Genomic DNA, 52,543 nt, shown 5'->3' on the forward strand with positions numbered 1-52,543 from the left:
CAAGCGCCGTAACCGGATTGAGATCATGTTCGGGCGGCTCAAGGACTGGCGGCGTGTCGCGACCCGATACGACAGATGCCCCAAGGTCTTCTTATCAGCCATCGCGCTCGCGGCTACCGTTCTGTTCTGGCTGTAAATCAATGAGTCTGGAGCCTAAGAGGAAAAAAACATGCACTAGCGGCCAAATTGGACCAGTCAGATGAGGCTGCTTATAGGTTTCAGCAGATACCTCGTTCGAGAAAACGAGCCGCGTGAGTCGGCCTGATGGATTTTGGCCTTATCTGACGTGAAGAGTTGGTTCTTCGTATTTGCCGGTAGTCAGGTAACGTTAGGTTGGGAGTACAATATGGAATTACCAGCACTGACGTACGAAATGATAGCCGTATTGAGTCTATTGTCTTTTACGGTCTTACTTTTTGTTACCGAGATTATACGGATCGATGTCGCAGCAATTCTCGTAATGGTGCTGCTTGGCGCACTGAGCTATCTACCGGGGCTGGGTAATCTTGCCGATGTCTCCAGGCTCTTTGAAGGTTTCTCCTCCAACGCTGTAATGTCCATTATCGCGGTGATGGTAATTGGGGCTGGGCTTGATAAGACTGGACTTATGTCAAAGGTCGCGGCCTTGATCCTCAAGAATGGTGGCACGACAGAGGCCCGGATCATCCCAATCATATCAACAACGGTTGGTGTCATTAGCTCCTTCATGCAGAATGTAGGAGCTGCTGCGCTTTTTCTGCCTGTTGTGAGCCGCATCTCGGCACGTACGGAAATCCCGATGAGTAGGTTGCTGATGCCCATGGGGTTTTGCGCGATCCTGGGTGGTACGATCACATTGGTCGGGTCATCACCCCTGATCCTGTTGAATGACCTGATTGTTTCAGCAAACTCATCCCTTCCGGCTGACCAACAAATGGAGACATTTGGGTTGTTTTCAGTCACGCCTATCGGTGTGATGCTGGTGCTGACAGGAGTGCTTTACTTTGTGCTCTTTGGTCGTTGGGTCCTCCCAGCGCAGCGGGAGCGTGGAGCAGACGCAAGCTCAGCCCGGTCTATGCAGACCTATGTCGAAAACACCTATGGGCTTAGGGCCGATATGTTCGAGATACGTGTTCCCGAAGGATCGATCATCATTGGGCAAACGCTCGCGGATCTAATGGTCGCCCACAACATGTATATTCTCGGCACATCCTATCGCGGCCACAAGGTCATCGCGCCGATGGCTGATACCGTAATCGAAGCGCCAGCACGCCTTGCAGTGCTTGGTCTGCGTCGGGTCGTTCAGCAACAGTTCGCTGAGCCATACGGGCTGGAGATTCTGCCACAGTTGGATGTCTTTGCGGATGATTTCGCCGCGACCCAATCGGGGGTGGCCGAGGTTGTTATTCCTCCCGGTTCTTCAGTGATCGGCCAGACTCCGATTGATTTGCGTCTCCGTCAGACACATGGTTTGTCTCTTTTGGCCATTCAGCGCGGAGAAGAAACACTGAGCCACGTTGAAACCGAGGATCATTCAGCCACGCATATCGGGCAAGTCCCTTTGCAGGCCGGCGACACGTGTGTGGTGCATGTGCAGTGGGACCGTCTGACACGACTGAAGTCGGACAGGGATTTTGTCGTCGTAACTTCGGATTTTCCCCAGGAAGAGTTACGGCCACACAAGGTCGGATGGGCGCTCGCCTTCTTCCTGATAGCGTTGAGCTTAATTCTATTCTCCGATCTGCGCTTGTCATTATGCCTGTTGATCGGCGCTATTGGCATGGTGTTGAGCCGGGTTCTCTCGATTGACGAAGCCTACGAGTCGATTAGTTGGAGTACAGTTTTTCTACTCGCTTCGCTGATCCCGTTGGGTCAGGCCGTTCAGAACACTGGCACTGCGGATTGGATTGCCGCGCATGTGTTGGCCCTCCTGAAGGGCTGGCCGATATGGTCGCTGCAAGCGGGAATAGCCGTTTTGGCAACGGCGTTCACGCTGGTCATGTCCAATGTAGGCGCAACTGTCCTGCTGGTGCCGCTAGCAGTTTCTATTGCCGTATCCGCGGGTGGCAATCCGGCTGTGTTTGCTCTCACAGTGGCAATTTCAACGTCCAACTCATTTTTGATCCCAACCCACCAGGTGAACGCGTTGATCATGGGACCAGCAGGCTACCGGGTGGTCGATTTTGTTCGCTCGGGCGGAATCATGACTCTCCTTTTCTTGGTTGTCTCAATGACCGGGCTTGCGATTTTCTTCTGAGCCGCCTCTCGGCGATCCGTACAGATGAACTCATAATATAAGGTTTTTGAGACCAAATTTTTTGGCGCGGATTCAAAACGTCTGCAAAAAGGGCCTCCTCCGCGAGGGACCGAAGCAATGCGTCGAAGTCAACCAAACCTGAAGTCGGTATACGCTGGAACTGGACCGTTTTAGTTTTATCGATCACTGTTGTCGGACTAAGACCGTCGGCAATTTTGGATAGTTCACTATGAAGTTCCTTCGTACACCGGACCACCAGTTTGACGGATTGCCAGATTTCGACTTTGGCCCGAACTATCTTGATGTGGATGATACCGAGGGCGGTCTTCTCCGACTGCACTATTTGGACGAGGGACCGGCGCAGGCACCGCCAGTATTGTTGATGCATGGAGAGCCAACCTGGTGCTTCCTGTATCGGCACATGATTCCGCTATTCAAAGATGCGGGTCATCGAGTTCTGGCTCCTGATTTGATTGGGTTTGGACGGTCTGACAAACCCACTGAGCGATCCGATTACACTTACCAACGCCATGTGGACTGGATGTCCGAATGGTTGCGGAAAGTTGACCTGACGGGCATCACATTGGTTTGCCAGGACTGGGGCGGACTCATTGGCTTGCGGTTGGTTGCAAGTATGCCCGAGCGTTTCTCTAGTGTTGTTGTGGCGAATACGGCCTTGCCCACCGGTGACGTGCCCTTGGGTGAGGCATTTCTTTCATGGCGGGAATACTCACAATCCGTACCTGAATTTAATTCGGGACGCATCGTATTCGGCGGCACGACATCTAAAATTTCAGAAGAAGAGGTTGCAGCCTATAACGCACCATTCCCGGATGCGCGCTATCTGGCAGGCGCTCGAGAGTTTCCAGTGTTGGTGCCCGACACACCTGACAATCCAGCTTCAGAAGCCAACCGAGCCGCATGGGAAACCCTCAAGACCCTGAACACTCCGTTTCTGACTGTTTTTGGAGAAGATGACAGGGTCATGGCTGGCGTAGACAAACTGTTCCAAAGGTCGATCCCTGGGGCAGTTGGTCAAAATCATATCGTTGTGCCAAAAGCCGGGCATTTCATTCAAGAAGATGCTGGCAGAGAGCTAGCACAGGCGACTTTGAAATTCATTGAGCAAACATAGCGGCTATCAATTTAGTGTCTTCCCCTGCGGCCTCAACTCACACCAAATTTGCGACGCAAATGCTCGGCCAAGGCCGTTATGCGACGTGGTTGGGCTCGGCTCGGCGGAAACATCATTTGCAAAGGTTTCGGTGGTGGGAGGAAGTCGCGCAAGACAGAAACAAGTCTGCCAGATCGAACATCGTCGCCGACATCCAGCTCTGACTTCAAGACGACCCCATGGCCTGCGATTGCCCAATCGCGGATGAGTGAACCATCATTGACTATTCGATTTCCCTTTACTGATACGCGCTTGGCATTTGGTCCTGATCTAAACTCCCAAACGTTGTCTATCATGTCGCCAAACCTCATAACCAAGCAGTTGTGGTTTAATAGATCTTCTGGTTTTTCAGGCGTTCCGAATGAGGCCAGATAACTTGGGGATGCACATACGAAACGTTGGTAGCTTCCTAGATTTCGTAACCTGAGCGAGCTGTCTGTGATGTTGCCGAAGCGAACTGCGAGGTCGAAACCCTGGCCGACTAGGTCAACATAGCCATCCGAGAGGGATAGTTCGATTGAGACGGCAGGGTTCTCTTCGGTGAATTCGGCGACAACCTCGGAAACAATGCTCCGTCCCAAGTCAATCGGCGCGCTTATGCGAATTGGACCAGACAGAGTTTCAGCGCCGTGCCGAACAAGCGTATCCAGGTCCGCAACCTCACTGAGTAAGCTTCTTGCTCCGTCAGCGAGTGTCCGGCCTTCTTCGGTCAGGCTAATGGAACGGGTGGTGCGGTTGAACAAAACCACACCGTAATGTGCCTCCAGAGCCGCGAGCCGCTCGGACACTGTCGTGCTCGACATCCCTATCTCGCGCGCCGCAGCCACAAGAGTGCCTTTCTCGGCTATGGTCAGAAACAAGCGAAGATTGTCTAAAAGCATTAAACGGAAATTCCGGATTATATGTTCGATCCTGACCTGTTTATCCCGAAAGTACTGCGGCGTAAATCTTGCGCATCGCTCAAGAACACAAGGGACGTATTCCAATGGCCAAGCTGACAATCCTCGCCAACATCAAAGCCAACCCCGACAAGATCGACCTCGTAAAAGGTGAGCTGATCAAGCTCATCGACACAACCCGTGCTGAAGAGGGTTGCATTAACTACGACCTGCACCAGGACAACGACAACCCAGCTCATTTCGTGTTCTACGAAAACTGGGAAAGCCGAGAGCTTTGGCAAACCCACATGGGCGCTCAGCACCTTGCGGCTTATCTGGAAGCAACAGAGGGCGCCGTTGCAGAATTCACGTTGAATGAAATGACAGTCATCGGTTGATACAGAACCGAACAAAGGAGCACGCTATGAAAGCCGTGGGATACCGCGAGACAGGGTCAATTGATCGGGCGGACGCCTTGATCGACTTCGAGGCCGACAAACCGACGCCGAAGGGGCGTGACTTGTTGGTGAAGGTGCAGGCCGTGTCAGTGAACCCGGTTGATACGAAAATTCGGCAAAAACGTGCTCCTGCGGGTCCAGCACCTGATATTCTGGGGTGGGACGCAGTAGGGATCGTCGAAGCAGTTGGCGAAACGGTTGAGACTTTCAGTCCGGGAGATACAGTTTGGTATGCCGGGGCAATAAACCGACCGGGAACCAATGCCGAGTTTCATCTGGTGGATGAACGTATTGTCGGAGCCGCGCCAAAATCCATACCGGCGAAAGCGGCTGCGGCGATGCCGCTAACGACGCTTACTGCTTTTGAGATGCTGTTCGACCGATTGCGAGTCCAAGATGCCGTTTCCGGCGGAACCAATACGTTGCTGGTTATTGGTGGCGCAGGCGGTGTCGGGTCAGTCGCCATTCAATTGGCGCGGGCTCTCACTGACTTGACAGTGATAGCGACGGCGTCCCGACCCGAGACACAAGACTGGGTTCGAGGGCTGGGCGCACACCATGTCATCAACCACGCAGAACATTTTGGCACACAACTCGAGGCTCTCGGTATCGAAAGTGTGGATTTCGTCTATTCAACAAACCATTCCCAGCTTTATGCGTCTCAAGCTGGAGAGGTGATGACAGCTCAAGGTCGCTTTGGGTTGATTGATGATCCTGAAACCTTCGACATCGCGCCGTTCAAACCCAAATCGATCTCATTGCATTGGGAGTTCATGTACACTCGGTCGCTTTTTGGGACTGGAGATATGAACCGTCAAAGCGAAATCCTGAATCAGGTCGCCGGGATGATAGATGACGGAAAGATCAGATCCACAGCGACCGATACACTTGGTAGGATCAATGCTACAAACTTAATGAAAGCGCATGCTATCCTTGAAAGCGGGAAGGCCAAAGGAAAGCTCGTGCTTGAGGGTTTTTAGATGAGAATTGAGCGGCTGGATCATGTGAATATCGTGACGACTAGGTTGCCTGAGATGGTTACTTGGTATGAAGAGGTCTTGGGTTTAAATCTCGGGGCCCGCCCTGATTTTCCGTTTACTGGAGCTTGGTTGTATGCGGGTGATCACGCCGTGGTTCACCTTGTGGGTCACGAGGGAACGCCTAATATCGGCTCCGAAGTGAAGCTCAAGCTCGAGCATTTTGCGCTCTCAGCCACAGGGTTGAGAGCATTCGAAGAAAAACTGATCTCGTGTCAAATCCAATATCGCAAAACTGATGTCCCGGGGGCTGGAATAGTGCAAATCCATGTGGCCGATCCTGATGGAAATCACATTCACATAGACTTTGAAGAAACCGAGTAAGTGACTGACCCTCGAAATAGTCGGAACGCGAAATTAAGCTCGTTACGTCTTGCCGGTTAGTGGTTGAGATCCTTGCCGGGTTGCTTCCAAGAGCTACGTGGACCAACATTTTTTTGCGGTGCAAACGTCGATTGGGAGATCAGCATGCCGGACCTCGAAACAAACAAGAAAAACGTCATCGCTTTCTACGAAATGATGTTCAACGCGTGTCGACCTGCCGAGGCCATAGCAACCTTTGTTGGTGATACCTATACGCAGCACAACCCGCATGTTGGCGACGGCAAGCAAGCGTTTATCGAATATTTCGAGCGCATGGCTGCCGAATATCCGCGAAAGCGAGTGGACATCAAACGAGCGTTTGCTGAAGACGATCACGTTATTCTGCATTGCCACCAAATCTGGCCTGATGGTCTCGAGTACGCAGGGATAGATATTTTTCGCCTGGATGCTGATGGTAAGGTTGTCGAGCACTGGGACGTTCTTCAGGAAATTCCAGCAAACAGCGAGAATGACAATGGCATGTTTTGACTTCGCCGTTCTGACTGCGGAGCATGGAACTTAGGAAGCTCCTGTCTGCTAAACCACTATAGTCAAAGGGCATAAGTCTGATCCAAGAAACCCGCCGACGCGTATTTATCAGAAACCTTATAGCAAGGAGATAAATATGCTTCCGACCAGCATTCTTGCGGCAACCGTGGGATTTTTCGCAGCTACTTCCCTTCAGGCCGGAGTCCAAATTCGCTTTATCGAAGGCGCACCCAAGGACCGTTTTGTTCTGACAAATGTCGGAGCTTGCGAAATAGAAGCCTCGACCGTCAAAATTGACTTGTCGCAATCTGCCGGACGTCTGATCTTCGACGTTTCCGAAAAAGGCGCGGGTGTGGAGGTGTTCCAACCTCTTGAATTCGTTGAGGGTGCGGATGCTTTGCGGCAAATTCCAGCGGTCGTGGACGGGCAAGATACAATTGAACTTGAGATCGCCTCTCTCGCAGCCGGGGACAAACTCGTCTTTACCATCGATGTAGATGACACTATCGGGCAACGCGAAATCACCGTAACCGGGTCCGAGATCGAAGGCGCCACAGTGTCATATGCAGATGCGAATGAGACCAGTACTGCGACCTTCTCTTCCGAAGCACTTGTGAACGTGACAACCAAGGACTGCTGAAAGCTATCCTGCAATGTCGAACTGGTTGATCCGCATAGCATTCCTTGCGCTCATGGTGGGAGGCGGCATCCTGATCGGGACACTGACCGCACCCGGCGATTGGTACGCGCAGCTTTCTAAACCGGCTTTCAATCCACCAAATTGGATTTTTGGACCGGTTTGGACGGCGCTATATGTTTTGATCGCTATGGTTGGTTGGCGTCAGTTTGAAACAGACCGAAGCTCGACCGCCATGAAGCTGTGGTGGGCGCAGATGGGTCTGAACTTTTTGTGGTCCCCAACCTTTTTCGTACTGCAACTGCCATGGTTTGCCTTTGTCGTCATTGTCGCGTTGTTGGCTGTCATCGTCATGTTCATCGCTCAGGTCAGGACTTCAGATCGGGTTTCCGCACTGGCCTTCCTGCCGTATTTTGCATGGGTCGCATTTGCCACGGCACTGAACCTTTCCATTGCGATACTGAACTGAGAAGGATCGATATGCGTGCCAACTTCATTGGGCTTGTTTCAGGTTTTGTTATCATCGGATGCATGATGGCGCAGGCTGATGTAAAACTGACTGAAGACTTCTCCAAGTCTCCGGAAACGCGTTGGGACTACGTTGCCGACACCGTAATGGGAGGAGTTTCTTCAGGGCAGGTGCAGTTTCGTTCGGAAGGTAATGTTGCATTCGCGCGGCTGACCGGAACCGTGAGTACAGTAAACAACGGCGGCTTCATCCAGTTCCGACGCAAGTTGCCTGATCGGCCAGGTACGGGTGTATCAGGCGTCAGGTTATTGGTCCGGGGCAACGGCGAACAATACTTCGTCCACCTCAGAACACGTGGCACGGTGCTTCCGTGGCAATACTATCAGGCCGCGTTCGCAACTTCTAACGAGTGGACAGAAGTTTATTTGCCTCTGTCAGGCTTCAAGGCTTCAGGTGCTATATTGCGCGCTATTCCCGTTGCTGACGAAATCACCTCCGTCGGAGTCGTAGCCTTCGGGCGCGATCATGAGGCCAGCGTAGATGTCAGCGAGATTGGTTTCTACTGAAGGTCGCTCGGGCGCAGCGCTCCAATCTTCGTTGAACCAGCCAGATCAGGCGACTCAAAAGACGCAAGCGACGTTGCCAATCCAATAGTCTTTGCTCATCGTTTCCATGCGAGTAACTTGGGTCCATGGAAGAAGTCACTCGACTAACCGAATGGATGATCACAGAAGGTCGTCGCTCCGGCGATCCCGTAAAGGTGGTGTCTCAGTTTTGTTCCTCCTTGGTCGAAGCCGGAGTTCCGCTGTGGCGAGTAAACATTGGCCAGCGCTTTGCCAATCCACTGCTTATTGCTTGGGGCGTGGTTTGGACGCCCAACGGCACCGACAGCTACGATGTCACCCATGAGACAACGTTGACGGATGGTTATGTTGGGAGCTCATTCGAGTATATTCTGGCAAATAGAAAGCCGCTTCACAAAAGTCTCCAGCAACTGGACTCAGAAACAGAGCATTCATCCTATTTGGAATTTGCAGAGCAAGGCGGCACCGACTACTATGCTACTTTGCTTTATTACGGTGATGGATCGCTGCATGGTTGCACGTTCATTACACAGGCGCCGGATGGTTTCTCGCCGAAACATCTGAGGCTGATTGAAGCGGTCTTACCGGCCCTTTCTTGCGCCTTGGAACCTGTGACGATGCGAAAATCGTCTAAAGGTCTACTTCGAACCTATTTAGGAGATGGACCTTCTGAGGCAGTCTGGAGCGGCAACATCAAGCGCGGTGAGCGAACAACTCTGGACGCCGTGGTTATGTTCTCTGATCTGCGAGGCTTTACGGCACTTTCCGAAACCTCGACGGAAGAAGAAGTTTTCGACACGCTCAGCGACTATTTTGATCTGGTGGTCAACGCCGTGGAAGACAACGGTGGAGACGTCCTCAAGTTCATGGGTGATGGCATTCTGTCGATCTTCACTATTGAAGCTCAAAAAAAACATGCCGACCGTTGCAGAATGGCGGCTCTTGCAGCGCAGAGTGTGCTGAGTGGTTTGAAAGCTCTCAACACTAGACGAGACGAGTTCCAAAAACCGCCCTTGGACATTGGAATTGGGATCAACGTTGGGCAGGTCAGCTACGGTAACATCGGCAGCCCCGGCAGGCTTGATTTTACGGTTTTGGGCGGTGCGGTGAACGTCGCAAGCCGAATTGAAAACTTAACAAAATCAATTGGTCAGAGAGTGTTGGCGACGTTAGCCGTTGCAAGTGCTGCACCTAACATGTTCGTTAGCTGTGGGGATCACGAAATACGTGGCCTTGCTCAGCCCATAGAGCTGTTCTTTCTCACTGAAGGGGCGCAATAATCAGGTATAGTTTTTTAACAGTATACCTTTCCGGGAGCATCCTGAGTGTTTGCAAGAACCATAGCCTTACTGATCTACGCTGGGGCTTCTCCGGCCACGGCATTGGAGCTTCGCGAAACTGGGCGCTACGAGCTCAACCAACCCGCAAGCCTTGACTATGATCCAACGTTTTGTGGCTTGTGGATTGCCAACGAGGGGCCCGAAGCAATTCTCGTTACATTGCAAGGTGATGAGTTGCGCCGAATATCCAGCGATCTCTTTCGGATCAAAGCAATTGCTATTGAAGGGGATCACTTGTTGCTGGGTGATGGTTTCGGCAGTCTTCAACGTGTCACCAAGGATGGATCACCCCTGGGAGCGCCTTTCGAATTGGAAGGTGGGTTTGCGGATACGGAAGGAATTGCAATCAACGCCGCGGGACAGATCGTGACTGTCGAAGATGACCCTGAACGGTTGTCCTGGTTCACCACCGAGGGCACTCTGGCAGCGAGGTTGGATACCATGAAGCTCTCTCCGCCCTTGAGTGAGGCACAGGGCATCGCGATTGACCCACGCACCGGTCACATGTTGATTGTTGATGACTGGGAAGGGTCAAACAGCCTGTATGAGTTCACGGCAGATGGCCAACTGCTCGCCCAGCAAAGTCTGTTGGAATTCGGAACTGACCCGGAAGGCATCGCCATTAGGCCGGGATCTAACCAACTGTTCGTGGCATTCGACGGCGGCGCGAAGATTGTGACATTTGACTACACGCCCACTTTACCTGAAGGATCACCGCCGCTGCCGCCGGGCGCGGATTGCATGATGTTCTGAGAGCTTTTCTGTTTGCTTGGGTCGACGCAGGTTTCCGCTAGTCGCGCTCGCTGTCCAAAGTTTCGCGTATGAGCGTCAGATTAGGGAGTGTTTCATGAAACGGTTCAGACCCGAGTTCGGACAACACCGGACCTAGGGCTGTCGACATCCGCTCCATACAAGCTTTCAAAAACTCCGCGCCTTGCGGAGTAGACCTAGCAATTTTCGAACGCTTGTCATTGGGGTTGGCTTCAAGGGTAATTAGGGTAAGATTTTCAAGGCTCGCGAGCATGTGCGTCATCGAGGTCTTAGGCACTTGAAAAGCGTTCGATAGCTGTAGTGGAGTTTCCCCCTCGGGGCGCCGGACCAGGTGGCCCAATATGCCAAATTGGGTTGCGGTCATTCTTCCAGGTAAGAATGCCTCAAGCTTGGTCGAGATCAACTGATTGATGATCCCGACCTCGGTGAAGAACCGGTAGACTTCGTTGGTCTCATCTTTAGGCTTCATTCAGAATTCGTGTCTCCAGCGGCCAGCGGGGTGTGGCAATTGGTTCAGGTCCATACCCCAAACGCAGCAACATTTGCACCGTGTGGCCCGGTGACGCAAGAAGCTCATGCGCCAGAGCGTATTCATCGGCCATCTCAGGATACTCCTGAAGTGCCTGACTGACGGGGTGAACGCCCAGGCCCATTTCGGTTGTCTTCAAGTAAAAACGCATCAATTGACGCCCGGCATCGAGTTGATCGCTTCGCGTATTTGTGGCTGTCGTGAGAACTGCGTATTGCGGCGTCGCGTCTAGCATGGCGAAGTAGCCCCGCATGTGTGACTGAGTGCCTGGGTGGTCAACGTTCATCAGGGTCTCATTGTCCAGAAAACCGGTAAGTCGAAGCGTTTCCAGTATGGGATCGCGCAGTTCGATCCCGTCCGGATTGGCGTTGATTTCCGCCTTGCCGATGCGCATCAGATCGACGGATTCCTTAAGGGTCTGCGGTGTACGCATTTCGATCTCAAAGGCACGTTTTGTCAGGTCTCGAATACGGACCACCAAATCGTCGTCGGTAATCAGGGTGGCATAGTTGCCAAGCGCAGACATTTCGGCGGCCGAGAGGCGCTGTTCTTTGTACGGTTCCTTGTTGGAATGCCGGTTGAGGATTTGAGCCGCGAGCGGGTCGGGTGCGCCACCCGGTACAAGCACTGCCTCAGCAACAGGCCCGTCATCCCCTTCCGGCAGCAATGTGAGTTTGGTATCAAATCCCTGAGCACCAGCTGCCAGGACCATCGTCTCAACAAAGGCGCCGAGGCCAATATAAAGCTGGCGATGGAACGGATCGGTTTCGGGAAGCTCGCGATCAGTGTCACGGTGGATGCGCAGCTTGTCCTGCCCGGCCAACTCGACCAGCCAAGGTTGCAGGTTGTGCGGGTTGGGGGCGAGAATTGCGTAAGACAACGCGGTTTTGCGCGGGTCGTCATAGGGTTTTGGCGTCCAGGGAGCCAGGGCGCGATGGGGCGTACGGGTCGAGAGGAACCCAACCGCGCCCGTTGCCGCCAGAATTGTGCCTCCGCCCAGAATTTTGAGAAAACGTCTTCTGTTCGGCATCTTGAATCTCCATTAGTACGATATCGTACTAAATAATGCGAAATCGTCCTAAATCAACCCCTATGGGTGTTTTGAGTGTTTGAGTGACGCGGAGAAACGAAAATCAAAACAGCCGGGCGCCCTTCGCGGGTGCCCGCTTCCGACACGTATTGGGGATACCGAAGAGGTCGAAAATAAGCTGTTATTTCTACGGCTTAAAGATAGGGTACGAAAAAATCAGAGGCTATTTAATCGATGCTTTTCGAGTATCCCGCAAAGCATGGCCTTGGCTTGCAGCCTGTGTTCGCGATGGCGTTCACGGGCGACATCCGGTCGGCCTTCCCTGATCGCCTGGAAAACGACGCGGTGATCTTCATTGGATTTGACGGGCAGGGGTCTGATGAACAGCGTCGTTGCGCGCGCGCGGCGTACCTGGTCGCTCATCATCGCGACAATCGCTTCGACCCGTTTGTTACCGCCCAACCGGACGAGTTCCTGATGAAAGAGCTCATCGGCCTCGGCCCAGGCTTCCAGGTCTTCGGTTTCGATGGCTTGATCCATTCGTTCGATTGATCCGGCAAGTACCGCCAGTTCATCTTCTGAATACCCCGCTTCGGCGGCGCGCTGCGCGGCAAGGCTTTCGAGTTCCGTGAGTATGTCGTAGATTTCGCGCATGTCGTCCGATGAAACGGGCAGTATCCGCACACCTTTGCGGGGCCGCATTTCCAGCAACCCCTTGCTTTCCAACATCAGCGCAGCTTCCCGTATCGGGGTGCGGGACATGCCCAGAGTTTCGGCGAGTTCCGATTCCAGATGGTCGGTCCCGGCCGCAAGCTCGCCGGACAGGATCATCCGCCGCAAGTCCCTGACAGCGCGCTGTGTATTTGAAAGAGATTTGGTGTCCTGATCCTTCACGGCGTCTCCAGCTTGATCTTTCGTCCCTCCGCAGCCGAAAGATAGATCTTCTCTTCGATGCGGATCACGTCCAAATAATCGCGGGCCGTGTTTTCCAGCGGCGTGCCCCGTAGAAGGCCTGAAACAACGTGACTTTGCAAGGCGTGGACGCAATCTCCGCCAAATCCATCATGATCGCTTGCAGGCAGAATCTGCTGTCGCGCCTGTTTTCCAAAAGCGCGGAGTTCTACGGAACCGTCACCGTTCAGAACCAGCGATCCTTCCGTTCCTTCGATAAGTGCCTCGCCCATGGTTTGGCGCAGGTCTTCCGCGCTGTGGTCAAGGCATCTGTTCCCATCGAACAGGGTTTTCAAACCGTTGGGGTGGTCAAACAGGATGTAGCCTGCGTCTTCGCCCGCGATCGCGGGGTTCACTTGACGCAGGTCCGCGTAAACGGCGCTGGGCGCACCGAACAAAAACCTGAACGTATCTACCCAGTGAACCGCCGTTTCGTGAACAAGGAAACGCGGCATATCCTGAAAGTACGGTTGGCGGTCAAGATAGGCATGCGGCCCCTGTCCGTCGCCGGGCCGAAGCCGGAATGTCGCTTGCAGAGGTGTTCCAATCCGACCCTCGGCCAGTGCCTCTTTGATTGCGCGATACCAGGGTTGAAAGCGAAAATTCTCATGCACAATGATAGTTGCCCCGGCGGTTTCAGCCTCTGACGCGATCTTCTCAGCTTCGTCCAGAGATTTGCAGAACGGTTTTTGACAGATCAGCCACTTGATGCCTGCGTGCAGTACCGTTCGGATGGCGTCAGCCTGTGCCACGGGTGGAAGGATGATGTCCACGAGATCCGGTTTTTCCACCTCCAGCATTGTCGACAGATCATCATAAGCCGTCAGTCCTGTTTCTTTCGCCTTGTTGATATCACGGTTGCAGGATGCCACCGGAACGGCGCCGGGCATTCGGGACCAGCTTTCGTAGTGAAACCTGCTGAAATATCCCGCACCCACACAGGCGACTCTTATGGTTTGTTCAGTAGTCATGCTCGCAACGCTTCCAACACTGATGAAGCCGCGTCCTGCGTTCCGGCCGTGCCCCCCAGGTCGCGCGTCAGGTTGTGGCCATTTGTCGTCACCTTTTCCACGGCCTCGCGCAACCGTGCGCCGTCCTTGGACAGGTCTGGATGATCATGGGTCAAACCCAACCACTCAAGCATCATTGCCGCAGACAGGATCATCGCAAAGGGGTTGGCAATCCCCTGTCCCGCAATGTCCGGAGCAGAGCCGTGGCAGGGTTGGAACACAGCGTGGTTCAACCCGATATCCGCGGATGGAGCCAGTCCAAGACCGCCCATAAGACCCGCGCCAAGGTCGGACAGGATGTCTCCGAACATGTTCTCGGTCACCAAAACATCGAATTCCCAGGGCTTCTGGACCATCCACAAAGCGGTGGCATCAACATAGGCATGATCCGCCTGCAATTCGGGATGGCGGGCGGCTTCCGCGTCAAACATCGATCTGAAGAATGCAAAGGCGCGGAACACATTGGCTTTGTCGACACATGTAACCCGTCCCCGTCCCCGCCCGGAAGTCTTGCGGTTGTTGGCGAGTTCAAACGCGAAGCGGAATAGCTTTTCAGAGACCTCGCGGGTGATCAAAAGGGTTTCCCGCGCCTCGTCTTCCGTGACTTCACCCGTGCCTTGGGTGAAAAACAAACCTTCCGTGCTCTCGCGGATCAAGACAAAGTCGACCTCTTTTCCGTTCGGAAGCGACAAGGGGGTCGTTTGTCCGCTGCTTACCTTTACAGGACGCACGCCGGCAAACAGGCCAAGCTGCTTTCGCAGGTCGATCTGCGGTGAAATCTCGGTTCCGTCCGGGTAGCGCACATCCGGCAATCCCATTGCAGACAGCAGTATCGCGTCCGCCCTGCGTGCCATTTCAAGGGATCCCAAAGGAAACGATTCTCCGGTTTTTGCGTAGTGCGAGGCGCCTGCCGGTGCGTCCATGAACGTCAGATCGTAGCCGGGATTGTTGCCGGAGAGCTGGCACAGGATTTCAAGCGTAGGGGCCATTATTTCAGGGCCGATTCCATCCCCGTGGAACACTGCGACATCGTATGTCTTTTTCATTTTCGCCCGCTTCCTTCCCGTTTCGCCTTCATAGCGCGATCGCAGCTTTCACTACAGTCCGTTGACAATGCATTCTTTAATGTATACGCAAATAAATGCAATAAGAAACGCGAAGTTGTTTTGGGAGGACTTGGAAATGAAACTCAAGCTAGGGCGGTTGGCGGCCGCGGCCGTGATGGCGACCGGGATTGCAGGGGCTGCTGCCGCGCAGGATTACCCCTATCGGGATATCACCACAGCCGTGGTCTGGGGGGCCGGTGGCGGCACCGACACGATCAACCGGATGATCATGGCCGAGATGGAAAAGCACCTTCCGGTTTCGATCAATGTGATCAACCAGACAGGCGGTGTCGCAGGCTCCAACGGTATGGTCTATGTCATGAACCAACCAGACGATGGCTATACATTGGTTGGCCTGTCCGAGTCGAACGTCACCGCTGCAGTGCAGGGTGGCTGGGACAAGAAATTTGATTTTTGGTATCCGTTTATTGTCGGCGGATCGCCTGATCTGATCTCGGTCCCGGCGGACAGCCCTTACAATACGCTGGAAGAACTGGTCGACGCCGCCAAGGCTGCCCCGGGCACTATTCCAGCCGCGGCATCCGGGGCGGGGTCTATCCACCACCTGAACCTTCTCGCAATCGAAAAGGGGTCCGGGGCGGAGTTCAAGTTTGTTCCGTACAAAGGCTCGGCACCGGGGCAGGAAGCGGCGATCGCGGGCGAGGTTGCGCTGGTTGTAACGTCGCTGGCTGAACAGGCCCCCTTGATCGAAGGCGGTCAGCTGAAACCGCTTGCGATGCTGACGCCGGAAGATGCGCAAATCGCAGGAGCCACGGTGCCATCTGCCTTTGGCATCTATGACGGTCTCGATCAGTATCTGCCGCTCAAACAGGCCATCGGATTTGCCGTTCACAGTTCCGCCGGAGATGACGTGAAGGCCGCGCTTGGCGATGCGTTCGAGCAGGCGATAGCATCCGACACCGTCGCCGAATGGGCCGCGGCAAACAATTACGATGTCGGCGGTCAGCACGGCGAAGAGGCGCAGGAACTGTTTGCGAACCTCGAGGCGACCTTTGCCTATACCCTGCAGGATCTGGGCGCTGCCACGGTCGATCCGGCCTCGCTGGGTATCGAGAAGCCCTGATCCGATCAATTTTGAAAGGGCGCGCCTGATCGCGCCCTTTCCTGCAGGAGGGCGGCAATGGACAAACCTGACGAAACACAGGTCATGCGCGCGCGCGACTTTTGGGCCGCGATTGTTCTGACAGCAGTGTCGGTCTTTTTCCTTTGGAAGACGTTGGACATCCCCCTTTGGGGTGAAAACCGCGCAGGTGTAAGCGGGTCGGACTGGTACAACTCGGCTGCAATTGTACCGTTGTTCATCTTCGGTGGACTGCTTGTCCTGTCCTTCGTTTTGCTGGCCATTTCGATCCGCTCGGGCGGAGCCCAAAACGCGCTGAGCACTCTGGGGATCGGATGGGACAAATCGGAAGCCTATCGAGTTTCAACAATCGGCCTGATCCTGCTTGCCTATGTCGTCGGGCTGGTGCCCCGGGTGGACTTCATACTGTGCTCGGGGTTGCTGATTACAGCTTTGACCTACGGCTACTACGGCGGCCATGCCCGGCGGGCTTTGGTGGCCTGTATCGCAGTTGTCTCTGCCGGACTATTTGCGTTTGCCGTTTTTCCCGCGCAGGCGGACTGGAACGCACATGGTGATGATTGGTTTACATTGGCCTTATGGGTCGCACTGACACTTGTGGTGCTGACCAAAGCGGCTTCCGAACGCGTTTTGCGGTTCGTTCCATTGGTCGCGATGCTGGCACCGCTCATCCTTGTTTGCGCGATGGCCTTTGTCTTCCGGCAAAACGTTCCCGCGCGCGGCGGGCTGATCTTCAAACAAATCGAATACCACTACTACGTGACGCTTCGTCCGCTATGGAAAGACTGACCGGATGGACTTTATCCTTTCGCAACTGGCTGGGTTTGGCGCTGCCTTCGCGGGTCTGGCAGCGGACCCGCTGACCTATCTGTATTTGATCGCATCCGTGTTCCTGGGCATCACATTCGGCGCGTTGCCCGGCCTGACGGCAACACTGGCGGTGACGATCCTGACGGGTTTCTTCGGCAACAAGATCCCATTGGACTATTCGCTCATCGCCTTGCTCGGGGCCTATGTCGGCGCGATTTACGGTGGCTCTTATCCGTCAATCCTGTTGAACATTCCCGGCACGGCAGCCAGCGCGGCGACGGCCATGGATGGCTACCCTTTGGCCAAAGCGGGGCGAGGCGGCGAAGCACTTGGGCTGACCACGACAGCCAGCTTCATTGGCACAGTTATCGGGACCATCACGCTTTTGATTTTCGTCTGGGCGCTGCTTTTGGTCTCAAAAAACATCGCAAGCCCTGAAAAAGCGCTGCTGGCCCTGTTCGGCATTCTGCTTTCCGGCACATTGATGAGCGAGGACCTGGTGATCAAAGGATGGATCGCCGGACTGATCGGGCTTGCGATGTCCATGGTGGGGCTTGATCCTTTATTGTCTGAACCGCGCTATACTTTCGGCTGGTCATACCTGTTGAGCGGGTTTCAGGTCGTACCCGTTTTGATGGGGGCTTTTGCCATCCCCCAAATCATCGAGGGTCTAAGGCATGTCGAGGCCGGGAAAGTTCTGGCCCTGAAAGGACGTATTCTTCCGAACCTGCGCTCTGTCCGACGCTACCTGCCGACCATTGGCCGGTCCGGCGTGATCGGGACCGGGGTGGGGGCCCTTCCCGGCGTTGGCGAAGATGTCGCCGGTTGGGTCAGCTACGGTGTCGGCAAGACCGTATCCGCCGAGGGCGACAAGTTCGGTCGTGGGTCCTTGGAAGGTCTGTTATGTTCTGAAACGGCCAACAACGCCTGTATTGGCGGCGCGCTGATCCCGCTCTTGGTGTTGGGTATTCCCGGTTCACCACCCGCCGCCGCCTTGATGGGGGCTTTCAAGATCAACAACGTGATCCCGGGTCCGACGATAGATCCCGAGATCATTCTGCGCGTGGTCGCCATACTGGTGCTGGCCTCGCTGACAATGTTCCTGATGGGGCTTTTCACGGCGCGGGTCTTCATAAAGATACTCGCCATCCCGCAGACTGTCTTCTTGCCGGTCGTGATGGTTCTGACAACCATCGGGTCGTTCAGCGTTGGTGGGGGCATCAACGATCTTTACCTGATGCTTGGCGTCGGCGCTGTTGCCTATTTCATGAACCTGATGAAGTACCCGATCGCCCCGCTGGTTATTGGCGTGATTCTGGGAAGCCTGTTTGACGAAACCTTTCGCCGGTCGCTGTTTCTGTCGGACGGGGATATTTCGGTCTTCTTTTCTCGTCCCGGTGCCGCCGTTCTGCTGGTGCTCAACATTGGTCTGATCCTCAGCCAATTGCCCGCCGCGAAACGCGCGTTTTCTCGTCTGAAAGGACTGTCTGTCTGATGTTTGTGGTAACTGTCACTTTCACTCTCAAACCCGGTACCAGGGAAAGTTTTTTGCCGCTGATGGTCGAAAACGCTTCTACCTCTTTGCGGGACGAAGCCGGATGCCGGCAGTTCGACGTTTGCCTGGCCGATGAGCCCGAGACGGTGTTCCTCTACGAGGTTTATGATGACAGCGCGGCATTCTCCGCCCACGTGGAAAGCGCGCATTTCAAGACCTTTGATAGGGCGGTGGCTGATATGATCGCCACCAAGACAGTTCACCAGTATTCCGAGGTCATCCGATGAACGATTGGGAAATTCACGCCGTCAAATACGCGGATCGCAATGCCCGCACGCGAGCTGACAGTTTCATCGTCGATGACAATCACGACGCACCTCATGCCATGGATTATTTCATTTGGGTATTGAAGCGCGGCGACGAAGTCATTCTGGTTGATACCGGCTACGATTCCGATGAGGCCGTCGCCCGTAGCCGTCCCATCGCGATGGACCCTCGCGAGGCTCTGCGCCCCCTGGACATCACGCCGGACGCGGTGACAGAGGTCATCGTGACCCATCTTCACTATGACCACGCAGGAGGGCTGCATATGTTCCCGAACGCGAAGTTGCACATGCAGTCGGCGGAAATGGCCTTCGCCACAGGTCCATGCATGTGCCATGACCACCTGCGTGCGCCTTTTAGTGCGGGCCATATCTGCGAGGCCGTAAAGCGCCTCTATTCAGGCAAGGTCGCGTTCTACGACGGAGAGGCCGAAATTGCAGATGGGGTGACCGTGCACTGCGTTGGCGGGCATTCGCGCGGGTTGCAATGCGTTCGTGTAAGAACGGCAGCCGGATGGATGGTTCTGGCCTCGGACGCCTCGCATTACTACGAGAATTTCATGGCGCGCAAAGCCTTTCCCATCGTCGTCGATTTGCAGGACATGATGGACGGCTTCAAGACGCTGGAGAGGTTGGCCTCGCATCCCCGGCTTATCGTGCCCGGCCATGATCCACTTGTGCGAGAGGTTTTCCCCGTTGGCGCCGCGCCTCATATCCATCGTTTGGATCCCGGGCCGATGCGGGAGATCGAAATATGAAAATCGGTGTGATCGCCGATGACTTCACAGGTGCAAGCGATATCGCGAACACCTTGGCGAAGGGTGTTGAGCCGGAAGGTGGATTACGAACGGCTCAGTTTCCCGGTATTCCAACGACCCCGACGGAAAAGGAGATCGACGCGGGCGTGATCTCACTCAAAAGCCGTACTGCACCGGTCGAGGAAGCTGTTGCTGACAGCTTGCGGGCACTGCGGTGGCTTAAGGATCAAGGATGCCAGCAGTTCATCTTCAAATATTGCTCGACCTTCGATTCCACCAAAGAAGGGAATATCGGCCCCGTCGCGGAAGCGCTGGCCAACGAGTTGGATGCGCAAAAGGTGGTTTTCTGCCCGGCGTTTCCGACAACTGGGCGCACTGTCTATCACGGTCATCTCTTTGTGCTCGGTAAGCTTTTGCACGAATCCGGGATGGAAAATCACCCCCTGACTCCGATGACGGATGCGAACATCAGGCGCTGGTTGCAGCATCAGACCGTAGAAGCGGTCGGGTCGGTGCCAGTTGACACTGTGAAGCAAGGGCCAGAAGCGATTGCTGATGCGTTGCAGAACGCAAACGAGCGATTTGTAATCGGTGATGCGATTTCGGACGAGGATTTGCTGGTCTGGGGCGAGGCTCTAAAGGATGCCAAGCTCATCACCGGGGGATCGGGTATAGCACTGGGGTTACCCGGGAATTTCCTGAGAGAAGCTTCATCCAAAAATGCTGGCAGCGTGTTCAAAGGTATAAACGGGCCCGCCGCGATCCTTGCCGGGTCTTGCTCGGGTGCGACCCGAGGGCAGATCGATGTTCATGCGAAATCCCATCCGACGTTCGCCATTGATGTTTCAGGCGTCATGTCCGGGGATGTGACCACGCAAACGCTTCTGGATTTCTTTGAAACGCATCCGGGTCAGGCGCCGCTCGCGTATTCATCAGGAAGCCCGGATGATGTGCGCGCGATCCAAAACAAATTCGGTCAGGACGCTGTGGCGGAAAAGCTGGACAATCTCTTTGCAGATACAGCACGAGAACTTGTTCAGAAGAGCTACACGCGATTGGTGGTGGCGGGAGGAGAGACGTCGGGAGCTGTCGCCAAGGCTGTCTCTGAGGAACTGGGGTCTCCGGCCATGTCAATTGGGCCAGAAATTGACCCGGGCGTGCCAGTCCTGAGTGTTGGAAAAACTGAACCCATTGCGCTGGCTCTAAAGTCTGGAAACTTCGGCGCTCCGGACTTTTTCGCTAAGGCCCTCAGAATGATGGAGGCAAGCAGATGAGCTTTGAAGAACTGGCGCTGCGACAGCAGATGTCGGAACTGTGCGCCTCGCTGTTTGCGCGTGGCTTTTCCGTCGGCACTGCGGGCAATGTCTCCGCGCGTCTACATGACGGAATCCTCATGACACCAACCAACTCCACCTTAGGGAAAATCGATCCCGAGCGCATTGCCAAGATTGATTTGGATGGCAACCACGTCTCCGGAGACAAGCCGACCAAGGAGGTCCTTCTGCATCAAGCCTTCTATGAGACACGGCCTGAAGCGGGCGCGGTGGTGCACCTGCACTCGACCTGGGCGACCGCATTGTCGTGTCTGGAAGACACCGATCCAGACGACTGTATCCCACCGCTGACACCATACGTGGTGATGCGCGTCGGCACGGTCAAACGGGTTCCATACGTCAAGCCGGGTGACCCGAAATCCGGTGATTTGATCCGTGAACTGGGCGGCAAGTATAGTGCGGTTCTGTTGGCCAATCACGGTCCTGTTGTGTCTGGAAAAGACCTGTTCGGGGCAGTCTGTGCCGCGGAAGAGCTGGAAGAAACGGCCAAGTTGCTGGTGGCTTTGCGCGGCATGCCAACCCGGATGCTGGATGCAGCGCAAGTCGCGGAACTCAAAGAAACATTCGGACGGATTTGATCCGACCCCGAAAAGGTGAACCTGCAGCTTTAGGGATAAACCGCGCTAGGTTTTCCGCCGAGCGAATAATTCACGACCGATCCAAAGTGCGATTTTATCCAACCATGACAGTGGCCAAGCGCTCAACCAACGCGCGTTGCACGACTGCAAACCTTGGGGTGTGCGCTATTTCGTCCAGCGTCGCGACCCAAAGGGGAACCTCAAACTCGGGTGCCGCGTCCTGCAATCTTCGAAGCCGGGAATCTGCGTCGCCCAGGAAAGAAGGCAGAAACGTTTTACCGACGCCCGAAGCGGCCATCTGCTGGAGCACCAGAAAGCTATCCGCCCCGTTCGTCACTTCGTCATCAGAGACGTTTTCTGCCAGCCATTTGGCGGGGAGCGACCGGTTCAACGCGCCTTCAAGCCGCATCCATTTGCGATTGGACGTGCCGTCGTCAAAGACCCCGAACGACAATGTGCCTGCACGCTGCCCGATCAGCCCCTCGCAAAGCTTTATCGACGGGCGCACGGCGATGTCTGCGCTCAGCCGGGATAAATCATGGTGGCTGTTTCCGCTGAGCAAGGTCAGTTTCAGACCGGGATACAGGCGCGTGATCTCATTCAGGATTGCGGGCAGGACAATCTGGCAAAGACTGTCGGTCGATGTAATTCGCACATGACCCACAGGAGAACGATTTGCGCCCACGATTGCCCGCTCGACCGAAAGGACCGCCTCTTCAACGCTTTCCATGGCCGAGAAGATTGCACTGGCTTCGGGCAGAACCGAATATCCTGACGGGCTTTTGTGAAAAATCATGCAGCCGCTTCGCTTTTCGAATGCGGCCACCCTGCGCAGGACCGTGGCGTGCGTGACGCCCATGGCCGCTGCCGCCGCATTCAGCGAACCGTATTTGCTGACGGCAAGGGCGTAGCGAATATCATCCCAATTTTCGTTGTTCATAAATTAACAACAGAAGACCAATAACAAACAATTACAAGAAAATTCGTTCAAGGTAACATCCGACTCATTGAACAGGGAGCCCCACCATGATGAAGAACTTCGCAATCTTCGCGGCAGGTCTGGTGTCAATTGCCGCTATTGGCACCGCCATCGCACATGAAGGTGAAAACCCGGCTGTGAAAGCCCGCACCTCTATCATGCAGCTTTATTCCTTCAATCTTGGCACTCTTGGCGGCATGGCCAAGGGCGAGGTGGAATATGATGCCGAGGCGGCAACACGCGCGGCCAACAACCTGGTCGTTCTGACGCAGATCGATCAATCGGCGATGTGGCCTGCCGGTTCGGATAATGTGTCTGACCCGTCCACACGGGCGCTGCCCGCAATCTGGGAAAACTTCCCGGATGTCGGGGCCAAGGGACAGGCCATGGCTGACGCCGCTGTTGCGATGCAGGCTGCGGCAGGGCAGGATGTCGAAGCCCTGAAAGCGGCAATGGGGGATCTGGGTGGAAGCTGTTCGGCATGTCACAAGGCGTACAGAGCGCCTGAGAACTGATTAGACAGCGATGGCGCGGCGCTTTTTTCTGATTGTCGCGGGTGCTGTTGTCGTGGTCGGGATAGCCGGATTGGTGCTGACCCGGCCACAACGTGTGGATCAGGTTCAACTCGAAGGCGTCACGCCCGATCTTGGCAGAGGTGAGGCCGTTTTCTACGCAGCCGGATGTGCCTCGTGTCACTCGGCACCGGACGCTGACGGCGAAGAAAAGCGCAAACTGGCCGGTGGTCGTCGGTTCGAGACGGATTTTGGCACCTTCATTGCCCCCAACCTATCCAGCGATCCGGCAGCCGGCATCGGCTCATGGTCCGCGCTGGATCTGGCCAACGCCCTGATCCACGGGACCGGACCCGAAGGGCAACACTATTATCCGGCATTTCCGTATACGAATTATGCCAATATGACGGTCGAGGACGTCGCGTCGCTTCACGCCTTCCTCGGCACTTTGCCAGCGGTTGCCACCGAAAGCGCAGCGCATGAGGTTGGTTTCCCCTTCAACGTCAGACGGGGTTTGGGGGTATGGAAACGTTTGTACATGGTGCCGGGTTGGGTGGTTGAGGGCGACCTGACCGACCAACAACTCCGAGGCCGATATCTGGTGGAGGCGTTGGGACATTGCGCTGAATGCCACACGCCACGAGACGGCCTGGGTGGCCTGAAACGCGATCTTTGGCTGACGGGTGCGCCGAACCCAAGCGGGAAGGGCCGTATTCCGGGCCTGACTCCGGAGCAGCTTGACTGGTCCGAGGCTGACATTGCGGAATACCTGAAATCCGGCTTCACACCGGATTATGACAGCGCAGGTGGTGAGATGGTTGAAGTCATCGAAAACACCTCCAGGCTCACTGATGACGACCGTTTGGCAATTGCCGCTTATCTGAAAGCCGTTCCCGCGCAGTCGCCCGAGCCTGCGTCAGAATGACAGCACATTGACAATATGCCGCGGCTTCCCGTTCGAAGCGGGGCTCAATTGAAGTGAATGCCGCCATCCATGACCACCGTTTGTCCGGTGACCGACGGGCTGCGGCAAAAAGTCAGAACCTGTTGGGCGACGTCGTCCAGGCATGTCGTTGCGCCCAATACCGATTTGTCCTTCCACATCGAAACGTACTCATCCGGCGCGCCACCGGACATTTGCGTGCCCTGCATGAGCCCGGGGGAAATGCAGTTGACAGTGACATCCGGCGCCAGTGCCGCTGCCAAAAACCGGGTAAGCGGCACCACGGCTGCCTTGCTGGGCGCGTACGCTGCAGCCGCGCCCCAGGTCCCGTGCCCGATTGTCGAGGAAAGGTTGATCACCCGCCCCCATTCGGACGCGCGAAGAATGGGGGCCGCCGCGCGGGTCAGATAGTAGGGTCCGCTCAGGTTGACATTCAGCAACTCTGTCCAGATTTCCGGGGTCAGAGCGTCCAGATCGCCGTGGGGAAGTTTATGCCCCCCGGACGCCATCCCGGCATTGTTGACCAGAATATCCAGACTGCCAAATGTGCCGATAACATCATCAATGCACCCGGCGACGGACCCCGGGTCGCTGTGATCAACCCTGACCGCTTTCGCCACCTGCCCCTGATCCGTGATGCTCTGGCAGACGGCCTGCGCCCGGTCTGCGCCGCCGTGGAATCCGACGACCACCTTGACGCCATTGGCGGCAAGCAACCGGCAAATTCTTTCGCCAAGCCCGCCGCTGCCACCGCTCACCAAGGCCACGCTGCCTGCAATATCCATCGGTCACCCACCCTTCAGCCTTTGATTGCTTCGAGTATGTACCAAACTTGGCGTCTGTTCACCGTATGGTCATTTGGGGCGTGGTTTTCAGGCTGCCTCCCGTCGCCCTTTTTATCCAGATTACCCCTCAGGCAACGCTTATCGGAGCTTGCTGAGCACTGCCCCAATGTCTCGGCGAGGTTCCGTACATGCGTTTGAACTCTCGGCTGAACTGCGACGGGCTGGCATATCCGACATCCATCGCGGCTTCGTTCACCGTCATCCCGCCTGCGATCTTCATCGCGGCGTTGTTCAGGCGCATGCATTTCACGAATTGGATCGGGGCCATTGTTGTGGCTTCCTTGAACTTTCGGTGAAAGACGGCCCGGCTCATGCCCGCCCGGCTTGCCATGTCATCGATCGAGACCGGAGCCCCGAGATTTGACGACACATGCGCAATGGACCGCGAAATGGCGTTTCCGGCCCCAAAGGCGCGCCGTGCAAAGACACCTGCGTCGCCCTTCAGGATCGCATAGAACAACTCCCGCAACCGTGCCTCGCCCAGAACCGCAGCATCTGTCTGGCTGTCCCCAAGCTGCAGGATGCGCAGAAGCGCGTCTGTGAAACCCTGATCCCATCGCGCGAGGCTGATCCCGTGATCTAGCAAGCTGCCCCTAGCCGCCGGAAGAACACTTCCGGCATTTTCCATCTCCATGGCCAGCGCGGTCATCACGCGCTGGTCCAATGTGATCAGAACGCCGTAAAGCGGTGTTTCAGGCGACGCAGCGGGGCTTCCGGCCTTGACCGGCATCGACATCGGGCAGCACAGGTATTGCCTGTCGTCGTAGACATATCTGTGACCGTCCAGAACCACTTCCTTGGACCCGCCGACGATGGCCACAACGCAGGGTTCATAGACAGCCGGAACGCACGGAATTGCCTGCGTGGCCCGAAACAGGCGCACGCCCGGGACACCGGTCTCGGTCAGGCCGTCCGTATCGGTCCGCGCCGCGATAATACGTCTGATCTCGTCCTTGCTCATACCCCTGACCTAGAGGGTCCGGGTCCGCCTTGGCAACCAGCTTGATACAATCAGGCAAGTAATCGAGATGATTTCGCCTGTTTTAGCGCGGCTCTGAGAGCTATCTGCAACCCTGGGACAAGAAACATGCCGCCCGGTATTGCACCGACGCGCGATGGAGCAAGACAATGCCAGACACAACATTCGGACCAGAAGGTTGGACGCCACAGCGTCTCGGGGACCTCACGGACAAGACCTACCTCATCACTGGTGCCAACGCAGGTACAGGTTTTCAGGCCGCGCGGACGCTGCTGAGCAAGGGGGCGAACGTGGTGATGCTGAACCGTTCCGCCGACAAGTCCCGGTCCGCCGTTGCCGAATTGAAGGAAGAATTTGGCAACACCGCCGATGTGAGCTTCGTTCGCATGGACCTTGCATCGCTCGCCAGCGTGCGCGAGGCGGCAGCGGACGTCCTGAAAACCGTCCCGCGCATTGACGCCATGATCTGCAACGCCGCCATCGCGCAGGTGCCAAAACAGATTCTGACCGAGGACGGCTTTGAAAGCATGCTGGGTACGAACCATTACGGGCACTTCCTGCTCTGCGGTCTGCTGTTCAAGCGGATCGAGGCATCGAAAGGACGGATCGTGGCCGTCAGCAGCCTTGGGTACAACATGGGCATCAAGACCATCCAGTTCGACGATATGAACTGGGACAAGAACTATCACCAGAACCGGACCTATTCACAAAGCAAGCTGGCGCAGATGATGTTTGCCTATGAATTGCAGGATCGGTTGGCGGCAGCGGGGCGGACGGATGTCGCGGTATTTGTCTGTCACCCGGGTTCGTCCCGGACGTCGCTCATCAAAACGAGCGGTAACCTTGCGACGCGGATCATGTTCGGCCTCATGTCCCTGTCGCCAATAGTGCAATCCGCCGAGAAAGGATCGTGGCCCGAAGTGATGTGCGCGACCGAAGACGGGCTGACGCAGCGGGCGCTTTACGGTCCAACGGGCCGCATGGAATTCGTCGGACCCGTCGGCAAGGGCACCCTGCATCCCCACGCCTACGACAAGCCCGTCATGCAGAGGCTTTGGGACGTTTCAGAAGATGCGACAGGGTTCAGTTGGGAACTTTGATCGCACTCGGCTCGATGCTTCCGCCGCTGATCAATCCCATGGGCGGACACAGAAACATCTCGCAACGTCTAAAACTCTGCTGACGTTCGACCGGTTGGTGGTTCGCACTCCGAAAAGGGCAGTTGCCTGCAAGTTCTTGAAGCGTGGGATGCGAACCAAGCTGACATCTGCAGCGCGTGAACGAATAACCGCTTTCGCGAGGCTTCGAGTCCGACAGGTCAAATCGACATCAGCCACTTCCTGAAAATTCTCACCGTGACCCGCTCCTGATCGCCGGGTCGGCAGACGAAGTAGAGCCCGCGATCCAATGGGATAGTACTGTCATCCAGACGGATCAGCCGGCCAAGTTTCAGGTCCCTCTCTGCCAGCAGATGTCTTGCCAATGCCACGCCTTGCCCGTCTATCGCGGCCTCCAACAGCACGGCGCTGTCTACATATTTGATGCTCTGCGCATTGATCCGATCCGCGCTCAGCCCGACCTGCGCGGCCCAGCTTTCCCACCCGACGTTGAAGGCATCGTGCAGCAATGGCAGAGCCGCGACATCCTCGGCCCGCATGGGGGCCCGTGTGTTTTCAACAAGCGACGGGGCGGCAACGACAACCAGTTCTTCTTGCCGTATCTGCTCATGATACAGCCCGTCCCAGCCGGGTTCCCCGAACCGCAGCGCGACATCGACCTCGGAGGTTTGGAAATCCGCAAAGGCATCGTTTGTGTCCAGCAGCAACGCGATACCGGGATGGGCCTGCTGAAACGAACTGAGCAGCGGCACAAACCATTTGAGCGCCAGCGATGTCGACAAAGACACGGTAAGGGACTGGCGGTGATGAAGCCGCTTCACCTCCATGACGCCCAGTTGCAAGGCTGAAAACGCCCCGCGTGTGGATTGATACAGGCGTTCCCCGGCTTTGGTTAGTTCGACACCATTGGGGCGGCGATGAAACAGCGTCACGCCCAGATGCAGTTCCAGCAGCTTGATTTGCCGACTGATCGCCCCGTGGGTGACGTTCAGCACATCCGCAGCCTTTGTCAGGCTGGACTGGGTCGCGGTTTCGTCGAACGCCTGAAGGGCGCGAAGATGTCTGAGGTTTTCTGCCATGTGAGAAAACCTAGCAGCGCTGTCCCAAAAACTCGATAGCTCTGCTTTGTTCCGGGCAGCTAGACTGAGCGCATCTCAATAAACCTGCCACATCGCCCGCCAGAGAAAGGACATACCATGCCCGACACCAAAGTTGCGCTGATGACGGGGACAGGACAAGGCATAGGCCGGGGCTGCGCAATTGAAATGGCGAAAGCTGGCTACAAGGTCTCGCTGATGTCGCCCTCCAATCGTTCGGTCGAACTCGCCGAAGAACTTGGCGGCATCGGCCGCCGCGGCTCGGTTCTGGATGTCGATGACTTGCAGGCGATGATCGACGACACCATGAGCAGGTATGGACGGATCGATGCGATCGTCAGCAATATGGGCCACGGCGGATCAGTGCCAGAGGCCATCAAGACCGTCGGTTTCGATCCTGATTTCGACGGGCCGCTTTTGGAACTCAGCGACGCGTTGTGGCACGAAAGTCTGGACATGTATGTGCTGAACGTTGTCAAGATTGCCCGCATCGTCACGCCCATCCTGATTGAACAGGGTGGCGGGGCTTTCGTGAACATCTCGTCCATGAATGCGGTCGAACCCCGCGCGCCCTATCCGATGAGCATGCTGCGCGGTGCCTTGCACAGTTTTTCGAAGCTCTACGGGGACCGCTATGCGCGGCATAACATCCGCATGAACAATCTGCTGCCCGGCTTCTGCGAAAACGTGAACCTGTCCGAACGGGCGCGTCGGGAAATCCCCGCTCAGCGGCCCGCAGCCTTCGAAGAAATCGGACAGGCCTGCGTGTTTCTTGCCAGCGATGGCGCGCGGTATATCAACGGTCAGAGTATATTGTCCGATGGCGGGATGAACCGCGCGGTGCGATAGAATCGAGGCGGTGAAACATGATTGTTAAGGCACTCACAGACATTCTTGGCACAGATCGAGACGTTTCAGGTCCGGGGTGGAAAAGCAGGCGGTTGTTGCTGGCCTCGGATGGCATGGGGTTTACGCTGACGGATACGATCATCAAAAAGGGTGCCGTGCTCGAGCTGGAATACACCCATCACCTGGAGGCGTGTTATTGTATCGAGGGCCGGGGTCAGATCAGGGCCTCTGATGAGGAAACCTGGCATCCCCTTGAGCCCTTCACCCTTTATGCACTGGATCAGCATGAGCGGCATGTGGTGCAAGCCACAGATGCCGACCTGAGGCTTGTCTGCGTCTTCACCCCACCGCTCAGCGGGCGTGAAATGCACCGCCCAGACGGCAGCTATTCGCCGTCGAATGCTGATGACTCAGGCGATGTCTGAGCAAGCCGGTCACTTACAGATCGGCAACACCAGCGGAGGTTGTTTCGGCAGCGACTGCCGCCATTGGTTGATGACCGGCTGCAATTTGCTTTTTGGCCAGAACTTGGGCGCGCCGATGGCCTGCAGGCAGGCCGCATTCCAGTAAAGCCCGGCGCGTGACAGCGACTTTCCCTTTTTCACAGCCTTGGCCACCGCATTGATGTCTTTGGATTCCGGATAGATATACAGCGTCGTCGGCTTCCCCTCGACCATCGCCAGGATGTCTTTGGACGCCGATTGCGACCATGTGGTGCATCCGTTGCTACGGCCGCCGGTGTAGTTCACCAGTTTCCCGTAAGGAACATAGCCTTCGGCATCGGCATGCGGGCTTTGCGGGTTCTTGAAGCGGCATTGCCACTTGAGGAACACGGCGGGGTGGCCGCCAATGGCCCGCTCCCGCGCATTGCTGGTTTCGCCCTCGCCATCGAACAGCAGGAAGGTCCGGTAGAACGGTGTCCGTTTGCCCGATTGGCTGTAGTAGCCTTTGAACGAGGTGCGGGATTCTGCGGTCACGTATGACCCGCCCGCCGTCAGTTTCGACCCTTCGGCGTTGCTGAAATTCTTTGCACATTGGCGACCGTTCGAGAAATTCGCCTGCCGCAGTTTGCGCCCGTTGCCGTAGCCGGAGGAAACGGCCCGGAAGAGTTTTTGAGATTCGCAAATGACGTAAAACCGCCGCCCCGGATTGCCACCGGGTGAGGTGCTGGGGCGTGTGGCATCCTTGGCAAGGTAACAGGGGTTTCTGACCGCACCCTGACGGCGTTTTTCCTGATAAAGCGCCCGCGCCCGTTGCAGAACCACCGGCGCGATCTGGCCGTCACCGGTTCCCACATGTTTCTGCAGCCAGGCGGGAATGCCGGACGACAGGGCATGTGCCGAGGTTGACGAGACTGCGACAGCCAAAACGGCGGCGGCAAGGCGGAGCGGCTTGGTCAGCAACGGGAAAACTCCTGCTAGAATGTCCTCGGGTCCAAACTAGCACAGATTGTTCGCCGCAGGGGGTCAATCCTTGGATGATGTCACGGACTGTGGCCGCAAATCCTATACGCCTGGGTTCAGAATATCTCGCAAGCCTGTCCGGCAACCTTGATCACGCGGTCATCACCGGCCTTGATGCACTGCGCCGGTACCGCACCGCCCAGTTCTTTCTTGGGCGAGGTCATCCAGAAGGCGCGCTGCCACGGTGTCATGCCGCGCGGCAGGGCCCGCAGCACCTTTTCCATCAGCGGCAGGGGCGTGCCATCCTCGGCGAATTGAAAGGACGGGTAGGCGTCAGTGCCTTGATAAGGCAGCGAAAGTATCTTTCCGGTCCGTTTCCAGATATCGCCGATCCGCGTCAGATGCCACGCACCGCCTTTCCACTGCGCGTGCACGGCGCTGTCATCCAGCAAAGGATACGTCCGCGCGAAATCGTCTTTCTGGGTGTTTCTTACGGCGTCACTCCGCCCTTCGATTTTCGACAAATACATCAAAGAACTCACACTTTTCACTCACCACGGCTCAAGCATACTACCGCAAAGCGATTCTTGCCAAAGTGAAACACTTCACACTGTTTCAACAGAATGAGCGCGTGGCCGAGGTTTTTTGTCGACAGACCCTGAGACTGCGCCGGGCGCACGCTTCCCGGTATTGTCACGGATCGGGGCAATACCTACCTCAATCGCAACGCGTTCACGGCGTTTCTGCCAAGGGGCGCATCCTGAGGGTTTGCAACAGATGGGTTACACGAAAACGGCAATGCTGATGGCCGCCATGACGGGTTTGTTCATGGGGCTGGGATATCTTCTGGCCGGGTCCGGCGGCATGGTGCTGGCTCTGGTCTTTGCTGCGGGCATGAACGTGTTCACCTGGTGGAACTCGGACAAGATGGTGCTGCGCATGCACAATGCGCAACCTGTTCCAAGCGGGGATCGTCTGGGCCTGTCGCAGATGGTGCAGGATCTTGCGCGCAATGCCGGCATGCCGACGCCTGCTGTGTATCTGCTGGACACCCCGCAGCCGAACGCATTTGCAACCGGGCGCAATCCGAACAATGCCGCCGTTGCCGTGACCTCGGGCCTGATCCGGACTCTGTCGCGAGAGGAGCTGGCAGGCGTCGTGGCCCACGAGCTTGCGCATATCAAGAACCACGACACCGCGATCATGACCGTTACCGCGACTTTTGCGGGCGCGATCACGATGCTGGCGAATTTCGCGCTGTTCTTTGGCGGGCGCAGGGACAACGGGATTGGCCTGATCGGGACCATCGCGCTGATGATCCTGGCCCCGCTGGCTGCGGGCCTTGTGCAGATGGCGATCAGCCGGACGCGGGAATACGCAGCCGACCGGCTGGGAGCCCAGATTTGCGGCCAGCCGCTGGCGCTTGCCTCCGCACTGGAGCGGATTCAACAGGGCGCGGCCCGCATCGACAACGACGCGGCCGAGCGGAACCCGGCCACGGCGCATATGTTCATCATCAACCCCCTGCATGCGCATACGCGCGACAAGCTGTTTTCGACACACCCATCGACAGCGAACCGGATAGCCGCCCTGCGCAAGCTGGCGGGGCAGGGGAATGCGCCCCGTCCGCCCAAACCGGAAAGACCCCGGCGGCCCGGCAGCGGGCCTTGGGGGTAGTGCCTGTTACTGCTCGCGTGAAACCTGCAATTCGCCCTGATACCCGAACAAGGCGGGCCGCCCGCTGGTTAGCATCAAGACCAGCTTTTGATCGGATGTAATGCGCTTTGCGCCCAGAATTGTCGCCAGCAGCCCATTGCCCGAGGCGTCGGTCCCATATTCGGGACATTCACTCCCAGGGCATGATCCCGGAATAGGGAGCGCGCGTGGTCACGGTATGCGCCATCTGCGCCAGCGTTGTCAGATCGAAGACCGGCAGCTTTAGTGCCTGCTGAATTTGCGCGGCGTAGGGCGGCAAGTCGGTGCATTCCAGAACGATCGACCGTACGTCCGGCGCATCGCGTTTCAGGTCTTGGGCGGCTTGCAGAACCTCGGCCTCGATCAGGTCGGTGTCCATTCGGGTGCGGGTGTTGCGTAGGATGACCTCGGCGAATTCATGCGTGGCTTCCAGCCCTTTAACCGCCACTGGAATACCCGCCGCGCCCACACCTTGGAAATGGCGCGGGGTCAGGGCCGAGGCGTCTGCTGTCAGGACCCCGACTGGCGCGCTGGCCCCCGTCATGTGATAGGCCAGCGGCACCTGAATCAGGCTTGACGCGAAAACAGGCACGGAAACGGCGGCGGCCAGTTCCCGCTGAAACAGGGCCAGAAAGCCGCAACTGCCGGTGATCGACCTAACGCCTTCGGCCTCGAGCCGTTGCGCGCCTTTGATGAAGGGGTCCAGCAGGTCGGGGCTCGGGTTGTTCAGCAGTGTCGGAACGGTGACGCCGTCGATCATCTCATAAAGCACGGGGAAGGACAGGCCCGAGGGGTTCTTGATATGCCCCGGGGGTTTCGGAAAATAGCTTTCAAGGCACAAAACCCCAATGGATGCCCCGCAGATATTCTGCCCGCCTTGGTAAATCGGCATAAGCTCAGGTCCTTTCGATGATCGTGCGCGGCCCGTCAGAACCGGGCCAGAGAATAGGGCGTCAGGTCGATGTTGAGGCGGCGGTCCGAGACCAGATCGGCCACAAGCTCGCCGGTTTTCGGGGCCATCATCAGCCCGTAATGCGAATGCCCGAAGGCGCCGAACAGGCCCGGTTTTCCGTTGACCTGTCCAATCGCGGGCAGGCTGTCGGGAAAGGAGGGACGCCGCCCCATCCAGAACCGCGTCTGGCTGGTATCGAGGTCGGGCAGCATCGCCTTTGCCTGATCCGTCAGGATCGCCTGCTTGCGCGGATCGGCGGGCGCGTCGATGCTGGCAAACTCGGCTGTGCCCGCGACCCGCAGACCACCTTGCATCGAGCTTGCGACAACCTTGGCATCCACATCCATCACCGAATTGTTCAGGCAGGCCGACGGGTTTGGAAACTCAACATGGTATCCCCGTTCGGCCACCAGCGGAACGGACAGCCCCAGCGGTTTCAGAAGGTCGGCGGACCAGACGCCGGCGGACAGAACGACCGTGTTCGCGTGCAAGGTCTTGGTGGGGGTTTGCAGATGCCAGCCTTCACCATCGGCGCTGTTCAGCCCTGTGACCTCGGTCTTCAGGAACTCGGCCCCCTGCTGTCGGGCCTTTTCGGCCAGAACCGCCCCGACACGTCCGGGCGATGTGATCCGGGCCTGGCCTTTGATCAGAATGGCGGCCTTGTAATCCCGGCTCAGCGCGGGCTCGATGCGGCGCAGGTCTTCGCCGTCGATACGTTCCAGCTGACCGCCTTTCTCGGTCCGGATCAGGTAATCCAGGCCCTCCAGATTGGCCTGTTCGGGGCGGCGGAAGGCGTGGATGTAGTTGCTGTCGACAATCAGGTCTTTATGGCCGGTGCCCTGCAGATGCATGCGGTACAGCTCGATTGACGGGCGGCAAAGCAGTTCCATCGCGTCCGACACCTCGCGCACGGTCTTTTCGCCCGCATTCGCAAGGAACCGCATGCCCCACGGGATCATTCTGGGCCAGAAGGACATCCGGACCGACAAGGCGCCTTTGGGGTCCAGCAGCATGTGTGGCAGTTTCTTCCAGATCCCCGGCGTCGACTGGGGGACAATCGACCAGGGCGACACCACCCCTGCATTGCCAAAGGATGTCTCCTGCCCCGGCTCGCCCCGGTCGATCAGCCGAACCCGGATGCCCCGGTCCTGCAGCGACAGGGCGCAGCAGAGGCCGACAATCCCCGCGCCGATGATTGTGACCTGCTCTGCCATCGGGTCAGGCCGCGGAATGGCTGCGGCTGCGCGCGATCAGTTGCGTCACGATCACCGGAGAGGCCACGGCCAGCGCAATCAGATCGGCAGTCAGGGAGGGGGCGACAAAGATCACCCCGGCGATCGCCATCAGGATGCGCGACACAATGTTCAGAGGTTGCAGCCAGTAACCCACCACAGCCGCCGACAGGGCGATCACCCCAGCGATGCAGCTGGATGCGGTATAGGTGAACTCCCACAGATTGAACCCGGTCGAGGACACGAACAGCAGAACCGGCGCGTAGACAAATGCCATCGGTGCGATGACTTTCCCCAGCCCGAGGGTGAAGGCCGACAGGCCGGTTCGGAACGGGTTCGAATTGGCAATCGCCGCCGCCGCATAGGCCGAGGTACAGACCGGCGGCGTAATCTCGGACACCACGCCATAGTACAAAACGAACAGGTGGCTTGCGATGGGCGGCACGCCCAGTTGCGCCAGCGCGGGCTGCGCCACCGAGACCAGCATGATGTAAAGCGCCGTTGTCGGGATGCCCGCGCCCATCAGTATGCAGACCACCGCGATGAAGACCAGCGAGATGAACAGTTGCAGGTCTTCCATCGCAAACAGTTGGAAGCTGCCGAACGAGATCATGTTGTACAGGTCCGAGGCCAGATTGCCCGCCCCCTGCGTCACCATGAACCCGATGCGGAAGCCGATGCCGGTGGTGTTGATCACACCGACCACGATGCCCACGGCCGCCGCCGCCGCACCCACGGCCAGCGAGTATTTCACGCCCAGCTCGACCGCCTGCAGCATCTCGGGCACTTCGATGCGTTTCTGCGGGTTGAGCGTGGCGATGACGGACAGCGCGCACAGGATCGCGGTCATGGTCAGATCGAAGCCGCCATCCGAGAATTTCCACAGCACAAAGGCCAAGAACGCCGCCGCATAGATCAGGGTCGGCGGTTGCTTGATCCGCGACATGCCCGCGATGACGGCCAGAGAGATGCCGCAAAAGGCCGACATGAACGGCGTGTAGCCGGAAAACAGCACCACCAGCAGGCCGATCAGCGGGACAACATTGGCCCAGCCCTCGGCCCAGACCGCTTTCAGTTGCGGCAACTGCTCTTTCGCCAGCCCCTGCAGGTTCAGCTTGCGCGCCATCAGGTGCACGACGGCGAAGACGCCGACATAATGCAGGATCGCTGGGAAGATCGCGGCGATCACGATAGTGGTGTAGGGCACCTCAAGGAATTCAGCCATGATGAAGGCTGCGGCCCCCATGATCGGCGGGGTGATCTGGCCGCCGGCGGAGGATGCAGCCTCGACCCCGCCTGCGAAATGGCCGGGATAGCCCAGACGTTTCATATTCGGAATGGTCAGCGCCCCGGTGGAGACGGTGTTGGCAACCGACGAGCCCGAGATGGTTCCGAAAAAGGCCGAGGATACGACGGACACTTTTGCAGGTCCGCCGGTGTAGCGCCCGGCCAGAATGGTTGCGTTGTCGATGAACAATTGTCCCAGGCCGGTGCGCTGGGCAATCACGCCGAATAAGACGAAGTGGAACACGATGGTCGAAACGACCCACAGCGTAACGCCATAGATGCCTTCCTGCGGGAAATACATCGACGAGACGAAGGTTTTGAAATTCACGCCCGGGTGCTGCAGCAAGCCGGGGAAATAAGGGCCCAGCAAGGCATAAGACATGAACACGCAGATGATCAGCGGCAGCACCCATCCCAGCGTGCGGCGCGCGATGTCCAGCACCAGCAGGATGATGACAACGCCCAGAGCCACGTCATAGCTGTTGGGATTGCCCATGCGGAAGGTCTGTTCCTCGATGCCCAGCAACGGGATGCCGCGCCAGGCAACGCCGACATAAAGTGCGGCGACAATGCCAAGCGCCATGAAAACCAGATCGTAAATCGGGATGTTCCCGACCCGAAACCGGCTGACCTTGAGCGCATAGAGGTTCTTGGACCCCACAATCGGGATCGTCGCGTAGACTAGAATGAACAGCAGGGCCAGATAGATGCCCATATGCCAATGGTCCGCGGGCAGGCCGAAACCCGCCGTGAAAAACTCGTAGAACGCAAAGATCAGGGCCACGACCCGCAGGACCTTGCCCGCCGTCGGCGTGACCTGCCGGACGGCGGCACCTTCGTCGAACTGTTCCTCGATGGCGGCCAGTTCCTCGGCCGTCAGTTCGTGGTCATCAAGTTTTTGGGTCTCGGACATGATGGCCCCCTGAGATCGCGCGTTTGGACAGTCCGGTGCCCTTGTCGGGGCACCGGACGGCTTGTTTCAGCAGGTTCGGGTTACTGCAGCAGACCGGCTTCTTTATAGAACTTCTCGGCCCCTGGATGCAGCGGCACGCCCAGGGCCTGAACCCCGTCCAGCGCCGTGTCGGGCGTGATCTGCTTACCCTTGGCATGGCCATTGTCCAGCAGCTTGCGGGTGTTGTCGTTCCACAGGGCCTTGGTCATCTGGTAAACCAAGTCTTCGGACAGGTCCGAGGACACCACCAGCATCGCGCTGACCGCAGGTGTCTTGGTCTCAGAGTCGATGCCTTCGTACACGCCACCCGGAATGGTCGAGGGGATATAGGCCGGAATGATCTCGTTGATCTTGGCCATATCTTCATCCGTGAAGGAATGCAGGTTCATCCCCTTGGTCGAGGACAGTTGCACCATCGCGGCCACCGGCCAGCCCGCCGCATAGAAATAGGCGTCCAGCTGACCGTCGGCCAGGCGCTCGGCGCTTTGGCTGTTGTTCAACTCGGCCTCATCCATGTTGTCGCGATTGACGCCCCAGGCATCCAGCATCTGCAGCACGGCCACTTGTGTGCCGGACCCGGCCTGCGCGATGCCCACGCGCTTGCCTTCCAGATCGCTCAGGTCATTGATCGTCTCGCCCGCCGGAAGCACCAGATGCAGGTCTTCGGGGAACAGGTTGGCGACAATGCGCAGCTTGGGATGGGGTTTGCCGTCGAATTTACCCTCGCCCAGATACATCGAGCGGGTGACGTCAGCCGCCGCAAGCCCGGCTTCCAATTCGCCATTCTGCACGGCAGCGTTGTTGAAGACCGAGGCGGTCGTGGATTGCGCAATCGCGATCAGACCGGGCACACCGCACTGGCCGCCCTCGTCACAGGGGCGCGATCCCGGAGGGGCCGAAATACCGTTGGCGATGGTCCCGCCGATCGGAAAATAAGTGCCGCCCGCGCCGCCGGTGCCGATGCGGAAAAAGGTCGGGTCCTGCGCCAGCGCCGGCGCTGCAATCGCGCCAGCCAAGGCCAGACCGGTCAGACATTTCACAAGTTTCATCACAATCTCCCAGGTTTGGATTCGGTTTTCCCGAATTTCGATCCTGTCAGCGTAGACGCAATTTTCATAAATACAAATTTGTTATATTTCACAATACTAAGGTTTAGCTTATATATCCGGAATGAATCTGACGCAGCTCACCGTATTTCGCGAGGTGATGGAGACGGGCTCCATCTCTCAGACCGCCAGAAAGCTGAACCGCACCCAGCCCGCGATCAGCCTGGCGCTGAAAAATCTTGAAAAAAGCCTTGGCCTGACCTTGTTCGAACGGCGCGGGCGCAGGCTGGTCCCGGTGCCCGAGGCCCATTACCTGCTGGCCGAAACCACCGGCATTCTCGAACGGCTGTCGACCATTTCCAGCACCATGGAGGGGCTGATCAAGGGAACGTCCGGCAGCCTGAACATCGCCACCATGCCGGGCCCCTCGGCCTTTCTGTTTCCGCGCTTCATCAGCGGATCGGTCGGCGAAAACCCCGAGGTCCGTATCACCTTATCGACACGCAGCTCGCCTCAGATCATGGAGCTTGCGGGCAGCCAGAACATCGATTTCGGATTTGCCGACTTCGAACATCCCACCGGCAAGCAGCCTCAGTTTTCAGCCGAGATCATCAGCGCGGATTGCTTTTGCGCCATCGGCCGGGACCACGGCTTTGCCGCCCGCGCCTTCATAACGCTCGCGGATCTGGACGGGGTCCCGATGGGCGGGCTGCATGCCACCCACCCGTTCCAGCGCAAGGTCCGGCAGGAGTTCCAGACGGCCTCGGCCACGTATAATCCGACCGTCACCTGCCAGTATTTTCTGCCGCTGATCCCGTTCATCAGTTCCGGCCAATGTTGCTCCATTGTCGACCCGCTGACCGTTGCGACCGAGCGCGAGATGAACCTGTCCGACGGGAAAATCCTGTTCGTGCCGCTGCAGGCGCCCCTGCGCTATGAATATGCCATTCTGACCCCCACGCACCGGCCGCCGTCGCAATTGTCGCTGAGGATACAGGCCGGCTGGAAAGCCGAAGTCATACAGAAGCTGAACGAGGTGAAAGCCAACCCCCGGACCGAGGCCTAGGGTCGCGTGATCAGGTTGTTGCAGCCCGAACGGCCCGGGCCTTATCCCGGCCTCAGGTTTCGACCAGATCGTAATGCCGGATGATGCGCGAATCGACCAGTTCCGCTTCGGCCGGATCGATATGCGGGGTCGTGTAATCCTCGCCCACAAAGGCTTTCAGGGCGTCAAGATCGCGCCAGACCATGACGAAACTGAATTCGCGCGGGCTTTCCGTCCGGGCTGCGCCGGGCAGGACCGAGACAATCCCGTCCGTTTGGGTCATCAGCGGAATGGCTGTTTCGTGAAAGAATTTCGCAAACTCGGCTTCCTTGCCGGGGCGCGTGACGACCTGAAAAATCCGCATAATCATACCGATACCTCCCAAGTTGGGGGTTTCCTGGCCTATGCCGTGCCTCGGTCGTTTCGAAAACCTGTACCACATCGGGGCCCGGCTGTCGCCTTCGGGCGCGGGTCAGAGGATGGGCAACGGCCCCCGCGTCTTGGTCTGGCGCAGCACGAAATTGCTGCGTGTGTCACGCACCAGCCCGGATTTCAGCAGCCGCTGCATGATGAACACTTCAAGGTCTTCCGGCGTTTTGGCATAGACCTTGAGGATAAAGTCATGATCCCCGGTGATCGAGGCGCATTCGACAATCTGCGGCTCGGTTTCGACCAGCCGCAGGAAGTCCGCGATGCTGTCCTCCTGATGATCCCGCAGCGCGACATGCACATAGGCGATGGCATTCAGCCCCACCGCCTTGGCCGCCACCTGCGCGCGGTAGCCCGAGACAACGCCCGACGCCTCAAGATCGCGGACCCGCCGCCAGCATTGCGAGGCCGAGAGCCCGGTTTTTTCGGCCAGGTCCTGCATGGACAGACGACCGTTGATCTGTAATTCGCGCAGGATGGCTATATCGGCAGGTTGAAGCATATGTTTCGCTTTCCGAACAAAACCAAAATGAATTTGTCAAAATAGACCAAAATCACCTGGAATCAAAACAAATCCACCGCACCCGAACAGGTATCCTGTTAGCAAGCCGGAGGAGAGCTATGCCCAAATCGACCAAATACGTTGCCAAAGTGGCCGATGAACGGGGTCACATCGACTATACCGCCGACGAAGATCGCGTCTGGGCCGATCTTTACGCCGCGCAGGAAGGTAACGTGCAGCGCTACATGGCGCGCGAATATACCGACGGGCTGGCGCGGCTGGAATTGCCGAAGACCAAGGTGCCGTCCTGCGCCGACATTTCCGAGCGTCTGCTGGACCTGACCGGCTGGCGCGTGCAGCCGGTGCCCGCGCTGATCGGGTTCAAGACCTTTTTCGGCATGTTGGCGGACCGGGTGTTCCCGGCGGCCTCCTTCATCCGCTCGCGCGAGGATTTCGACTACATCGAAGAGCCAGACATCTTTCACGAGATTTTCGGACACACGCCGCTGCTGAGCGATAAGCGCTTTGCCGCGTTCAGCCATGCCATCGGAAAGGCAGGCGTTCAGGCGGATGCGAGTGACTATGCCTGGCTGATCCGGCTCTACTGGTTTTCCATCGAATTCGGGCTGCGCCGTCAGGACGGCAAGATCAAGGCGCTGGGCTCCGGGCTGGCCTCTTCCCCGACCGAGCTTGTCTATGCTGTCACCAGCGACATTCCCGACCGGGACCCGTTCGATATCCTGACCATTCTGCGCACGCCGTACCGGATCGACATGCATCAGATGGGGTATTTCGTCCTCGACGACCCCGAGGATCTGTTTGCCGCCGCCGAGCGCGATTTGCTTGCGGATGTGCGGCAGGCCCGTGCGATGGGGTTGCTGCCGAACAAATTTCCCGAAAAGGTCACCGCCGCCGAGTAACGTCTGCGTTTCGCGTCAGACCGCCGATTCGGCAAGGTTTTTGTACATATAGGTAGTCGGCTCCAGCCCGTCTTCGAATGGGTTGCGGCAGTAATCCGGGATTTCCCCGGCGATCTGGAACCCAAGGCTCTGGTACAGAATGCGCGACGGATCGCTGCTGCGGGTATCCAGAACCAGAACGGTGCGCCCCAATTCCGATGCACGATCGGTCAGGGCAGTCATCAGCGCCCGCCCAAGCCCGCGCCGCCGGGCCTGCGGATGCACCAACAACTTGGCCACATCCGCCCGATGCGGCTGGTTCGGCATCGGGGCCGGGATCAACTGGACGGTGCCCTGAATGCGCCCCGCGTCATAGAGGACAAACAGGTCCAGCGCGCCTGTGGCCACGCCGGGCCGGACTCGGTTCTGCCAATAGGCGCGGGCATCGTCGGGCGAAAAGGGCAGGATGAAGCCAATGCTGGCCCCGGTGTGAACGCAGGCGTGCAGAATTTCGGTCAGGTCATCCAACGCGCTGTCGAAATAAGCGTCGGTCAGCCGGGTGATCATACCAGCACCAGAATGTAGCGCGCACCGCGCGCGGGGCCGGTTTCAAACCGGGTCGGACCCGACAGGTGATAGCGCAGGCAATCGCCGCCGTTCAGCACATGTGCGGTGCCGTCGACCGTCTGGGTCAACGCACCATCCAGAACGATCAGGTGATGTTCCTGCCCCGGTTTGGGTGGCGTTTCATAGGTGATCACCGTGTCGCGGGGCAGGTGGCATTCCAGAACCTCTCCGTTCAGGCCGGGGGCAGGGGGCGACACGGCGCGGCGGGTAAAGCCGGTCTCGGGGTCGCGCCATTCGGCCTGACGTTCAAAGGGCACTTTGGGGTCGAAACTGTCCTCGACCATCATCAGCAGGCGCGACATCGGCAGGCCGTAGGCGGCGCACAACCTACCGAGGCTTTCGGCGGTCGGGCTGACGTCACCCTTCTCCATCCGCGACAGCGTCGCCCGGCTGATGCCGCTGTGTTCGGCCAGTTGGTCCAGCGACCAGTTGTGCCCCAGACGGAGGTCCTTCAGGCGAGTGGCGAGGCGGTCAGAGAGGGCATCAAGCATGTATCAAATATGAGATTTTCTTTCGTTTACGAGAATAGTATTCGCCAAACATTAATTCTACGCAACGAAAAAGGGGTGCGAACCAGCATCGCACCCCTGAACTGCCCGATATTTCAGCAGGGTTATTTCCAGCCAACCTCGTTAAAGATTTTCTGCGCCTCGGGGATGTTCTTGGCCACCTCGGACAGGTTGACCTCATCCGCTTTGAACTCGCCCAGAGCCTTCACCGACTCGGCCAGTTCAACGCCTTCGACCGCGGGGAACTCGTCATTGCCAGCCGAGAAATACTGCTGCGCCTGATCGCCGGAGAGATACTCCAGGAACAGGATCGCGTTTTCCTTGTTCGGCGCATGTGCCGCAACGCCGCCGCCCGACAGGTTCATATGCGCGCCATAGCTGTCCTGGTTGGGGAACACCCAGCCGATCATGTCACGGTCTGCCGACAGACCCTTGACGTCTTTGCGGATCGAACGGGCGAAGTAATAGGTGTTCGACACGGCGATGTCGCATTCCCCCGAAACGATGCCGCGCAGCTGGTCGGTGTCGCCGCCCTGCGGGTCACGGGCCATGTTGGCGACGATGCCTTCGGCCCAGCCCTTGGCCGCATCCGCGCCCTCATGGGTGATGATCGAGGCCAGCAGGGTCTGGTTGTAGACGTTGCTGGACGACCGGATGCAGATCAGCCCCTGATACTCCGGCTTGGCGAGATCGGCATAGGTGGCGGGCGGGTTGGTGACCTTGTTCTTGTTGTAGAAGATGATCCGCCCGCGCTGCGAGAAGCCGAACCATTGATTGTCGGTGTCCTGCAAGTTGGCCGGAACGCGCTCTTCCAGAACGGCGCTGTCGATGGTTTGCAGCACACCGGCCTCTTTGGCGCGGGCCAGTCGCGAGGTGTCGACCGTCAGCATCACATCCGCCGGAGAGTTCGCGCCCTCGGCCTCCATCCGGGCGATCAGCTCATCGGCTTTGCCCTCGATCCGGTTGATCTTGATGCCTGTAGCCTCTTCAAAATCCGAATACAGACGCTCATCCGTGTCGTAGTGGCGCGAGGAATACAGGTTCAGTTCGCCCTCGGCGGCGGCAGAGGTGGCAATCAGCGCCGTCAGGGCGGCGGCAACGCAGGTAGAGGATTTCAGCATCTTTTTGTCCCAACATTGAAGTGCGTGGCGGGTTATAACCCGACTGATTTGGTCAATTAAACGATTCTGCGGGGGATGCAAGGATTTCCGACCAATTTAGTTGGTCAAATGGTCGCTATCGCGAGAAACGACGGTTTCTTGAAAAGAAACCGTCCCTGAAACTTTGAAAGTTTCAGGCGGGACAGGCTGATGGTCGGTGCATGGCTCATCCCGTCCGCCAACAAAAAAACCGCACCCGAAGGCGCGGTTCTTTCAATTCGGTATTGTGCAGTTCTTAGCCCTGACGAGCCTTGAACTTGCGCTGCGTCTTGTTGATCACGTAGACGCGGCCTTTGCGACGCACAATCCGGCAATCACGGTGCCGGTTCTTGAGCGAGCGGAGCGAGTTCTTGACCTTCATTGGTCTGTCTCCAATCTGCGGCGCCTTCATCAAAGACGTGGCCAGCGCCTGGGTTAGCGGGTGCCCCGGAAAACCCGGAACAGTGAAACGATGGTGGGCGGTACAAGGATCGAACTTGTGACCCCTTCGATGTCAACGAAGTGCTCTACCGCTGAGCTAACCGCCCACGAACCTTTGCGTGCCCTGCCCCATAACGAAATGGGGCGCGGATACCCGCGCCGGTAGCGGGGTCTATAAAAGGAGTCGCAAAGGGGTTCAAGGGGTTTGGAAGAACTATTTTCCGGTCTATGTTAGCTGCGAACACGGAGTAATCATGCAGAACGCAGCCTACACACTGGATATGCCCGAAAACCGCAGCTCATGCGCGGTTTTTTCTTCGCCGCATAGCGGGCGCGACTATCCTGAGGCCTTTCTGAAGCGTTCGGTGCTGAATCCTAATGTGATTCGATCCTCGGAAGATGCGTTTGTCGATCAGCTTTTCGCGCCTGCCGCCGATTGCGGCGCGCCGCTGATCAAGGCCGCGATGCCGCGCGCCTATCTGGACCTCAACCGCAGCGCCGATGAGCTTGACCCGGCGCTGATCAGCGGCGCGCGCAGGCATGGGCACAATCCGCGCGTCGCCTCGGGGCTGGGGGTGATTCCGCGGGTGGTGGCAAATGGGCGCGCGATTTATCGCGGCAAGCTGACCATGGACGAGGCGCGCTTGCGCATCGACACCCATTGGCGGCCCTACCACGCGCGCCTGAAATCCCTGCTGGCGGAATCGCACGAGAAATTCGGGCAGGCGATTCTGGTCGATTGCCATTCGATGCCGCATGAGGCCGTGGCGATGGCCAGCGCCGCGCATAGCAAGCGGCCCGAGATCGTGCTGGGTGACCGGTTCGGCGCATCCGCCTCGGCCGAGATTGTCGAGCGGATCGAATCGGCCTTTGCCTCGGCGGGTCTGGCCGTCGCGCGGAATGCGCCCTTTGCCGGGGCTTATGTCACGCAGACCTATGGGCGTCCGGGGCGGCATCAGCATGCGGTTCAGATCGAGATCGATCGGGCCTTGTACATGGACGAGGAAAAGATCACGCCGAATGCCAACTTCATGGCCTTTGCCAATGTGCTGCGGCAGGTGATCGCCGAGATATCCGCCATCGGTGCAGAGCCGGCGCAATTGGCCGCTGAATAAGTTCAGCGCAGCGCCCGCCCCTTCACGATCGCATCGGTTCCGAATTTCCTGCGAATCTCGTCCGTCGCCCGCTCGGCTTGTGACCGTCGCGCCGCACCCGGGTCCAGCAAATCGCCCGAGATATCGGCCTGATCTTCCGGGCACAGATCGGACAACCCGCAGCCCAGCAGGCGATAGGGTCCCTGATCGCCAACCTGATCGAACAATGCGCGTGCGGTCCGGTAAATCCGGTCGGCGATCTGGGTCGCGTCGCGCAGGGACACGCGCCGGGTCAGGATCTTGTGGTTAGCTTTCTTCAGCTTCAGCGTGACAACCCGCCCCGCCAGCCCCTTGGCCTTGGCGCGGTCCGAGACTTTCAGGGCCATGCGCCACAGGTGCCCGTCCAGAATCTCGGTGCTCGAGGTGTCTTCGAAAAACGTCATCTCATTGCTGATCGACTTCATCGGTTCGTGGGCCGAGACGCGGCGCTTGTCCTGTCCGCGGGCCAGATGCCACAGGCGGTAGCCCATCGATCCGAACCGGGCGGTCAGCGCTTCCTGATCCCAGCGCAGCAGGTCTGAAAATGTGCGGATGCCAGCTCGGTCCAGCGACTCCTGCGCCGCCGGGCCAATACCCCAGATCAGCCGCACCGGTTTGTCATGCAGAAACGCGGCGGTTTCGGCCTTGCCGATCACCGAAAACCCGCGCGGTTTGTCGAGGTCCGAGGCGACCTTGGCCAGAAACTTGTTGTGGCTCAGGCCGATGGACCCGGTCAGGCCCAGTTCGTCTTTCATCCGCTTGACCAGCCGCGCCAGCATCACCGCAGGCGGCGCGCCGTGCAGGCGTTGCGTGCCCGACAGGTCCATGAACGCCTCGTCCAGCGACAGGGGTTCAACGTCTGGGGTCAGCTCATCCATCATCGCGCGGATTTCGCGCGAGACCTTGGCATAGACCGACATGCGCGGTTTGATCACCACCGCCTCGGGGCACAACTGCAGGGCCTTGAACATCGGCATGGCCGAGCGCACGCCCCTGATCCGCGCTACGTAACAGGCGGTGGATACGACGCCACGCTTGCCGCCGCCGATGATCACCGGCTTGTCCGCCAGATCGGGGTTGTCGCGCTTTTCGACCGAGGCGTAGAACGCGTCGCAATCCATATGCGCAATGGACAGGTCGAACAGTTCGGGATGCGCCAGCACGCGCGGGCTGCCGCAGGACGGGCAGCGCCGCTCATCGTTCAGCGAAGTCAGGCAATCTCGGCACAGACCGGGCATTTGCGTCCACATGCGCAGGGTTCGGGAAACTTCTTATAGCACCCTTTGCGGGTGATCACAGGCCCGTCAGCCGCGCCGGATGTTCCGAAAGAAGACCCCCCGCAACAGGGCGGGGGGAGGTAACGAACCTCAGGAAGAGACGGTTCGTTGGGGAGTGTCTCATCCCCAGAATCGCGCAAAATGCGTGAATGCGATAGCGTGAACACAGCCCATACCTAATGCGGGTTTTGAATGTGTGTTTTCAGGCACAGGGGCAATTTGGCGCGGTGGGCGTGAAAATTGACGTAACGTCAAGAGTTTGCCGCCCGTTCTTGGGCAAATACGTGCTGATTCCCCTGTGCCGTTTAGTGGCGTGTCAAAGAATTTAACTCGTTCAGAACAGCCTCGGCAGCGGCTTTGGGATCGTCTGCCTGATAGATCGGGCGGCCCACAACGATGTGATCGGCCCCGTCGCCGATGGCGCTGGCGGGGGTGGCGACGCGTTTCTGATCGCCCAATGCCGCACCCGCAGGGCGCACGCCGGGGGTCACGATCAGCCGGCCTTCGGCCTGGGGCAGGGCGCGGATCAGGGCGGCCTCTTGCGGGCTGGCGATGACGCCGTCCGCCCCGGCCTCCAACGCGCGGACGGCGCGTTCGACCACCAGATCCTGCACGTCGCCGTATTTCAGCAGGCCGGCATCCAGATCGTCGCGGTTAAGCGAGGTCAGGATCGTCACCGCGAGAATTTTCAGGTCCTTGCCCGAAGCCCCTTCCTTGGCCGCCCGCACCACATGCGGGTCGCCATGCACGGTCAGGAAATCCAGATCGAACTGCGCCAGCCCGCGTACGGCGTTTTCGACCGTGTTGCCGATGTCGAACAGCTTCATGTCCAGAAAGATGCGCTTGCCGTGGTCCTGCTTCAGCTCATTGGCCAAAGCCAGCCCGCCACCGGTCAGCATGCCCAGCCCGATCTTGTAAAACGAGACACTGTCGCCCAGCCGTTCGGCCATGGCCAGCCCCTGCAGGGCGTTCGGGACATCGAGGGCTACGATCAGGCGGTCATCGGACATGGGGTGCGCTCCGTTTTTTTGGCAAACGTCTGCGTCCTAACGGGTTCGGGGCGGTCTGTCCATGATCTGGCGACGGTGAACGGGTTCAAGGCGCAGAACGCAGGTTGTGCTATATTGCCCGCAATTCAGGTGAATGATTTGAAAAGGGACAGGACATGAAACATCTGGTTGCACTCGGAATGCTCATCGCACTGGCGGCATGTGATGAGGTCAAGCATGGCGGCGCATCGGATACCGGCGCAGCACCGGCCCCGACCAATGACAATCTGCTGCTGGTGCGCGGCTACCGCTCGGACGACGACTGGTGCCAGTTGACGGGCGAGACAGCCTTTACCGGCGAATTTCTGGACCACACCGCCGATCTTGTTTCCTGCCCCACCGGCAGCGACGCGGAGCAGTCTCTGGTCGATATGTATGACGCGCAGCAGATGGCGGAAACCGGCGGCTACACGGTCTATTCGATCCCGCGCGGATAGGGCCGATTTGTGGCGCTAAGCCTCTTGAACCCGGTCAGATATTTCCCAGATTGAATGTGAGGCTTCGACCGACATGTGCCGCCAGGCGGGCATGTCAAAACGGGGCGCTTGGAAAAGGAGAACAGCATGGACTTGAACAAGTTCACCGAGCGGGCACGGGGATTCGTGCAGGCGGCGCAAACGATTGCGCTGCGCGAGGGGCACCAGAGGCTGGAGCCCACACATATACTCAAGGCATTGATGGATGACGATCAGGGGCTGGCCAGCAACCTGATCACACGCGCGGGCGGCGCGCCGGGCCGCGTGGTCGAGGCGCTGGATGCCGCGATGGGGAAAATCCCGAAGGTCAGCGGCGATGCGGGCCAGATTTACATGGACGGCCAGACCGCCAAGGTTTTGGACGAGGCTGCAAAGATTGCCACCAAGGCGGGCGACAGTTTTGTGCCGGTCGAGCGGGTGCTGATGGCGTTGTGCATGGTGAAATCCAAAGCCAAAGAGGCGTTGGAGGCCGGAGCCGTATCCGCCCAGAAGCTGAACGAAGCGATCAATGACATCCGCAAGGGCCGCACCGCTGACTCGGCCTCGGCAGAGGAAGGGTATGACGCGCTCAAGAAATACGCGCGCGACCTGACCGAAGCGGCGGCCGAGGGCAAGATCGACCCGATCATCGGGCGGGATGAGGAAATCCGCCGCTCGATGCAGGTTCTGTCGCGCCGGACCAAAAACAACCCGGTTCTGATCGGGGAACCCGGCGTCGGTAAAACCGCGATTGCCGAGGGCATGGCCCTGCGCATCATCAACGGCGACGTGCCGGAATCGCTGAAAGACAAAAAGCTGCTTGCGCTCGACATGGGTGCGCTGATTGCCGGTGCGAAATACCGGGGTGAGTTCGAAGAACGCCTGAAGGCGGTTCTGACCGAAGTGACCGAGGCCGCCGGTGAGATCATCCTGTTTATTGACGAGATGCATACGCTGGTCGGCGCCGGGAAATCCGACGGCGCGATGGATGCCGCCAACCTGATCAAGCCTGCGCTTGCCCGGGGTGAGTTGCACTGTATCGGCGCGACCACTTTGGATGAGTATCGTAATTACGTCGAAAAAGACGCGGCCCTTGCGCGCCGGTTCCAGCCTGTGATGGTCACCGAGCCGACCGTCGAGGACACGATCAGCATCCTGCGCGGCATCAAGGAAAAGTACGAGCTGCACCACGGAGTGCGGATTTCCGACTCGGCGCTGGTGTCGGCGGCAACGCTGTCGCATCGCTATATCACCGACCGCTTCCTGCCCGACAAAGCCATCGACCTTGTCGATGAAGCCGCGTCGCGGTTGCGGATGGAAGTGGACAGCAAGCCAGAGGAACTCGATCAGCTGGATCGCCAGATCCTGCAGATGCAGATCGAGGAAGAGGCGCTGAAGCTTGAGGATGATGCGGCGTCAAAAGATCGTCTGGAAACCTTGCAAAAGGATCTGGCCGACCTGCAGGAGCAATCCGCCGAGATGACCGCCCAGTGGCAGGCCGAACGCGACAAGCTGGCGGGCGCACGCGATCTGAAAGAGCAACTCGACAAGGCGCGGGCCGATCTGGAGATCGCCAAGCGCGAAGGCAATCTGGCAAAAGCCGGTGAGCTGTCCTATGGCATTATCCCAGAGCTTGAGAAGCAGTTGACCGAGGCCGAAAACGCCGAAAGCAACGCCATGATGGCCGAGGAAACGGTGCGTCCCGAACAGATCGCCTCGGTGGTCGAACGCTGGACGGGTATCCCGACCGCAAAGATGCTGGAAGGGGAACGCGAGAAGTTGCTGCGGATGGAAGACGATCTGCATTCCCGCGTGATCGGTCAGGATGCGGCGGTGACTGCCGTTGCCAATGCCGTGCGCCGTGCGCGCGCGGGCCTGAATGATGAGAACCGCCCGCTGGGCTCGTTCCTGTTCCTCGGGCCCACCGGCGTGGGGAAAACAGAACTGACCAAGGCCGTGGCGAATTTCCTGTTTGACGACGACAACGCGATGGTGCGCATCGACATGTCAGAGTTCATGGAGAAACACGCGGTCGCCCGTCTGATCGGTGCTCCTCCGGGCTATGTCGGGTATGACGAAGGCGGTGTGCTGACCGAAGCCGTGCGGCGCCGGCCCTATCAGGTTGTGCTGTTTGATGAGGTCGAAAAGGCGCATCCGGACGTGTTCAACGTGCTGTTGCAGGTTCTCGACGATGGCGTTCTGACCGATGGTCAGGGCCGCACCGTGGACTTCAAGCAGACGCTGATCATCCTGACCTCGAACCTCGGTTCTCAGGCGCTGAGCCAGTTGCCCGAAGGCGCGGACAGCGCGCAGGCACGGCGCGATGTGATGGATGCGGTCCGGGCGCATTTCCGGCCCGAGTTCCTGAACCGTCTGGATGAGACCATCATCTTTGACCGCCTCAAGCGGGCCGATATGGATGGCATTGTCGATATTCAGATGGCGCGTCTGCAAAAGCGTCTGGCCGCCCGCAAGATCGAGCTGGCTCTGGACGATGGCGCGAAGGAATGGCTGGCCAACGAAGGCTATGATCCGGTCTTTGGCGCGCGTCCGCTCAAGCGTGTGATCCAGCGCGCCCTTCAGAACCCGCTGGCCGAGGCTCTGCTGGCCGGTGAGATCAAGGATGGCGAGACCGTTCCTGTAACGGCCGGGGCTGATGGCCTGATCATTGGCGACCGGCTGGGCACTTCGGAACGGCCACGCCCGGATGATGCCGTGGTGCACTGATCTTTAAAAACGGAAAGACCCGCCAAACCGGCGGGTCTTTTAACTTCGCAGATGCAAGAGGGCGGGCTTCTGCGCAAAACTCACGCCTGCCCTGTCAAATCCTGCGCCAACATCATCGCGTTGTTATCCGGATCGTAAAATGTCGCGGTGCTGACCATCCCTTCGATGGTTTCGGTCGGGCCGTCAAAGCGAACCCCTGCGCCTTCAAGCGCGGCGCGGGCCGTGGCGATGTCAGAGATACCAAACACCGGTACAGTGTTCCCGGGCGTAGGTTCCGTCTGTTCACCCAGACCAAGTGTGACCCCATCGGTCTTGGTCAACATCTCGCTCCACCCGGCTTCATCAATGTGATGGATCAGTTCAAATCCAAGTTTCTCGCTATACCAGTGCGCGCTTGTGTGGCGGTCTTTGACGGAAATGGCGAGTGTGATGGTGCTTTCCAAAGAAACAAGGGCCATAGAACTTTCCTTATGTCTAAAAATATGGTAACTATATTTTATGGACATAACGACACTTGTCAAGCTTACATCCCGGGCATGGTCGCTGAACATTCTGGCGCAGTTGCATCACGGTGTCCCCGGCAGGCAGGCGCCTTTGCTGACCGCGACAGGCGCAGGCCGGACGGCCTTTGCCGCAAGCCTTGAGCATCTTGTTGATCTTGGATTGCTTGAAAGGAACCCCGGCCATGGCCATCCCTTGCGCCCCGAGTTCCGATTGACCGAAAAAGGCAGGCAGGCCGCCGCGCTGGCGGCCAGGATCGTTGCGCTGGTCCCCAATGAGGCCGAGTTCACGATGCTCCGCCGCAATTGGACGGTTCCGGTTTTGGCGCTGACGCATCAACCAAGACGCTTTTCAGGTCTCAAATCAGATCTCGGGGCAATTACCGACCGGGCGTTGTCGTCCTCGCTCAGGCAGCTAGAGGGAAAAGACTGGGTGCGGCGTGATATCGACATGTCATCCCGGCAGCCGTTCCCGACCTATCAGGCCGTTAACACCGGGGCCGAGATCAACCGTGCTGTTGGGCTGCAGCTGGGATAAGCGGACCCTAAGTTACAATCTGTTCGCTCAATCGTTACGCCTGTTTCCTTGGCTCTGTGCTATCAGCGGTCTACCTCGTGACCGAGGTGCATATATACGGAGACTTACATGGCGCATCGCTGGACCAACACTTTGACACATGCTGACGTTACCCCAAGGGCGGCGTTTCTGAACCGGCGGCAGGTGATGGCCGGGTTGGCAGGCGTGGGGTTGGCGAGCTTGCCAAATCCGTCCCGGGCGCAGGACGCGCTGGAGCCCAATACCTGGGAAGAGATCACGTCCTACAACAATTACTACGAGTTCGGCACGCGCAAGGACGATCCGGCAAAATATGCCCATACGCTGGTGACTGAACCGTGGAGCATCAAGATCGACGGTCTGGTTGACCGCCCCGGTGACTACCAGTTCGCGGATGTGATGTCCGAGATGACGGTCGAGGAACGCATCTATCGCTTCCGCTGTGTCGAGGCCTGGTCGATGGTAATCCCGTGGAACGGGTTCGAACTGGCCGATCTGCTGAACATGGTGGGCGTGCAGGAGGGGGCCAAATACGTGGCCTTTGAAACGGCGCTGCGCCCCGATGAGATGCCGGGTGTCCGGTTCCCTGTCCTCGAATGGCCCTATCGCGAAGGGCTGCGGCTGGACGAAGCCATGCACCCGCTGACGATCATGGCCACGGGGATTTATGACCGCCCGATTCCGAACCAGAACGGGGCGCCGCTGCGTCTGGTCGTGCCGTGGAAATACGGTTTCAAATCCATCAAGTCGATTGTCCGCATCACGCTGACCGAGGATGAGCCGCCGACAAGCTGGAACATGTCGAACCCGCGCGAATACGGTTTCTATAGTAATGTGAACCCGAACGTGGATCATCCGCGCTGGTCGCAGGCCTCTGAACGCCGCATCGGCGGGGGGCTGTTCGCAAGGCGGGAACCGACGCTGATGTTTAACGGCTACGAGGAAGAGGTCGCGGGCCTTTATGAAGGTATGGATCTGGCAAAGAACTACTAGGATCATGCAGACGGTGAACCAGATACTGCGCCGAATCCCGGTATGGGCGGTTTATATGGCCGGGATTTTGCCTGTGCCCTGGCTGTTCTATCTGGCGCAGACCGGCGGGCTTGGCGTCGAACCCATTGAGGCGCTTGAGCATGAACTGGGCGAACTTGCCCTGCAACTGCTGATCCTGGGTCTGGCCGTCACACCTCTGCGGCGGTATTTCGGGCTGAACCTGATGAAGTTCCGCCGCGCCATCGGGGTTCTGGCTTTCCTCTATGTCGCGCTGCATCTGCTTGTCTGGCTGGTGCTGGATGTGCAGGTGCTGAGCCAGATCTGGGCGGATATCCTCAAGCGCCCCTATATTACGGTGGGGATGGCCGGGTTCCTGCTGATGCTGCCTTTGGCTTTGACCTCCAACAACTGGTCGGTGCGGAAGCTGGGGCCGCAGTGGCGAAGCCTGCACAAACTGGTCTATGGCGCGGCCCTTCTTGGCGGGTTGCATTATGTGATGCTGGCCAAGGGGTTTCAGATCGAACCGTTGATATACCTGACGGTGATCGTCGTCCTGCTGGTCGTCCGATTGCCCGTGCCGCGCCTGTTCACGCGGGTCCGCCGGGCCGATTCCGCCTGAGTCTGCGGTGAGTCTGTGGGCAAGTGTGTGAATAAGCCCTTTGCGGTCGTGATTCCCGGCCTGGGGCTCTGGTTTGATCCCTTGTAATTGGGATCAAACTTGCTGTAACTATATGATAAAAATAAATAAATACTGAAAAATGGAAAAATATCGCGTTTTCCTGTTTTTCCTCTTGCGGCTATTGTTGGTAAACCTTAGAACCCCCTTCACCGGCGCTGCTGAGGCGGTTGCTGGGTTGCTGGAGACGGCGAGACGCGCTGGAAAGACGGCGGGACACATCGGAGAGACGGTG

Annotated in this window: 58 protein-coding genes and 1 tRNA gene; 33 read left to right on the forward strand and 26 right to left on the reverse strand. The window is 58.0% G+C overall.

The window, feature by feature from the left end; genetic code table 11:
- The 3 genes from ACR0EZ_RS22320 to ACR0EZ_RS22330 all read left to right on the forward strand — a co-directional run.
- On the forward strand, positions 1–136 hold a 136-nt coding region (locus ACR0EZ_RS22320), incomplete at its 5' end, for a transposase (protein ID WP_480617058.1).
- A 210-nt stretch (positions 137–346) separates the two neighbouring features.
- Positions 347–2,236: an SLC13 family permease gene (locus ACR0EZ_RS22325; RefSeq protein ID WP_480617006.1), complete on the forward strand. Its 1,890-nt coding sequence runs from the start codon at positions 347–349 to the stop codon at positions 2,234–2,236.
- 229 nt (positions 2,237–2,465) lie between these two features.
- Positions 2,466–3,371, forward strand: coding sequence for a haloalkane dehalogenase (locus ACR0EZ_RS22330; RefSeq protein WP_480617007.1), 906 nt, complete (start codon positions 2,466–2,468; stop codon positions 3,369–3,371).
- 32 nt (positions 3,372–3,403) lie between these two features.
- Here the strand turns inward: ACR0EZ_RS22330 and ACR0EZ_RS22335 are convergent, their stop codons facing one another.
- Entirely contained in the window at positions 3,404–4,396 is a 993-nt protein-coding gene (locus ACR0EZ_RS22335) for a LysR family transcriptional regulator (RefSeq protein ID WP_480617008.1), read from the reverse strand.
- Here ACR0EZ_RS22335 and ACR0EZ_RS22340 point away from each other — a divergent pair.
- From ACR0EZ_RS22340 to ACR0EZ_RS22380, 9 genes are all read left to right on the forward strand, one after another.
- On the forward strand, positions 4,396–4,686 hold the full coding sequence (locus tag ACR0EZ_RS22340) for a putative quinol monooxygenase (protein WP_170722418.1): 291 nt from the start codon (positions 4,396–4,398) through the stop codon (positions 4,684–4,686). The genes ACR0EZ_RS22335 and ACR0EZ_RS22340 overlap by 1 nt on opposite strands.
- Before the next feature lie 26 nt (positions 4,687–4,712).
- On the forward strand, positions 4,713–5,726 hold the full coding sequence (locus ACR0EZ_RS22345) for a zinc-binding alcohol dehydrogenase family protein (protein WP_480617009.1): 1,014 nt from the start codon (positions 4,713–4,715) through the stop codon (positions 5,724–5,726).
- Positions 5,727–6,107 carry a VOC family protein gene (locus tag ACR0EZ_RS22350; protein ID WP_480617010.1) on the forward strand — a complete coding sequence of 127 codons (381 nt, stop codon included), beginning with the start codon at positions 5,727–5,729 and terminating at the stop codon, positions 6,105–6,107.
- A 144-nt stretch (positions 6,108–6,251) separates the two neighbouring features.
- The gene (locus tag ACR0EZ_RS22355) at positions 6,252–6,635 is read left to right on the forward strand and encodes a nuclear transport factor 2 family protein (protein WP_170722413.1); all 384 of its coding nucleotides are present in this window, start codon (positions 6,252–6,254) and stop codon (positions 6,633–6,635) included.
- Between the two features lie 136 nt (positions 6,636–6,771).
- The gene (locus ACR0EZ_RS22360; RefSeq protein WP_480617011.1) at positions 6,772–7,275 is read left to right on the forward strand and encodes an aggregation factor core; all 504 of its coding nucleotides are present in this window, start codon (positions 6,772–6,774) and stop codon (positions 7,273–7,275) included.
- A 13-nt stretch (positions 7,276–7,288) separates the two neighbouring features.
- Positions 7,289–7,741: a TspO/MBR family protein gene (locus ACR0EZ_RS22365; protein WP_170722409.1), complete on the forward strand. Its 453-nt coding sequence runs from the start codon at positions 7,289–7,291 to the stop codon at positions 7,739–7,741.
- Between the two features lie 11 nt (positions 7,742–7,752).
- Positions 7,753–8,307 carry a CIA30 family protein gene (locus tag ACR0EZ_RS22370; RefSeq protein WP_480617012.1) on the forward strand — a complete coding sequence of 185 codons (555 nt, stop codon included), beginning with the start codon at positions 7,753–7,755 and terminating at the stop codon, positions 8,305–8,307.
- 125 nt (positions 8,308–8,432) lie between these two features.
- The gene (locus ACR0EZ_RS22375; protein ID WP_480617013.1) at positions 8,433–9,605 is read left to right on the forward strand and encodes an adenylate/guanylate cyclase domain-containing protein; all 1,173 of its coding nucleotides are present in this window, start codon (positions 8,433–8,435) and stop codon (positions 9,603–9,605) included.
- A gap of 45 nt (positions 9,606–9,650) precedes the next feature.
- The gene (locus tag ACR0EZ_RS22380) at positions 9,651–10,418 is read left to right on the forward strand and encodes a hypothetical protein (protein ID WP_480617014.1); all 768 of its coding nucleotides are present in this window, start codon (positions 9,651–9,653) and stop codon (positions 10,416–10,418) included.
- A 37-nt stretch (positions 10,419–10,455) separates the two neighbouring features.
- Here the strand turns inward: ACR0EZ_RS22380 and ACR0EZ_RS22385 are convergent, their stop codons facing one another.
- The 5 genes from ACR0EZ_RS22385 to ACR0EZ_RS22405 all read right to left on the reverse strand — a co-directional run bounded on the left by ACR0EZ_RS22385 (position 10,456) and on the right by ACR0EZ_RS22405 (position 15,002).
- The gene (locus ACR0EZ_RS22385) at positions 10,456–10,905 is read right to left on the reverse strand and encodes a MarR family winged helix-turn-helix transcriptional regulator (protein WP_480617015.1); all 450 of its coding nucleotides are present in this window, start codon (positions 10,903–10,905) and stop codon (positions 10,456–10,458) included.
- Positions 10,895–11,995, reverse strand: a complete 1,101-nt coding sequence (locus ACR0EZ_RS22390; protein WP_480617016.1) for an Acg family FMN-binding oxidoreductase — start codon at positions 11,993–11,995, stop codon at positions 10,895–10,897. The genes ACR0EZ_RS22385 and ACR0EZ_RS22390 overlap by 11 nt, the downstream gene beginning before the upstream one ends.
- A gap of 216 nt (positions 11,996–12,211) precedes the next feature.
- Positions 12,212–12,889: a GntR family transcriptional regulator gene (locus ACR0EZ_RS22395; RefSeq protein ID WP_480617017.1), complete on the reverse strand. Its 678-nt coding sequence runs from the start codon at positions 12,887–12,889 to the stop codon at positions 12,212–12,214.
- A complete protein-coding gene (locus tag ACR0EZ_RS22400) occupies positions 12,886–13,917 on the reverse strand; it encodes a Gfo/Idh/MocA family protein (protein WP_480617018.1) in 1,032 nt (343 codons plus the stop codon). The genes ACR0EZ_RS22395 and ACR0EZ_RS22400 overlap by 4 nt, the downstream gene beginning before the upstream one ends.
- Entirely contained in the window at positions 13,914–15,002 is a 1,089-nt protein-coding gene (locus ACR0EZ_RS22405; protein ID WP_480617019.1) for an isocitrate/isopropylmalate dehydrogenase family protein, read from the reverse strand. Before ACR0EZ_RS22405 ends, ACR0EZ_RS22400 begins: the two co-directional genes overlap by 4 nt.
- A gap of 136 nt (positions 15,003–15,138) precedes the next feature.
- On the opposite strand from ACR0EZ_RS22405, the gene ACR0EZ_RS22410 reads away from it, so the two are divergent.
- Genes ACR0EZ_RS22410 through otnC form a run of 7 tightly spaced genes read left to right on the forward strand, consistent with a single transcriptional unit; the run spans position 15,139 to position 21,462 of the window.
- A complete protein-coding gene (locus ACR0EZ_RS22410) occupies positions 15,139–16,146 on the forward strand; it encodes a Bug family tripartite tricarboxylate transporter substrate binding protein (protein ID WP_480617020.1) in 1,008 nt (335 codons plus the stop codon).
- 57 nt (positions 16,147–16,203) lie between these two features.
- Positions 16,204–16,953: a hypothetical protein gene (locus tag ACR0EZ_RS22415; RefSeq protein WP_480617021.1), complete on the forward strand. Its 750-nt coding sequence runs from the start codon at positions 16,204–16,206 to the stop codon at positions 16,951–16,953.
- Positions 16,954–16,957: 4 nt separating this feature from the next.
- Positions 16,958–18,469: a tripartite tricarboxylate transporter permease gene (locus ACR0EZ_RS22420; protein WP_480617022.1), complete on the forward strand. Its 1,512-nt coding sequence runs from the start codon at positions 16,958–16,960 to the stop codon at positions 18,467–18,469.
- Entirely contained in the window at positions 18,469–18,756 is a 288-nt protein-coding gene (locus tag ACR0EZ_RS22425; protein ID WP_480617023.1) for a putative quinol monooxygenase, read from the forward strand. The genes ACR0EZ_RS22420 and ACR0EZ_RS22425 overlap by 1 nt, the downstream gene beginning before the upstream one ends.
- Positions 18,753–19,550, forward strand: a complete 798-nt coding sequence (locus ACR0EZ_RS22430; RefSeq protein WP_480617024.1) for an N-acyl homoserine lactonase family protein — start codon at positions 18,753–18,755, stop codon at positions 19,548–19,550. Before ACR0EZ_RS22425 ends, ACR0EZ_RS22430 begins: the two co-directional genes overlap by 4 nt.
- Positions 19,547–20,824, forward strand: a complete 1,278-nt coding sequence (gene otnK / locus ACR0EZ_RS22435; protein ID WP_480617025.1) for a 3-oxo-tetronate kinase — start codon at positions 19,547–19,549, stop codon at positions 20,822–20,824. Before ACR0EZ_RS22430 ends, otnK begins: the two co-directional genes overlap by 4 nt.
- Complete coding sequence (gene otnC / locus ACR0EZ_RS22440; RefSeq protein WP_480617026.1) at positions 20,821–21,462, forward strand: 3-oxo-tetronate 4-phosphate decarboxylase; 642 nt, start codon at positions 20,821–20,823, stop codon at positions 21,460–21,462. Before otnK ends, otnC begins: the two co-directional genes overlap by 4 nt.
- A gap of 94 nt (positions 21,463–21,556) precedes the next feature.
- On the opposite strand, the gene ACR0EZ_RS22445 is transcribed toward otnC, so the two are convergent.
- A complete protein-coding gene (locus tag ACR0EZ_RS22445) occupies positions 21,557–22,402 on the reverse strand; it encodes a LysR family transcriptional regulator (RefSeq protein WP_480617027.1) in 846 nt (281 codons plus the stop codon).
- Between the two features lie 86 nt (positions 22,403–22,488).
- Here ACR0EZ_RS22445 and ACR0EZ_RS22450 point away from each other — a divergent pair, with 86 nt between their 5' ends.
- Together ACR0EZ_RS22450 and ACR0EZ_RS22455 are read left to right on the forward strand one after the other, a co-directional pair.
- A complete protein-coding gene (locus ACR0EZ_RS22450) occupies positions 22,489–22,956 on the forward strand; it encodes a c-type cytochrome (RefSeq protein WP_480617028.1) in 468 nt (155 codons plus the stop codon).
- A 10-nt stretch (positions 22,957–22,966) separates the two neighbouring features.
- Positions 22,967–23,878: a c-type cytochrome gene (locus ACR0EZ_RS22455; protein WP_480617029.1), complete on the forward strand. Its 912-nt coding sequence runs from the start codon at positions 22,967–22,969 to the stop codon at positions 23,876–23,878.
- A gap of 44 nt (positions 23,879–23,922) precedes the next feature.
- Here ACR0EZ_RS22455 and ACR0EZ_RS22460 read toward each other — a convergent pair whose 3' ends face one another.
- The gene (locus tag ACR0EZ_RS22460) at positions 23,923–24,681 is read right to left on the reverse strand and encodes an SDR family NAD(P)-dependent oxidoreductase (RefSeq protein ID WP_480617030.1); all 759 of its coding nucleotides are present in this window, start codon (positions 24,679–24,681) and stop codon (positions 23,923–23,925) included.
- A 127-nt stretch (positions 24,682–24,808) separates the two neighbouring features.
- Positions 24,809–25,702, reverse strand: coding sequence for an AraC family transcriptional regulator (locus ACR0EZ_RS22465; protein WP_480617031.1), 894 nt, complete (start codon positions 25,700–25,702; stop codon positions 24,809–24,811).
- Positions 25,703–25,869: 167 nt separating this feature from the next.
- Here ACR0EZ_RS22465 and ACR0EZ_RS22470 point away from each other — a divergent pair, with 167 nt between their 5' ends.
- Positions 25,870–26,820 carry an SDR family oxidoreductase gene (locus ACR0EZ_RS22470; protein ID WP_480617032.1) on the forward strand — a complete coding sequence of 317 codons (951 nt, stop codon included), beginning with the start codon at positions 25,870–25,872 and terminating at the stop codon, positions 26,818–26,820.
- Positions 26,821–27,038: 218 nt separating this feature from the next.
- On the opposite strand, the gene ACR0EZ_RS22475 is transcribed toward ACR0EZ_RS22470, so the two are convergent.
- Positions 27,039–27,917, reverse strand: coding sequence for a LysR substrate-binding domain-containing protein (locus tag ACR0EZ_RS22475; protein ID WP_480617033.1), 879 nt, complete (start codon positions 27,915–27,917; stop codon positions 27,039–27,041).
- A gap of 117 nt (positions 27,918–28,034) precedes the next feature.
- On the opposite strand from ACR0EZ_RS22475, the gene ACR0EZ_RS22480 reads away from it, so the two are divergent.
- Complete coding sequence (locus ACR0EZ_RS22480) at positions 28,035–28,784, forward strand: SDR family oxidoreductase (RefSeq protein ID WP_480617034.1); 750 nt, start codon at positions 28,035–28,037, stop codon at positions 28,782–28,784.
- A 17-nt stretch (positions 28,785–28,801) separates the two neighbouring features.
- On the forward strand, positions 28,802–29,209 hold the full coding sequence (locus ACR0EZ_RS22485; protein ID WP_480617035.1) for an ectoine synthase: 408 nt from the start codon (positions 28,802–28,804) through the stop codon (positions 29,207–29,209).
- A gap of 9 nt (positions 29,210–29,218) precedes the next feature.
- Here the strand turns inward: ACR0EZ_RS22485 and ACR0EZ_RS22490 are convergent, their stop codons facing one another.
- Together ACR0EZ_RS22490 and ACR0EZ_RS22495 are read right to left on the reverse strand one after the other, a co-directional pair.
- Positions 29,219–30,187: a hypothetical protein gene (locus tag ACR0EZ_RS22490; protein WP_480617036.1), complete on the reverse strand. Its 969-nt coding sequence runs from the start codon at positions 30,185–30,187 to the stop codon at positions 29,219–29,221.
- 116 nt (positions 30,188–30,303) lie between these two features.
- Complete coding sequence (locus ACR0EZ_RS22495; protein ID WP_480617037.1) at positions 30,304–30,717, reverse strand: hypothetical protein; 414 nt, start codon at positions 30,715–30,717, stop codon at positions 30,304–30,306.
- A 247-nt stretch (positions 30,718–30,964) separates the two neighbouring features.
- Here ACR0EZ_RS22495 and htpX point away from each other — a divergent pair, with 247 nt between their 5' ends.
- Positions 30,965–31,864, forward strand: coding sequence for a zinc metalloprotease HtpX (gene htpX, locus ACR0EZ_RS22500; protein ID WP_480617038.1), 900 nt, complete (start codon positions 30,965–30,967; stop codon positions 31,862–31,864).
- A 169-nt stretch (positions 31,865–32,033) separates the two neighbouring features.
- Here htpX and ACR0EZ_RS22505 read toward each other — a convergent pair whose 3' ends face one another.
- The 4 genes from ACR0EZ_RS22505 to ACR0EZ_RS22520 form a co-directional block, all read right to left on the reverse strand.
- Complete coding sequence (locus ACR0EZ_RS22505) at positions 32,034–32,774, reverse strand: aspartate/glutamate racemase family protein (RefSeq protein WP_480617039.1); 741 nt, start codon at positions 32,772–32,774, stop codon at positions 32,034–32,036.
- Positions 32,775–32,809: 35 nt separating this feature from the next.
- The gene (locus ACR0EZ_RS22510) at positions 32,810–34,048 is read right to left on the reverse strand and encodes an NAD(P)/FAD-dependent oxidoreductase (protein WP_480617040.1); all 1,239 of its coding nucleotides are present in this window, start codon (positions 34,046–34,048) and stop codon (positions 32,810–32,812) included.
- A 4-nt stretch (positions 34,049–34,052) separates the two neighbouring features.
- A complete protein-coding gene (locus ACR0EZ_RS22515) occupies positions 34,053–36,266 on the reverse strand; it encodes a TRAP transporter permease (RefSeq protein WP_480617041.1) in 2,214 nt (737 codons plus the stop codon).
- Positions 36,267–36,346: 80 nt separating this feature from the next.
- Positions 36,347–37,354, reverse strand: a complete 1,008-nt coding sequence (locus ACR0EZ_RS22520) for a TAXI family TRAP transporter solute-binding subunit (RefSeq protein ID WP_480617042.1) — start codon at positions 37,352–37,354, stop codon at positions 36,347–36,349.
- A 121-nt stretch (positions 37,355–37,475) separates the two neighbouring features.
- Here ACR0EZ_RS22520 and ACR0EZ_RS22525 point away from each other — a divergent pair, with 121 nt between their 5' ends.
- Positions 37,476–38,417, forward strand: coding sequence for a LysR family transcriptional regulator (locus ACR0EZ_RS22525; protein ID WP_480617043.1), 942 nt, complete (start codon positions 37,476–37,478; stop codon positions 38,415–38,417).
- Between the two features lie 52 nt (positions 38,418–38,469).
- Here ACR0EZ_RS22525 and ACR0EZ_RS22530 read toward each other — a convergent pair whose 3' ends face one another.
- Together ACR0EZ_RS22530 and ACR0EZ_RS22535 are read right to left on the reverse strand one after the other, a co-directional pair.
- Positions 38,470–38,766 (reverse strand): antibiotic biosynthesis monooxygenase family protein, encoded by a 297-nt coding sequence (locus tag ACR0EZ_RS22530; RefSeq protein WP_480617044.1) that lies wholly within the window; start codon positions 38,764–38,766, stop codon positions 38,470–38,472.
- A gap of 102 nt (positions 38,767–38,868) precedes the next feature.
- Positions 38,869–39,327, reverse strand: coding sequence for an Lrp/AsnC family transcriptional regulator (locus ACR0EZ_RS22535; RefSeq protein WP_480617045.1), 459 nt, complete (start codon positions 39,325–39,327; stop codon positions 38,869–38,871).
- Positions 39,328–39,446: 119 nt separating this feature from the next.
- On the opposite strand from ACR0EZ_RS22535, the gene ACR0EZ_RS22540 reads away from it, so the two are divergent.
- Positions 39,447–40,247 carry a phenylalanine 4-monooxygenase gene (locus tag ACR0EZ_RS22540; protein ID WP_480617046.1) on the forward strand — a complete coding sequence of 267 codons (801 nt, stop codon included), beginning with the start codon at positions 39,447–39,449 and terminating at the stop codon, positions 40,245–40,247.
- A gap of 15 nt (positions 40,248–40,262) precedes the next feature.
- Here the strand turns inward: ACR0EZ_RS22540 and ACR0EZ_RS22545 are convergent, their stop codons facing one another.
- The 5 genes from ACR0EZ_RS22545 to ACR0EZ_RS22565 all read right to left on the reverse strand — a co-directional run bounded on the left by ACR0EZ_RS22545 (position 40,263) and on the right by ACR0EZ_RS22565 (position 43,049).
- Positions 40,263–40,793, reverse strand: coding sequence for an N-acetyltransferase family protein (locus ACR0EZ_RS22545; RefSeq protein WP_480617047.1), 531 nt, complete (start codon positions 40,791–40,793; stop codon positions 40,263–40,265).
- Positions 40,790–41,344 (reverse strand): helix-turn-helix domain-containing protein, encoded by a 555-nt coding sequence (locus ACR0EZ_RS22550; RefSeq protein ID WP_480617048.1) that lies wholly within the window; start codon positions 41,342–41,344, stop codon positions 40,790–40,792. Before ACR0EZ_RS22550 ends, ACR0EZ_RS22545 begins: the two co-directional genes overlap by 4 nt.
- 122 nt (positions 41,345–41,466) lie before the next feature.
- Entirely contained in the window at positions 41,467–42,483 is a 1,017-nt protein-coding gene (locus ACR0EZ_RS22555) for a Fe(3+) ABC transporter substrate-binding protein (RefSeq protein ID WP_480617049.1), read from the reverse strand.
- A 274-nt stretch (positions 42,484–42,757) separates the two neighbouring features.
- Positions 42,758–42,883 (reverse strand): type B 50S ribosomal protein L36, encoded by a 126-nt coding sequence (ykgO, locus tag ACR0EZ_RS22560; protein WP_008755722.1) that lies wholly within the window; start codon positions 42,881–42,883, stop codon positions 42,758–42,760.
- A gap of 91 nt (positions 42,884–42,974) precedes the next feature.
- A tRNA-Val gene (locus tag ACR0EZ_RS22565) sits at positions 42,975–43,049 on the reverse strand.
- Positions 43,050–43,196: 147 nt separating this feature from the next.
- On the opposite strand from ACR0EZ_RS22565, the gene ACR0EZ_RS22570 reads away from it, so the two are divergent.
- Entirely contained in the window at positions 43,197–44,057 is an 861-nt protein-coding gene (locus ACR0EZ_RS22570) for an N-formylglutamate amidohydrolase (RefSeq protein ID WP_480617050.1), read from the forward strand.
- Between the two features lie 2 nt (positions 44,058–44,059).
- Here ACR0EZ_RS22570 and ACR0EZ_RS22575 read toward each other — a convergent pair whose 3' ends face one another.
- Positions 44,060–45,313, reverse strand: a complete 1,254-nt coding sequence (locus ACR0EZ_RS22575; protein WP_480617059.1) for a DNA polymerase IV — start codon at positions 45,311–45,313, stop codon at positions 44,060–44,062.
- A gap of 344 nt (positions 45,314–45,657) precedes the next feature.
- A complete protein-coding gene (pyrF, locus tag ACR0EZ_RS22580) occupies positions 45,658–46,362 on the reverse strand; it encodes an orotidine-5'-phosphate decarboxylase (protein WP_480617051.1) in 705 nt (234 codons plus the stop codon).
- A gap of 155 nt (positions 46,363–46,517) precedes the next feature.
- Here pyrF and ACR0EZ_RS22585 point away from each other — a divergent pair, with 155 nt between their 5' ends.
- Together ACR0EZ_RS22585 and clpB are read left to right on the forward strand one after the other, a co-directional pair.
- On the forward strand, positions 46,518–46,838 hold the full coding sequence (locus tag ACR0EZ_RS22585; protein ID WP_480617052.1) for a hypothetical protein: 321 nt from the start codon (positions 46,518–46,520) through the stop codon (positions 46,836–46,838).
- A 126-nt stretch (positions 46,839–46,964) separates the two neighbouring features.
- Positions 46,965–49,583, forward strand: coding sequence for an ATP-dependent chaperone ClpB (clpB, locus tag ACR0EZ_RS22590; protein WP_480617053.1), 2,619 nt, complete (start codon positions 46,965–46,967; stop codon positions 49,581–49,583).
- A gap of 80 nt (positions 49,584–49,663) precedes the next feature.
- Here the strand turns inward: clpB and ACR0EZ_RS22595 are convergent, their stop codons facing one another.
- Positions 49,664–50,041, reverse strand: coding sequence for a VOC family protein (locus tag ACR0EZ_RS22595; RefSeq protein ID WP_480617054.1), 378 nt, complete (start codon positions 50,039–50,041; stop codon positions 49,664–49,666).
- Positions 50,042–50,081: 40 nt separating this feature from the next.
- Between ACR0EZ_RS22595 and ACR0EZ_RS22600 the strand changes: the two genes are divergently transcribed.
- From ACR0EZ_RS22600 to msrQ, 3 genes are all read left to right on the forward strand, one after another.
- Positions 50,082–50,621: a winged helix-turn-helix transcriptional regulator gene (locus tag ACR0EZ_RS22600; protein ID WP_480617055.1), complete on the forward strand. Its 540-nt coding sequence runs from the start codon at positions 50,082–50,084 to the stop codon at positions 50,619–50,621.
- Between the two features lie 108 nt (positions 50,622–50,729).
- Positions 50,730–51,632, forward strand: coding sequence for a protein-methionine-sulfoxide reductase catalytic subunit MsrP (gene msrP / locus ACR0EZ_RS22605; RefSeq protein ID WP_480617056.1), 903 nt, complete (start codon positions 50,730–50,732; stop codon positions 51,630–51,632).
- 4 nt (positions 51,633–51,636) lie between these two features.
- Positions 51,637–52,251, forward strand: coding sequence for a protein-methionine-sulfoxide reductase heme-binding subunit MsrQ (gene msrQ / locus ACR0EZ_RS22610; protein ID WP_480617057.1), 615 nt, complete (start codon positions 51,637–51,639; stop codon positions 52,249–52,251).
- Positions 52,252–52,543 lie beyond the last annotated feature (292 nt).

It is taken from the genome of Ruegeria sp. AK4 (genome assembly GCF_056541025.1).

What these genes read in the sequence shown, in the direction of transcription:
- ACR0EZ_RS22325 (WP_480617006.1), top strand. Translation starts at nt 347, where the DNA reads ATGGAATTACCAGCACTGACGTACGAAATGATAGCCGTATTGAGTCTA.
- ACR0EZ_RS22330 (WP_480617007.1), top strand. Translation starts at nt 2,466, where the DNA reads ATGAAGTTCCTTCGTACACCGGACCACCAGTTTGACGGATTGCCAGAT.
- ACR0EZ_RS22340 (WP_170722418.1), top strand. Translation starts at nt 4,396, where the DNA reads ATGGCCAAGCTGACAATCCTCGCCAACATCAAAGCCAACCCCGACAAG.
- ACR0EZ_RS22345 (WP_480617009.1), top strand. Translation starts at nt 4,713, where the DNA reads ATGAAAGCCGTGGGATACCGCGAGACAGGGTCAATTGATCGGGCGGAC.
- ACR0EZ_RS22350 (WP_480617010.1), top strand. Translation starts at nt 5,727, where the DNA reads ATGAGAATTGAGCGGCTGGATCATGTGAATATCGTGACGACTAGGTTG.
- ACR0EZ_RS22355 (WP_170722413.1), top strand. Translation starts at nt 6,252, where the DNA reads ATGCCGGACCTCGAAACAAACAAGAAAAACGTCATCGCTTTCTACGAA.
- ACR0EZ_RS22360 (WP_480617011.1), top strand. Translation starts at nt 6,772, where the DNA reads ATGCTTCCGACCAGCATTCTTGCGGCAACCGTGGGATTTTTCGCAGCT.
- ACR0EZ_RS22365 (WP_170722409.1), top strand. Translation starts at nt 7,289, where the DNA reads ATGTCGAACTGGTTGATCCGCATAGCATTCCTTGCGCTCATGGTGGGA.
- ACR0EZ_RS22370 (WP_480617012.1), top strand. Translation starts at nt 7,753, where the DNA reads ATGCGTGCCAACTTCATTGGGCTTGTTTCAGGTTTTGTTATCATCGGA.
- ACR0EZ_RS22375 (WP_480617013.1), top strand. Translation starts at nt 8,433, where the DNA reads ATGGAAGAAGTCACTCGACTAACCGAATGGATGATCACAGAAGGTCGT.
- ACR0EZ_RS22385 (WP_480617015.1), bottom strand. Translation starts at nt 10,905, where the DNA reads ATGAAGCCTAAAGATGAGACCAACGAAGTCTACCGGTTCTTCACCGAG.
- ACR0EZ_RS22390 (WP_480617016.1), bottom strand. Translation starts at nt 11,995, where the DNA reads ATGCCGAACAGAAGACGTTTTCTCAAAATTCTGGGCGGAGGCACAATT.
- ACR0EZ_RS22400 (WP_480617018.1), bottom strand. Translation starts at nt 13,917, where the DNA reads ATGACTACTGAACAAACCATAAGAGTCGCCTGTGTGGGTGCGGGATAT.
- ACR0EZ_RS22405 (WP_480617019.1), bottom strand. Translation starts at nt 15,002, where the DNA reads ATGAAAAAGACATACGATGTCGCAGTGTTCCACGGGGATGGAATCGGC.
- ACR0EZ_RS22410 (WP_480617020.1), top strand. Translation starts at nt 15,139, where the DNA reads ATGAAACTCAAGCTAGGGCGGTTGGCGGCCGCGGCCGTGATGGCGACC.
- ACR0EZ_RS22415 (WP_480617021.1), top strand. Translation starts at nt 16,204, where the DNA reads ATGGACAAACCTGACGAAACACAGGTCATGCGCGCGCGCGACTTTTGG.
- ACR0EZ_RS22420 (WP_480617022.1), top strand. Translation starts at nt 16,958, where the DNA reads ATGGACTTTATCCTTTCGCAACTGGCTGGGTTTGGCGCTGCCTTCGCG.
- ACR0EZ_RS22425 (WP_480617023.1), top strand. Translation starts at nt 18,469, where the DNA reads ATGTTTGTGGTAACTGTCACTTTCACTCTCAAACCCGGTACCAGGGAA.
- ACR0EZ_RS22430 (WP_480617024.1), top strand. Translation starts at nt 18,753, where the DNA reads ATGAACGATTGGGAAATTCACGCCGTCAAATACGCGGATCGCAATGCC.
- otnK (WP_480617025.1), top strand. Translation starts at nt 19,547, where the DNA reads ATGAAAATCGGTGTGATCGCCGATGACTTCACAGGTGCAAGCGATATC.
- otnC (WP_480617026.1), top strand. Translation starts at nt 20,821, where the DNA reads ATGAGCTTTGAAGAACTGGCGCTGCGACAGCAGATGTCGGAACTGTGC.
- ACR0EZ_RS22445 (WP_480617027.1), bottom strand. Translation starts at nt 22,402, where the DNA reads ATGAACAACGAAAATTGGGATGATATTCGCTACGCCCTTGCCGTCAGC.
- ACR0EZ_RS22450 (WP_480617028.1), top strand. Translation starts at nt 22,489, where the DNA reads ATGATGAAGAACTTCGCAATCTTCGCGGCAGGTCTGGTGTCAATTGCC.
- ACR0EZ_RS22455 (WP_480617029.1), top strand. Translation starts at nt 22,967, where the DNA reads ATGGCGCGGCGCTTTTTTCTGATTGTCGCGGGTGCTGTTGTCGTGGTC.
- ACR0EZ_RS22460 (WP_480617030.1), bottom strand. Translation starts at nt 24,681, where the DNA reads ATGGATATTGCAGGCAGCGTGGCCTTGGTGAGCGGTGGCAGCGGCGGG.
- ACR0EZ_RS22465 (WP_480617031.1), bottom strand. Translation starts at nt 25,702, where the DNA reads ATGAGCAAGGACGAGATCAGACGTATTATCGCGGCGCGGACCGATACG.
- ACR0EZ_RS22470 (WP_480617032.1), top strand. Translation starts at nt 25,870, where the DNA reads ATGCCAGACACAACATTCGGACCAGAAGGTTGGACGCCACAGCGTCTC.
- ACR0EZ_RS22475 (WP_480617033.1), bottom strand. Translation starts at nt 27,917, where the DNA reads ATGGCAGAAAACCTCAGACATCTTCGCGCCCTTCAGGCGTTCGACGAA.
- ACR0EZ_RS22480 (WP_480617034.1), top strand. Translation starts at nt 28,035, where the DNA reads ATGCCCGACACCAAAGTTGCGCTGATGACGGGGACAGGACAAGGCATA.
- ACR0EZ_RS22485 (WP_480617035.1), top strand. Translation starts at nt 28,802, where the DNA reads ATGATTGTTAAGGCACTCACAGACATTCTTGGCACAGATCGAGACGTT.
- ACR0EZ_RS22495 (WP_480617037.1), bottom strand. Translation starts at nt 30,717, where the DNA reads ATGTATTTGTCGAAAATCGAAGGGCGGAGTGACGCCGTAAGAAACACC.
- htpX (WP_480617038.1), top strand. Translation starts at nt 30,965, where the DNA reads ATGGGTTACACGAAAACGGCAATGCTGATGGCCGCCATGACGGGTTTG.
- ACR0EZ_RS22505 (WP_480617039.1), bottom strand. Translation starts at nt 32,774, where the DNA reads ATGCCGATTTACCAAGGCGGGCAGAATATCTGCGGGGCATCCATTGGG.
- ACR0EZ_RS22510 (WP_480617040.1), bottom strand. Translation starts at nt 34,048, where the DNA reads ATGGCAGAGCAGGTCACAATCATCGGCGCGGGGATTGTCGGCCTCTGC.
- ACR0EZ_RS22515 (WP_480617041.1), bottom strand. Translation starts at nt 36,266, where the DNA reads ATGTCCGAGACCCAAAAACTTGATGACCACGAACTGACGGCCGAGGAA.
- ACR0EZ_RS22520 (WP_480617042.1), bottom strand. Translation starts at nt 37,354, where the DNA reads ATGAAACTTGTGAAATGTCTGACCGGTCTGGCCTTGGCTGGCGCGATT.
- ACR0EZ_RS22525 (WP_480617043.1), top strand. Translation starts at nt 37,476, where the DNA reads ATGAATCTGACGCAGCTCACCGTATTTCGCGAGGTGATGGAGACGGGC.
- ACR0EZ_RS22530 (WP_480617044.1), bottom strand. Translation starts at nt 38,766, where the DNA reads ATGATTATGCGGATTTTTCAGGTCGTCACGCGCCCCGGCAAGGAAGCC.
- ACR0EZ_RS22535 (WP_480617045.1), bottom strand. Translation starts at nt 39,327, where the DNA reads ATGCTTCAACCTGCCGATATAGCCATCCTGCGCGAATTACAGATCAAC.
- ACR0EZ_RS22540 (WP_480617046.1), top strand. Translation starts at nt 39,447, where the DNA reads ATGCCCAAATCGACCAAATACGTTGCCAAAGTGGCCGATGAACGGGGT.
- ACR0EZ_RS22545 (WP_480617047.1), bottom strand. Translation starts at nt 40,793, where the DNA reads ATGATCACCCGGCTGACCGACGCTTATTTCGACAGCGCGTTGGATGAC.
- ACR0EZ_RS22550 (WP_480617048.1), bottom strand. Translation starts at nt 41,344, where the DNA reads ATGCTTGATGCCCTCTCTGACCGCCTCGCCACTCGCCTGAAGGACCTC.
- ACR0EZ_RS22555 (WP_480617049.1), bottom strand. Translation starts at nt 42,483, where the DNA reads ATGCTGAAATCCTCTACCTGCGTTGCCGCCGCCCTGACGGCGCTGATT.
- ykgO (WP_008755722.1), bottom strand. Translation starts at nt 42,883, where the DNA reads ATGAAGGTCAAGAACTCGCTCCGCTCGCTCAAGAACCGGCACCGTGAT.
- ACR0EZ_RS22570 (WP_480617050.1), top strand. Translation starts at nt 43,197, where the DNA reads ATGCAGAACGCAGCCTACACACTGGATATGCCCGAAAACCGCAGCTCA.
- ACR0EZ_RS22575 (WP_480617059.1), bottom strand. Translation starts at nt 45,313, where the DNA reads ATGCCCGGTCTGTGCCGAGATTGCCTGACTTCGCTGAACGATGAGCGG.
- pyrF (WP_480617051.1), bottom strand. Translation starts at nt 46,362, where the DNA reads ATGTCCGATGACCGCCTGATCGTAGCCCTCGATGTCCCGAACGCCCTG.
- ACR0EZ_RS22585 (WP_480617052.1), top strand. Translation starts at nt 46,518, where the DNA reads ATGAAACATCTGGTTGCACTCGGAATGCTCATCGCACTGGCGGCATGT.
- clpB (WP_480617053.1), top strand. Translation starts at nt 46,965, where the DNA reads ATGGACTTGAACAAGTTCACCGAGCGGGCACGGGGATTCGTGCAGGCG.
- ACR0EZ_RS22595 (WP_480617054.1), bottom strand. Translation starts at nt 50,041, where the DNA reads ATGGCCCTTGTTTCTTTGGAAAGCACCATCACACTCGCCATTTCCGTC.
- ACR0EZ_RS22600 (WP_480617055.1), top strand. Translation starts at nt 50,082, where the DNA reads ATGGACATAACGACACTTGTCAAGCTTACATCCCGGGCATGGTCGCTG.
- msrP (WP_480617056.1), top strand. Translation starts at nt 50,730, where the DNA reads ATGGCGCATCGCTGGACCAACACTTTGACACATGCTGACGTTACCCCA.
- msrQ (WP_480617057.1), top strand. Translation starts at nt 51,637, where the DNA reads ATGCAGACGGTGAACCAGATACTGCGCCGAATCCCGGTATGGGCGGTT.